Raw genomic sequence first — 40,988 nt, 5'->3', positions numbered from 1 at the left:
ACGCGGGGTGGAGCAGCCTGGTAGCTCGTCGGGCTCATAACCCGAAGGTCGTCAGTTCAAATCTGGCCCCCGCAACCAATCAAATTTGATAAAATATAAGCAGTACGGTGACGCGGGGTGGAGCAGCCTGGTAGCTCGTCGGGCTCATAACCCGAAGGTCGTCGGTTCAAATCCGGCCCCCGCAACCAACACATTAAACACCTTAACGGGTGTTTTTTTGTTTCTGCCGCCCATAAAAAAAGCGCTTTTCAGCGCTTTTTTGTTATCCCCTTCTCGCCAGCGTCGCCCCATCGGCGAAGTAGGCTTTAATCCCTGCCAGAATAGACTCTGCAACTTCCTGCTGGAAGGTCGCCGTTTTGAGTTTGCGCTCTTCCTCAACGTTACTGATAAATGCCGTTTCGACCAGAATAGACGGGATATCCGGCGCTTTTAGTACCGCAAACCCGGCCTGTTCAACCTGGTTCTTGTGCAGATTGTTGATTTTGCCAAGCTTACTCAATACCGCTTTACCAAACTTCAGACTGTCGGCGATGGTCAGCGACTGCACCATGTCGAACATGGTGTGGTCGACATAGCGGTCACCGCTCTTACTGACGCCACCAATGAGATCCGAGGCGTTCTGGGTCTGCGCCAGATATTTCGCGGCGGTACTTGTCGCACCTTTGGTCGAGAGCGCAAACACCGACGAACCGCTGGGTTGTCGACTGGTAAAGGCATCGGCGTGAATAGAGACAAACAGGTCAGCACGCTGCTTCTGCGCTTTCGCCACGCGGACTTTAAGCGGAATGAAGATATCTTCATTTCGTGTCATAAAGACCTTCATGTTGCCCTCTTTCTCTATGAGGGCTCGCAGGCGGCGGGCAATCTGCAGCACCACATCCTTTTCACGCGTCTTGTATTTCCCCACCGCACCGGAGTCTTCTCCGCCGTGGCCTGGATCCAGCATAATGACAATGGGACGATCGCGCCCCGCTTTACCCGGCTGCGGGCCACTTTGTGCAGGTGGCACCTGTTTATCCAGATCGCCCTTGTTGTAATCTTCCAGCAATGCCAGCAGCGGATCCTGAACGTCCTGGGCATTCGCGGGATAGAGATCCATTACCAGACGTTCTTTAAAGCCTGCCACCGGAGCCAGCGCAAAAAGTTGCGGCTTCACATTCTGTTTCAGCTCGAACACCATCCGCACGGTCTTTGGATCAAACTGACCAACGCGCGCCGACTTAATATACGGATCGTCAGGACGAATCTGCGTCCCAATGCCCTTGAGCACCGAGTTCAAATTAACGTCTTCAATATCCACAACCACACGCTCAGGATTACTCAGGGCAAACTGTTTGTATTTCAGCAGACGGTTAGATTCTACCGTGACGCGAGTGTAGCTGGACGCAGGCCAGATACGTACGGCAACGACCTGACTCACGGCCGCCAGACCCACCTGGCTGACGCTCAAAAGCCACATAGCACCCGCACCTTTCAATAAACGGCGGCGACTGATTGCTGAATTGGATCCCGACATGCTTCTCCCGAGCAAAGAAATCTTTTTTAGAGGTAATACGTAAAACGTCCGAATTGACCGGAAACTTTAGCGAATGACGCATAATCTGTCATCTATAAAAGGGTAAACATTCTTTTTATATTCACGGCATTACTGAGAAAAATCTTCGGCATGGGTAAAAATTACGCTTGCGCACAGCGCAAAAACAGAATAAAAATACACAAATTACGAATAATCATGCAATGAGGGTGTGCCGTGGTGAAGGAGCGTAGAACCGAACTGGTACAGGGATTCCGCCATTCTGTTCCCTATATCAATACCCATCGGGGAAAAACGTTTGTCATTATGCTGGGCGGCGAAGCCATCGAGCATGAAAACTTTTCCAGTATCGTCAATGACATTGGTCTTCTTCATAGCCTCGGCATCCGCCTGGTCGTGGTCTATGGCGCACGACCGCAGATTGATGCCAATCTTGCGGCGCATCATCATGAGCCGGTGTACCACAAAAATACGCGCGTTACCGACGCTAAAACGCTGGAGCTGGTCAAGCAGGCTGCGGGATTACTTCAGCTTGATATTACCGCCCGCCTGTCGATGAGCCTGAATAATACGCCATTGCAGGGTGCTCACATCAATGTGGTCAGCGGTAATTTTATTATCTCCCAGCCGCTGGGCGTTGATGACGGCGTAGATTACTGCCATAGCGGGCGTATTCGTCGTATTGATGAAGATGCCATTCACCGCCAGTTAGACAGCGGCGCAATTGTGCTGATGGGCCCGGTTGCCGTTTCCGTCACCGGTGAGAGCTTTAACCTGACGTCAGAAGAGGTCGCCACGCAGTTGGCTATCAAACTGAAGGCCGAGAAAATGATCGGCTTTTGCTCCTCTCAGGGTGTCACCAACGATGACGGCGATATTATTTCCGAGCTGTTTCCTAACGAAGCTCAGGCTCGCGTTGAGTTGCAGGAAGAGAAAGGCGATTACAGCTCCGGCACGGTGCGCTTCCTGCGTGGGGCAGTGAAGGCCTGTCGCAGTGGCGTACGTCGCTGCCACCTGATCAGTTATCAGGAAGATGGTGCATTGCTGCAGGAACTGTTCTCCCGCGACGGGATCGGTACGCAGATCGTAATGGAAAGCGCCGAGCAGATCCGTCGCGCTACCATTAACGATATCGGCGGGATTCTGGAGCTTATCCGCCCGCTGGAGCAGCAAGGTATTCTGGTGCGCCGCTCGCGCGAGCAGTTGGAAATGGAGATCGACAAATTCACGATTATTCAGCGTGATAACCTGACCATCGCCTGTGCCGCTCTGTACCCTTTTCCGGAAGAGAAGATTGGCGAAATGGCGTGTGTAGCAGTGCATCCGGACTACCGTAGCTCGTCACGCGGGGAAGTGTTGCTGGAACGAATCGCCGCGCAGGCCCGGCAAATGGGGTTGAGCAAGCTGTTTGTGTTAACCACACGCAGCATCCACTGGTTCCAGGAGCGCGGCTTCACGCCGGTGGATATCGACCTGCTGCCGGAAAGCAAGAAAGAGATGTACAACTATCAGCGGCGGTCAAAAGTGCTGATGGCGGATTTGGCATAGGAGTGGTTGCCGGATGCGGCATAACTGCCTTATCCGGCCTACATCTACATCATGCCGTCATTAAATAATGCTGACAGTCCGCTGCGGCGTTCAGTGCGGGTGGCAATGGCGCGGCTCAATATCCGCTCATCGGCATACAGCGACAGGCGGCGACGCGCGCGGGTAACGGCGGTATAGACCAGCTCGCGGGTAACCACGGGTGAATGCTGGCTGGGTAAAATCAACGCCGCGTGGTCAAACTCAGATCCCTGCGATTTGTGCACCGTCATCGCCCAGGTGGTTTCATGTTCAGGCAAGCGGCTGGGCTGCACCGATTTGATAGAACCATCCGGCAACGCAAACCACACCCTCAGGCCCTGTCCACGGTCAAGGGCAATGCCGATATCACCGTTAAATAATCCCAGCGAACTGTCATTGCGCGCGATCATCACCGGCCTTCCCTCATACCAGCGGCTATGCGTCGAACGATGAATTTTACGTTTTTGCGCCATCACCTGCTCAATGCGTTCATTCAAACCACTAACGCCAAACGGACCTTCCCGCAGGGCGCATAGCAGTTGATACTCATTGAAGGCCTGAATGACAGCCCCCGGTTCGGCACCCCCGTGCAGCAAATCCAGGTAGTGCCCATATCCCGACAGCGCCTCATCCAGCATCGCGGCATAATCCTCGCTGCTGTGTAGCGTGCGTTTTTCGATGTCGCTAAATCCCTGCTGGAACACCGTTTTTATCGCAGTTTTGTCGCCGCGATTAATCGCCGCGGCCAACTGACCGATTCCGGAATCGCTGCCGAAACGGTAGCTCTTTTGCAGCAGGCACAGACTGTCGCGCAACGCTGCTGCCTGAATTCCCGAACCGGCAGGAATAGCGCTCCCGGTCAGGCGACTGAGCTGGCGGGCGCGTTCCGGGGTAAACCCGTCACCGACGAAAGCACAGATATCCCCCAGCACGGCCCCCGCTTCGACGGAAGCGAGCTGGTCGCGATCGCCCAGAAAAATCACCCGTCCGTGCGGCGGCAGCGCATCGATAAGGCGCGACATCATCGGTAAATCAATCATCGAGGCTTCATCCACCACCAGCACATCCAAATGCAGCGGGTTTCCCGCATGATGACGCAGGTGCTGACTGCCAGGCTGAGCGCCTAATAATCGATGCAGCGTACTGGCGTCATCGGGGATGCGTTTCTTTTGCTCATCGGTTAGCGGTAGCTCTCGTAACGCCGCTCCCAGTGAGGCGGTCAGGCGCGCAGCCGCTTTTCCCGTTGGCGCCGCCAGTCGAATACGACAGCGCTCACCGTCGGCCATTTGAATCAACGCCGCCAGCAGCCTTGCGACCGTTGTCGTTTTTCCCGTCCCCGGTCCGCCTGAGATCACCGATATCCGGCGGGTGAGCGCAACAGCAGCGGCTACTTTTTGCCAGTTAACCCCCTCCGATGGCGGAAACAGCGCCTCCAGCGTGTGGGTCAGCCGTTGTTCATCCACTTCAATAGCGTGGTTCACTTCACTGAAAAAGCGAGCTACCGTACGTTCGTTGTGCCACATCCGGTTCAGATACAAGCGATCGCCGTACAGCACCAGCGGCGTGGGTTGCTCGCCACGGCTTACCGCACTGGAAGCCAGCAGACATTCCGCCCAGTCTTCTGGTTCGCCCGTTTCAGCGAGCCAGGCGCTTAACAGAGGATGCGCGTCCTCGCTCAGAGATAACCGTGAAAGCGGTAAGCAGACGTGCCCTTCTCCCGCTTCACGACTGAGCAACGCCGCAGCCAGCGCAACGGCAGGGTTGTCACTTCCGGCAACCGCCAGCGCGAACTGAGCATCCAGAGGCCGGAGCTGTTTTTGCTCAACAGCCTCCAGAAATCGTTTCTGGATTGTCATAACATCGTCTCCTGCACCGCACCGGCAAACATCTCGTCCATCAATGCAATCAACTCTCCGTCAGGTCGGGTCGCGTAAATTCCCTGCTGCGGATTTTCACTGTCAACGCCGCGCAGGAAGAGATAGATAACGCCGCCAAAATGGCGTTCATAATCGTAATCAGCAATGCGATGGCGTAAGTAGCGATGCAGCGCGAGGGTATAAAGTTGGTATTGAAGGTCGTAGCGATGCGCCTGCATGGCAGAGGCCATTGCCTGCTGCGTATAGGCGGAGCTGTCTTCACCCAGCCAGTTCGATTTGTAATCGAGCAGGTAATAACGCCCCTGGTGGCGAAATACCAGGTCAATAAAGCCTTTCAGCATGCCGCGAACCTGCATAAAGTCCAACGCAGGGCACCCCGCCGAGAGCGGATCGTATTGGCGAATTAACGCATCAAGCTGGTTGGCCATCAACGGCTGCGAAATCGGCAGATAAAACTCCATCTCCACCTGTTTTTCTCGCGCGGAAAGCTGGCTCAAACTCACGCCCGTCTCGTTGAGAGGCGCCTGCAAAATGGCGTCCAGCCATTCGGTCAAAACCGGCGTCCAGTGTGCGTCATAACCGCCCAACGCCAGTTGCTCCTCGACCCAATGCGGATCCACCGGTTGCGTAAAATCGAGGTCTTCAAACAGGCTATGCAAGAACGTACCCGGCGAAGCGCCGCGCGGGAACTGGTGCGGTGTGAGTCCTGGTTCTTCAATAACCTCACCGACGCCTGCGGCATCGATATCCAGTCGTGGGATCAGATCCTGCGCGATACCCTGTCCACGCTGTTGCAGACCGGAATAACTGGTCACGCGCCAGCTATCGCCGGGCTTACGCTGCAGTATTTTAGCACTCAGTTCGCTGCTAACGGCCTGCGCAACCTGCCAGGGTTCACCGTCAGGCTGCGCGGGAGTCTGGCAAGCAATATCGTTGCTACAAAGCGCTTCAATCGCGCTACGCAGACCCACGGCATCCATCGGCTCACCTTTTTGCAACAGGCGACCAAGTGCACTCTGATGCACATCGGTATCCCCTTTTTTATCGCCCCGACGTCGTACCAACGGCGCAACGCCAAGGCTGCAATGCCATACCGAACGGGTTAGCGCGACATACAGCAAACGCAGATCTTCCGCCAGACGCTCTGCTTCGGCTAGCTCAACGCTCTCCTCAGCATCGCTGAGATCCAGCACGGCTTCAAAAGAGCTACGATCGTGGTAGAAAGCCTGATCCTGAACGCGGAAATTGGTGATAAACGGCAGCCAGACCAGCGGATACTCCAGCCCTTTCGATTTATGGATGGTGACGATTTTGACCAGATGCTTGTCGCTTTCCAGCCTGAGCTGCTGGCTGGACGCGTTGCTGTCGGGTTCAAGAATATGCTGGGACAACCAGCGCACCAGCGCATGCTCGCTTTCCAGCTGCGAGCCCGCTTCCTGCAACAGTTCGCTGATATGTAAAATGTCGGTCAGTCGACGTTCGCCTCCCGCCGTCGCCAGCAGGTTCTCTGCAATCTGTCGAGCCGTCATCAGCGCACGTAGCATCGGCATCACGCCGCGTTTATGCCAGATCTGACGATAGCCGTCGAATTCTTCGACCACCGCATCCCAGGCATTCTCGTCGGTATTTAACGCTTCAATATCCTGCGCATTCAGCCCCATCATTGAGGTCGCCAGCGCGCTACGCAACGTGTTCTCACGTTCCGGCGTCATCACCGCCTGCAGCACCCATAGCAACTCCTGCGCTTCCAGTGTTTCAAATACGCTGTCACGGTTGGAGAGGTAGACAGAGGGAATGGCCAGTTGCGTCAGCGCATCACGGACCAGCGCCGCCTCCTGGCGGCTACGCACCAGTACGCTGATGTCCGACGCGCGTACCGGGCTGGATGCTTTGCCACTGACCAGTTGCGCAGCGCCAGAATGCCCAGCCTTAAGCCAGTCGCGAATTTGTGTGGCGCACACCTGGGCCATGTAGCTCTGATAATCGCCTACGCCGCAACTTTCTCCTTCCATCAGCCACATACTCATAGCTGGCTGCGTTTCGCCGTGTAAAACAAACCGTAACGCCTGGTTTTTTTCTGCGGATTTTACCGGGCTGAAAGGGATTTCGCGGAACATAAAGGCGTCGTCCATCTGGCTGAAAAGCGTATTCACGCTATTGACCATGCCGGGGGCCGAACGCCAGTTGGTATCAAGCGTATAGTGTGCGCTGACTTCGCTGCGCGCCTTCATATAGGTGAAGATATCCGCGCCGCGAAACGCGTAAATTGCCTGTTTCGGATCACCAATTAGCAGCAGTGCGGTATCCGGCTGATGCTGCCAGATCCGACGAAAAATACGGTACTGCTGTGGATCGGTATCCTGGAATTCATCGATCATGGCGACCGGAAAACGAGTACGAATAGCCGTCGCCAGCGCATCGCCGCTTTCACTGCGCAACGCCGCATCCAGCCGGCTGAGCATATCGTCAAAACCCAGCTCGCCGCGGCGACGTTTTTCCTCGGCAACTGCCGAGCGGATCTCCGCCAGCGCCCGGGTGATCACCAGATCGCGGAGAGTTAACGGTTCGCTAAGCAGTTCATCAATAGCGACAAACAGCGGGTGCTGAGGGGTTATCCCGCCCGCTTTGGTTCGCTCTTCCAGAAAACGCTGTGAGAATTTCTCCAGCGCGTCAGGAAGCTGGTAACTTTGTGTTTCTTCCTGCGCCCACGCGCTGATCTTTTCGATCCACTTGCCCTGATTACCGCGATTAAATTTACGCCGGTCAATTCCGGAGGCTTCCATCAGGCCATCCAGCTCATCAACAGAATCACACCATTGCTGCTTGATCTGGTTAATGCGCGCGAGAATTTGTTCATGCCGGGAGGCCAGCGTTTCGTCATCAGACGGTGGCGCCTTGATAACCGGCGCTTCCCCCTGCAGATAGCGATCGATATCTCTCAGCAGCGCTTGCGGTCCTTTCCACGTTTCAAAAACCACCTGCGCAATGTCGCGGGGCAGCGGGTAGCAGTGCCGACGCCAGAAGTCCGCGCAGGCCTGATAGCGCAGCAGCGATTCATCTTCTATCAGTTGCTGTTCGAACAGCATGCCTGACTCAAAGGCATTGAGACTGAGCATACGCTGACAAAAGCCGTGGATGGTAAACACCGCCGCTTCATCCATCTGTCTTTCAGCCAATAGCAGCCACTGCGCGGCCTGTTTTTTATCGGCAATTTCATCTAACAAACGGACATATAGCGGGTTGTCGGTGGTTTCACGCAGGCAGGCAATTCGCAGTTCATGAATATTGCTACGAATTCGACCGCGCAACTCTTCGGTAGCCGCCTCGGTGAAGGTGACCACCAGCAGTTCTTCGACGGTCAGAGGACGAGGAAAGGCAGCAGAGCCGCCCAGTCCAAGCAGTAAACGTAAATACAGGGCGGCGATGGTAAAGGTTTTACCGGTGCCCGCAGAGGCTTCAATCAGACGCTCGCCCGTCAGGGGCAAGCGCAGTGGATCAAGGGACTCAGCGGCATCATTCATTCTTATCACTCATCAGGGGTAAGGTTTGCTGCAACGCGCTGACGGTCTGCCACACTTTCCAGCCTTCCGGGTGCACATATTCTGCTTTCCCATTCTGACTGCCGGAAACCTGTGACAATATCGCCATGCCTTGCGGCTCAACCACCGCCTGATGGAAGAAGTCGGCAAGTTTTTGCGGCGTCAGCAGTTTAATCTGAGCCACTATTTTATCACGTGAATCGAAGCGCATATTGCCGCGATCAAAATCTTTGCTTAACTGTGAGGCTTCTGCCCCCAGCGTTTGCGGCGCCTGCAGCATTTGCGCAATAATCGCCTGCTGAATTTGCGCGAACTCTTCAGGTTTCATCGCCCGCAGCTTCGCTTCCGCCGTCGGGAAGAACGCTTTATAACGCTCCCAGAGGTAAGACGGCTGCTTATCACTGCTTTGCAGCAGGAACCCCATTCCCCACTGACGGCCAACACTCATCGGGAAAGCAAATACGGCGTAGCCTAACTGTTCTTCAGTACGCAGCTGATTGTAGAACCACGGCTGAACAATCTGACCTAACATAGCGCTGTAGGCTGAACTGGCGTATTCATCGTATCCGGTTGGCACAAATACCGCCGCCAGCGCTGAATCCGTGCTGCTGCCTGCTTTTTCAAAGATGACGGACTGCTTCTTGTCCACAACCACATCTTTGTTGCGACACCACTGTGACCCGTTCGCACCAAGCTGTTTTTGGATATCCCGCGCCATGCTCGTTGTCTGAGCTTCGCTCATATTGCCAATGACCAGGAATTCAGGTCGCGCACCGGTTTTTAAAGCGTCGCGGTAGGTCATCACCTCTTTCAGGGTGATGGAAGGCAGCAGCTTACGGCGCTCGTCGCGGGAGAAGTACGGCACCTGAGAAAGCATCTGCACCGGCATAATAGCCTGATCGTAAGCTTTACCCTTTTCTGCGGAATCCATCATCTGGGCATACCAGGATTTCGCCTGTTCCAGCTGTTCGTCCGTTGAGGTATAGCTGAAATAGCCGCTCAGCAGCGCCTGAAAAAGCTGCGGCAAACGTTGGGTGTAGCCGTTGGCGTTAAGCATCAACCCATTGTTAGCGTTGGTAGAGAAACCAATTCCACCTACCGATGCCTGGTTACTTAACTGATCAAGCGCAATCCCTGCCAGGTAATCGTTAAGTGCGAATAAGACCTGGTTGCGGGCGCTGTCCATGGCTTTCGGGTTACGCAGGATCACGCTGACGTCAGCCTTCGGCTCGCTGGCAAAATACTGGCTCGGGGCATACACCACGCGTAAATCCGGCTCATCAACGATCAGCTCTGGGTGAGCGTATTTTTTATCCGTCTTAATCAGCGTGAAATCATCCGGAATGTAGGGGTTCAACTCCGGTAACGACAGCGCAATGCCCTGCGCTTTTTGCTGCCAGTCGGCAAAGGTTTTGTCGCTGATTTTATCCACCTGGTAAGGCGCATCGACAAAATAAGCGGTTTTATTATGTGGCTCTTTCGCGCTGATATACCAGATACGCGCATTCTGCGGCGTCATCATTGCCAGACGTTGCTCAACGGCTTTCGCATCGTACTGGTCAGCAATATTCACCGCATCCAGCGTATGCTCGACGGGAACGCGGATCATGGTATCAGCCAGCCATTCCACGTAGTCCATATCACGGGTGATGGAGGGATAACGGAAATCGAGGTCCAGCACGTGCGCCAGCTCGTCAAAATAGCGTTTATCGACACCTTTCTCGCGTAACAAATTGAGGTAGCTAAAAATTGCCGCGACAACTTCATCGCGGTTCGCCAACCCCTTGTCGGTTAACGTCGCGGAAATGGCTAATACGCCGCTGTTCCCGTTGACCACCGGATCGGAGTCTGCGCGAATACCTTCAACCAGGCCCTGCTTTTGCAGCCAGTCAGACAACGTGCCCGGGCTACGATTGCCAATCAGGTAGGTCACCAGTTCATCGGTTTTACTGCGGAACTGCGCGCTGTTGTTATCGATACGAAACTCGACGCGCAATACTTTACGCGGCATTGCCGGAACATAGTGGATGATGATGCCCTTTTGCGCATCAGTGACGACCGGGACGCTAATCTCAGGCTTTGCGATATTCCTGTTCGGTACGCGCCCAAAGGTGTCAGCCGCTATCCGCGCCAGCTCTGGCAGCGGTTTATTGCTATAAATCACCGCCTTCATCAGGTTCGCAGAGTAGTACTTTTCATGAAATTTTTGTAATGCTTGCAGCACCGGGTTGCCCGGTTTATCGCTTAATGTCTCAAGATTCCCGCCAGAGAAACGCGAACCTGGGTGCGCCGGGTTGATCGTCTCAGCGCTCACCTGCGCCATACGCATCCCGTCTCGGGTACGCGCCAGTGTCAGCTCGGAGTTAACCGCGTTACGCTCGCGGTCGGCATATTTTTTATCCAGCAATGGATCGGCAATAGCATCCGCCAGGCGATCCACCGCCCCCACCAGCGCGTCGTTTTCGACTTCAAGATAGAAGGCCGTACGATAAGGCGCTGTGCTGGCATTGTGGCTACCGCCGTGCATTTTCAGGAATTCAGCCAGGCTGTCCGGCTGTGGGTATTTTTTCGAGCCCATCAGACACATGTGTTCGAGATAGTGCGCCAGCCCCTGATGATCGTCCGGATCTTCCAGCGAGCCCACGGGGACTACCAGTGCAGAAAGGGATTTCACGGCCTGAGGATCGGATACCAGCAGCACAACCATGCCGTTATCAAGGCGCACGGCCTGATACTGACGGGTGTCTTTATCGCTTTTACGGATGGTTTCAGCTAAAGGCTGCCAACCGGTATCTGCCTGACTTACGGGAACCCAAAGGGCGACGAACAACAGTAATGCGCTGAACCAGGTGCTGCGGGGCATTCACAAACCTCATCATTAACGAATTCACCTGTTCACTACAAACCACGCATAAATACGTGATCTGAACAGGGCAAGACTATGTGCTGAACGAGCCAGCATCTTCTCTTTGTAAGAATCAGTCCGTGACAGAATGCGCATCATAGTGGAAGCCATCGAATTGCGCAATTTTTATACAATCATCATGACTGATTAAAGCGAAAAATCGGTAACAGGTAGCGCTGAGACTGTAAAACAATAGCCTCCTGCGTATCAGCATCCAGTTGACGCCAAAGACGCTGATACCAGATATCATCACCTTCGCCACGTACCATCATGTTGCCTTCATAGGCTTGCAGAAACTTACTGCGCGCTTTTTGCAACGTTGCATCGTCATCTAACATGGCATCATTTGCGGCGTCATAACAGGTTTTTATCCATGCACCACCGCTTTCGGGTAATACCAGCAACGGTGACGACATGCCTTCCCGATACCCCTCAATGAGTTGCGACAGGTACAGCAGCGCCTGTTCTGCATCCAGCGGCGGAAAACGCCATTCTCCGTCTTTACGCAGGAACAATCGGCTCTCTCCCCTACCGCCACTGGCACAATAGACAAGATGTTCCAGCCAAAGTTGCACACCCTGCGCAATGCTTATCAAAGATGGGCGCCAGCGCAACAAACCGTCCTCTTGCACCTGCGGCAGCCAACCGGTGATTTGCACGCCGTGACAGTTAAGATCGATTTCCATGCTCTGACAGGGCTGACGACAGGCGATAATGCGTTCAGCCAGCGACTGCATTTCCTGACGCTGCGTATCCCACAGAATTTCGCCAAACGGCCCATAGGGTAGCGCGCCCGCCGCACGAAAACGGCGGAACAGTCGTTCAGCATCGTTCTCTTCAACCAGCGTATTAAGCAATTGCTGATTAAGCTGGTAGCGGGTTAACCCTTCAAGAGTGAAAGGTTCCGTATCGGGGATCTCACTCTCTTCAGAGCGGAAGTTGACCCTTAAACGCATCTGGAAAAAGGCGCGTACCGGATGTGCCCAAAATCGCTGCAGCGTTTCCAGCGTTAGCGTTTCTGGCATTTCAAAGGGCAGAGGCTGCACAAAATCCGTGTGCGCTTTTCCTGACAGACTCGCCGCAGGCAGCCATTCCCGGGCATAGCTTTGCTGTTCGCCCGGCAAATAGTTTTGTGCATCAAAGGGCATACGGGTATGCAAACGGGTTATATGCGCTTTTACCCTTGCCTCGCTTTGATCACAGGTCAGCGATTCATCGCCCGGCAGATAATGGCTTTGTCCAATGTAGTCCATCAGTTCTTGCACCAGCACCGACGGGAAGCGCTCGCTGTTATCCTGAATAGAGCGGCCAATGTAGCTGATGTAGAGCGTCTGCTGTGCCGAGATTAATGCTTCGAGGAACAAATAGCGGTCATCATCGCGACGACTGCGATCGCCCCGCATCGGTTTTTGGCTCATTAAATCAAAGCCCAGCGGCGCAAGTTGACGCGGATAAACCCCATCGTTCATACCCAGCAGGCACACCACTTTGAACGGAATGGAGCGCATCGGCATCAGCGTACAAATGTTAACGGGCCCCGCCAGGAAGCGCTGGCTGATGCGTTCCTGGTCAAGGCGCTGGGCTAGCTCATCACGCAACAGAGAGAGCGGTATAGCATCGCCGTACTCGGCCCCTAAACCTTCGGTAATAATGGCCTGCCACTGCTGTTCAATCAGCGTCATTGCCGCTTCGGTGTCCGCGTCCGGTAGGAAGAAATCATTAAGCATTTCCCGACAAACGGGTAGCCACTCTTCCAGCGGTCGTTCCTGCGCTAACCCTCTACGCCAGAGATTAAGCTGCATCAGCAACGAGGCCAGATGCCCTACCAGCTCGGCAATCAGGCCGCTGGACTCATCGTAAGGCAATACCGATTGCCACTCGCCCTGCGAGCTTTCCATCGCGTAGCCGAGCAGCATACGCGTTAAACCAAATTGCCAGGTATGCTGACCTGTAGGTGGAAGTTCCAGTTCACGCACGTTATCGTCGTCAATTCCCCAACGAATCCCGGATTCATTGACCCATAAACGAAGATAGCGCAACCCTTCTTCATCAATGTTGAAACGCGCCGCCAGCACGGGAACATCCAGTAACGCCAGGACATCCTCTGAGACAAAACGGCTATCCGGCAGCGACAGCAGGCTGATAAAGGCCTGTAAGACGGGATGAGACTGGCGTGCCCGACGGTCAGATATCGCATAAGGTAAGTAACGCTCGGCTGGCGCGCTACCAAAGACCGACTGAATGAATGGGCTGTAGCTGTCGATGTCCGCCACCATCACGATAATATCGCGCGGTGTCAGCGTTGGGTCCGCTTCCAGCATGGCCAAAAGCCGGTCATGAAGAATTTCCACCTCGCGCTGTGGGCTATGGCAGACATGGAAAGTCACGCTGGTGTCGTTCAGCTCAAGCCGGCGTTTATTGTCGCTACGGGAATATTCTTCCAGCGTAACGCCCGCCACGGCATGACTTTCAAGTTCCAGAATATCCGATTGAATATTATGCAAAAGGTTGTCAGGCGTAATGTCGACAAACGCATCCAGTTCCTGACTATTTTCCAGCTCCGAAAGCAAATAAATGTAATCACGCCCCAGCTTGCCCCACGAGGCCAGCATCGGATTGCCCACATCCTGTTCGCCATCGCTGTTAAATAATCCTTCGGCTTTCTGATTATCACGAAACAGCGGCAGATGCCGTTCTTCAAAGCTGTGCCGACGCTGACGTGCCATCAGCTTCGCCAGCCAGGCCGGATCTTTAATATCCCCCCAGTAGTAGCGACAAGGGTTGGTAAACAGCAGATGAATATCAATGTGCTTACCCAGCGCCTGCAATGCCTGCAAATAAACCGGCGGCAGCGCCGAAATACCGCAAATAAAGACGCGAGAAGGCAGTCCCTGCGGGCACTCGGACGCGTTTTCCAACGTCTGAATAAATCGTTGGTATAAATTGGCACGATGCCAGCGCGGTTGGCCCAATTCCGAGGTGTATTCCACCAGCGCTTTCCACAACGGTGCCTGCCAGGCCTGAGACTCGTCAAGTCCCTCAACCTGTCGCCCCGCTTCCCACTGGGTCAACCAGTCAGGGCGGTAGACTAAATACTGATCGAAAAGGTCAGCCGCGCGCGAGGAAAGCTGAAAAAGCTTACGTTTATCAGTGTCGTCCGTCAGATAGTGGCGTAGCAATGCGAAGTCATCGCTATCCAGCAATTGTGGCAACAGCGTCATCAACTTCCAGCTCATGCTCTGTTTGCTGAACGCACTCTCTTTCGGGATATCCGGCAGCACGCGCACAAACATATCCCAGATAAAACTCGCGGGCAGCGGAAAATCGATATTGGCGGCAATACTAAACTTCTGTGCAAGAGTCATTTGTAGCCACTGCGCCATACCGGTACTTTGAACCAGGATCATCTCAGGTTCAAAGGGGTCGTCCAGCCGCTCGCGCTCAACGATAAATTCCATTAACGCTTCCAGCACATCCAGACGGTTGGAGTGGTAGACCCTTAACATAGCGACTCCTGACTACTGACGATTCGGGCAATGCAGACGCGTCATCTGACCCTGCCTGCCGAGGGGTGAAGAAATTATAACGTTGATGCTGACACATCCCGCTCTCGTTGTCTGCATTCGGTTAACCTGCCAGTTCACAGGCGATGAAAACGGGTACAGCTGGGTTTGCTGCCAGGCGTGGCGCCAGAGTTGCTGATACTGGTTTCTGATGATAAAGCTGTTCATTAGTACCCGCAGGTATCCTGACAACGCGGTCACAATCATGATCATCAGTACCATTGCCAGCATCACTTCCGGCAGACTAAAGCCACGCTGTCTGTTCAGGGGATCTGGCATAACGTCTGCTCCTTTAGCGGACAAAAATCGCTCCAGCCACGCGCCGAGAATTCTATGTTGCCATCAATAATCCCCCCCTGACGCCATAACGATATCCCTTCATAGTGGGCAATAAGCAGAACAAAATTATTGGTAAGCCGGCGCAGGCAAACCGCGGCATCCTGCGTGGGATCGCGCCGACACTGTACGGGGGGTTGTAACCGCCAGGGCTGCGTACGCCCCCATTCCATCGCGGATTGCACTACCGCCTGACGCTGCAGCGCCTGACTTTGTGTGGCCACACGCGCAGCAAAACTGGCCTCCTGTCTGCTAACGCTTTGCAGCAGCAGACTACCGAGCACCAGCAGCAACAGGACCATTGCCAGAGAGGATACGCCTCTCTCACTGTTCACAGGTTGAATCCCGTAACGCTGTAGACCGCTTCAACAACTTTTTGTGGTTCGTCATTGCTCACTCCACGCAAACGCAGCGTAAGAAGCGGGGAATATCCGCTGAAATTCAGCCTTTCAACCTGGAATGCCTCAATCTGCATCGTGGCCGGATCGGTCATTTTGTCCCATCCTTTGCTAGTGCAGCCGGTGGCTCCACGCACGGTTTCCAACACCTTGTCCTGTAAACGAAACCCAATAGAATCAGCCTCTTTCACGGGACTGCTTTCCCAAACGCCATTGCTGTTGGCATCCCATCGGGCAATAACACAGTCTCCCTTAGCCGATATCACCAGTCCCTCTCCGACACAGTTTCCCCGGCAATATCCCGCCCGCTGAAGATGCTTCGCCACGGTGTAGACCCGCTGCCATATTTCATCTTCCAGTACTAACTGGCGCGTGTTACGCAGAATCTCTCGCTGTAGCGCCGGTAAAAATCGTGCTGAGCTAAGCAATAAAATACTGCTAATCGCCATGGCAATGAGCGTCTCCAGCAGTGAAAACCCCCGTTCGTTTACTGACATAGTCTGGCCTCATCACTCTCGCAAAGCCTAACTCGCCCCCAGCCAGACACCACCACGCGCCATTCCCCAGTCGCATTTTTCAGGCGTATATGTCCGGCCCATGCCGTATTGCGCAGTCCAAAAAAGGCCAGTGAAGGTGTTATCTCCGCCATTTCGACGTCGTCCCAGGGCGGTGTAAAAACCAAAGACGAAACGGGTCGACACGTGGTTTGCGAAGCCGCAGAGCTGACAAAACACCATGATGTGCCATCCCGAATCACGCTTATCACGTGATCGCGGTTACGCCAGTTAGCATCTTCACGCAGTTGCAGCAGGTAGTCCCGCACCTGGCAGGCGGTCTGCCACAGCCGCTGTTGCTGCTGCCAGCGCTGCCAACCATACAGCCCAGATGCACCAAGCGCCGCGACAATCAGCATCGCAATCAGGGTTTCGAGAAGCGTGTAACCTTGTTGTTTTTTCATGTCGCCAGTATGGCGTGAGGAAAATGAATAACGAGCGGGAAATTCGGTTTCTACGGCGAGCTATGGGGAATATTTAGCGCGTTACAGGCCGTTGCAATATTTCAGGAATCCGCGCCGAAGAACGCGATTTGAGACAAAAAAAACCGACGCACATGGGCGTCGGTTGTGACAGCATGAAACAGGTTAGATAGCTACCGGTGCTTTAATACCCGGGTGCGGATCGTAGCCTTCAATTTCGAAGTCTTCGAAGCGATAGTCAAAGATTGATTCAGGCTTACGTTTGATAACCAGTTTCGGCAGCGCGCGAGGTTCACGGCTAAGCTGCAGATGCGTTTGATCCATATGGTTGCTGTACAGGTGCGTGTCGCCGCCGGTCCAGACAAAATCACCCACTTCCAGATCGCACTGCTGCGCCATCATGTGTACCAGCAAAGCGTAGCTGGCAATGTTAAACGGCAGGCCGAGGAACACATCGCACGAACGCTGATACAGCTGGCAGGAGAGCTTGCCATCCGCCACGTAGAACTGGAAGAACGCATGGCACGGTGCCAGCGCCATTTTATCCAGCTCACCGACGTTCCATGCGGAAACGATAATGCGGCGAGAGTCCGGATCATTTTTCAGCTGGTTTAGCACGGTGGTGATCTGGTCGATATGGCGACCATCTGGCGTAGGCCACGCGCGCCATTGTTTGCCGTAAACCGGGCCTAAATTACCGTTTTCATCCGCCCATTCGTCCCAGATTGAGACGTTGTTTTCATGCAGGTAGGCAACGTTAGTATCGCCCTGCAAGAACCACAGCAGCTCATGAATGATCGAGCGTAAATGGCAGCGTTTAGTCGTAACCAGCGGGAACCCTTCCTGCAGATTAAAACGCATCTGATGACCAAAAATGGAAAGCGTTCCGGTTCCGGTACGGTCGTTTTTCTGTGTGCCTTCATCCAGCACTTTTTGCATCAGTTCTAAATACTGTTTCATGGTTCCTCAGGAAACGTGTTGCTGTGGGCTGCGGCGGTACGCCCAAACCATCATAATAATGCCTGCGACAATCATCGGGATAGAGAGGATCTGCCCCATGCTGATGTACTGTACCCAGGTGCCGGTAAACTGCGCATCCGGCTGGCGGAAGAATTCAACAATAATACGAAACGCGCCATAACCAATCAGGAACAGACCGGACACCGAACCCATCGGGCGCGGTTTGCGAATGTACAAGTTCAGAATGATAAACAGCACAACGCCTTCCAACGCCATCTCATAAAGCTGTGAGGCGTGGCGTGGCAGCGAGCCGTAGGTATCAAAAATAGACTGCCATTGCGGGTTAGTTTGCAGCAGTAAAATATCTTCGGTACGGGAGCCCGGGAACAGCATGGCGTACTTGAAGTTCGGGTCAACGCGTCCCCACAGCTCACCGTTGATAAAGTTGCCCAGACGCCCTGCACCCAAGCCAAACGGAATCAGCGGAGCAATGAAATCAGAAACCTGGAAGAACGAACGCTTAGTGCGTTTGGCGAAGATAATCATCACCAGGATCACACCGATAAGTCCACCGTGGAAGGACATACCGCCGTCCCAGACGCGGAACAGATACAGGGGATTATCGAGGAATAACGGGAAGTTATAGAACAGTACGTAACCAATACGCCCACCGAGGAAAACCCCGAGGAAGCCCGCATACAGTAAGTTTTCTACTTCATTTTTGGTCCAGCCACTGCCCGGACGATTCGCGCGGCGCGTCGCCAGCCACATCGCGAAAATAAACCCCACCAAATACATTAAGCCGTACCAGTGAAGCGCGACGGGTCCGATTGAGAAAATGACCGGATCGAAATCCGGAAAATGCAGATAGCTACTGGTCATCTGTCACCACAAGTTCTTGTTATTTCGCTGAAGTCAGACAGCAATTGATAAGCGCGCCTGCATAATGCAGGCGCTCCAAAGGTGCGAATGATAGCACAAGGGGTTAGAAGCGGATGCCGGGAAGATGTAAAAGATCTGTATAGGTAATCTCTATCCCCCGTAATACCTGATAGCGCTACGCTTGTCAGACCTACAATCCCCCGCGAATCAAGCCCCCCATGCCACGACGCTCCATGAAGGCCGCTACCTGATGGCGTACTTCTGTTGCCATCTGTGCCTCCAGGCTGCGCTGCGCCAGCGTTTGCGCCTCATCAAAATCGATATGGCGCAGCAGATATTTTACGCGAGCGACAGAACGACCGTTCATCGACAAATGACGGAAACCGAGACCGATCAGAATAGCCACACACATCGGGTCGCCCGCCATTTCACCACACAGGCGCAAATCGATACCGCTTCTTTCGGCTTCCTGCGCAATCATCGCCAGCGCACGCAACATCCCCGGATGCAGGCTGTCATAAATGCTGGCTACCCGTGTGTTGTTACGATCGACGGCCAGTATGTACTGGGTAAGGTCGTTGGTTCCAACCGAGATAAAGTCTATCCGGTTTGTCAGATGCGGCAGCATGAACACCATCGACGGAACTTCCAGCATGATGCCAATGCGCGGTTTCGGGATCTCGTAACCGATCATCTCCTCCACTTCGCGTCCGGCGCGTTCAATCAAACGTCGCGCTTCGTCCACTTCATCGATGCTGGTTACCATCGGCAGCAAAATGCTCAAGTTTCCGGTTGCCGCATTCGCACGCAGCATAGCGCGAACCTGGATCAAAAAGATCTCCGGCTGATCGAGCGTTATGCGGATCCCTCGCCAACCAAGGCACGGGTTCTCTTCACTGATCGGCATGTAGGGCAGTTGTTTATCGGCGCCGACATCCAGCGTACGCAGGGTCACCGGCTTGTCGTTAAACATTTGCAGCATACCCTGGTACTGCGCAACCTGTTCTTCTTCCGAAGGAAAACCGCTTTGCAGCATGAACGGAATTTCGGTGCGATACAGGCCAATGCCGTCGATTCGGCTACCCAGCTTTTCTTCATGTTCTGGGCTGAGGCCCGCATTGAGCATCACCTTCACGCGCTCGCCGCTTTTCAACTGTGCTGGCTGGTTGACGTCGTCTTCCGCCAGGCGGCTCAGCTCAATTTCTTCACTGATAAGACGCTGGTATTCCTGGATCAATACCGGTTCCGGATCGACCAGCAGTTCACCGCGATAACCGTCCACCACCAGCGTACGGCGATGCAGCACCGACGGCTGGATATCGGCCCCCATAACGGTAGGGATACCCAGCGCACGCACCATAATTGCCGCATGAGAGTTGGCTGCGCCGTCCCGGACAACCACGCCAACTAACCGGTCCTGAGGAAGCTCCGCCAGCGTGGTTGCTGAAAGTTCATCCGCCACCAGCACAAAGCGTTCCGGCCAGGCATTCGGCCCCTGGATAGAGTCATCAAGGTGGAACAGCAGACGCTGGCCCAGCGCGCGTAAATCTCCGGCCCGCTCTTTGAGGTAGTTATCGCTCAGCGCGGCGAACTGTTCGGCAAACTTTTCAATGATCGTTTTAACCGCCCACTCGGCCACCGAACCGTTATCCACTTCCGCAAACAGCTCGCGGCGCAGACGGGTATCGGAAAGCAAGTGCGAGTAAAGATCAAAGATCGCCGCCGTTTCTTTCTGCGCCCCAGCGGTAAAACGCTTGCTGTAGCGGCGGAATTCGTTCGCCGCCTCTTCCAGCGCACCGGTCAGTCGCTCGCGTTCAAGCACAGGATCCAGCGTTGAAGCCTGGTAGACCTGTTCCATCAACGGCAGCGTCGCATCCTGCCAACCTTCGGCTATTGCCACACCGGGAGCGGCAGGCAGCGCACGGATGCGCGTTTGACGGTACTGGCCGAACAGCGCGTTTAGCTGCGACTGCGAAAGTATGGCCGCCATTTGCGTGGCGAGCGTGACGAGGAAAGACTCTTCACTTTCATCGTACTGACGCAGTTCACGCTGCTGCACCACCAGCACACCTAAAAGCTGGCGACGCTGAATGATCGGTACGCCTAAGAATGCACGAAAACGCTCTTCTTTTACCGAAGGAATGTATTTAAAGCTGGGATGTTTTTGCGCATCGGCGAGGTTGATAGGTTCCGCCAGCCTGCCAACCAGGCCAACGATACCTTCATCAAACGCGAGTGCGACAGTGCGACCACGTGGTTTTTTTAGTCCCCGGGTCGCCATGAGGTAATAACAACGTCGATCGTGATCGGCCAGATAAACCGAACAGACCTCTGTATCCATCGCAAGACAGATGTCGGTAACCAGTATATTCAGCGCTTCGTTCAGACGCGGAGCACTGGCCACCTTTTCGACTATTTCGCGCAGGCGGGTGAGCATAATTTGCGTAGCTTAACCTCTTTTACGTCTGTACGCAGGTGCGCTTTGCGGTTTAGGAGTGCTCTCCTGAAGCGCCATGACAACACTTGCGAATTCTTTCATCACCCTGCGATAGACATCGCGTTTAAATGACACCACCTGTCGAACCGGATACCAGTAACTCACCCAGCGCCAGCCGTCGAACTCAGGTGTACTGCTGGTTTGCATATTGATTTCAGCATCGCTGCTGACCAATTGCAGAAGAAACCATTTTTGTTTCTGGCCGATACAAACCGGCTTTGTGTCCCAACGCACCAAACGTTTCGGTAACTTGTAACGCAACCAGTTACGAGTAGAAGCAAGGATCCGTACATCTTTACGACTGAGACCCACTTCTTCAAAGAGTTCCCGGTACATCGCCTGCTCTGCTGTCTCTCCTGCATTGATCCCACCTTGTGGGAATTGCCAGGAGTGCTGACCAAATCGCCGGGCCCACATGACCTGCCCCTGGCGGTTACAAATTACTATCCCTACATTCGGGCGGTAGCCATCGTCATCAATCACCGGACTACCTCAACATAAACCTTATATACAAACGATTGTTTCACACTCCTGAGGGGCGGTAAACCACTCTGTTAAGGGTGCGATATTCTAATAACAATTGAATAACTCACAGTTAAAGGCCGAGTTATAAACAGAAGAAGGGCAAGCAAGGCGATTTTATTCACCTTTTCTGTGGATATAGTTGTGAAGAAGTACGGAATTACTATGGGAAAACCCAGAACAGTCCGAATAAGACATTCGTCACATATCAAAAATACTCTTATACATTCATAAAGTTAAAACCGATCCACGCAGATAAACACACAGAAATGTGATGTGCATCACGCATACGATCTTCACGCTGATGAAAGATCGACCAGCGTTGGTTTTATCCACAGATTATGCCAATAAGTTAGGCACAATTTGTGTGAAAATTCGATTTTCGTCGCACGTCAAGGCTGTAAATTGAAACAGTAGTGGGGGTTTTTCACAGTTATCCCATCTTTCTGTGGATAACATGGTGTAAGATCCTGTTCATTGTCAGTGACCAGAATTGGAAAACCCGCTTCGCTGTTGCGCAACTCTGCGAACGTGAATCTAAAAACCAATATAAATCATAGAATTGAATAAAGCATGTGGAAAAAGATAAACTCTGTCCACACGGTATAAAATCATTGCTCATTTTTTCACCTAAGGGTTAACCCGATGCCAGAACTCCGTCCGTTGCTTTCTCCCCCTGAATCTGAAGCCCAGTTGCTGAGCCAGGCACGGCAGCTTTCGGGCTACGCGTTAGGAGAATTAGCGGCAATGGCGGGAATCGTTACGCCGAAGGATCTTAAGCGCGATAAAGGCTGGATTGGCGTCCTGCTGGAAATCTGGCTCGGTGCCAGCGCGGGCAGTAAACCAGAGCAGGATTTTGCGGCGCTGGGCGTGGAGCTGAAAACGATCCCTGTGGACAGTCTTGGCAGACCGCTGGAAACCACCTTTGTGTGTGTGGCGCCGTTAACCGGCAATACCGGTGTCACCTGGGAAACCAGCCATGTACGGCACAAACTCAAACGTGTTCTGTGGATCCCGGTAGAAGGCGAACGCAGCATTCCTCTGGCTGAGCGCCGCGTCGGCTCTCCCCTGCTGTGGAGCCCGAATGAAGAAGAAGACCGGCAATTGCGTCTGGACTGGGAAGAGTTAATGGACATGATTGTGTTAGGACATGTCGAACGCATCACCGCTCGCCATGGGGAAGTACTGCAACTGCGTCCTAAAGCCGCCAACGCCCGCGCGCTTACCGAGGCCATTGGCGCCAACGGCGAACCCATCCTGACCCTGCCACGCGGCTTTTACCTGAAAAAGAACTTCACCCGCGCATTGCTTGAGCGACATTTCTTGTTCCAGGCGCAATAGGCACCGTCCGGCCTTTCACCCGCCGCGTTACGGGCCTATAATTACCGCTTCTTTTTTTTGGCAGGACTTTGTTCGATGTTATTTGCATGGATAACCGATCCTAACGCCTGGCTTGCGCTCGGTACGCTGACGCTGCTGGAGATCGTTCTTGGGATCGACAATATTATTTTCCTTTCTCTGGTTGTAGCCAAACTCCCGACAGCGCAACGCAATCATGCCCGACGTATTGGGCTGGCGGCGGCGATGATCATGCGTCTGGCACTGCTGGCTTCTATCGCCTGGGTAACGCGGCTGACAAACCCGTTATTCGAGCTGTTTGGCGAGGCGATATCAGCACGCGACCTGATCCTTCTGCTGGGGGGATTGTTCCTGATCTGGAAAGCCAGTAAAGAGATCCACGAATCCATTGAAGGTGAGGAAGAGGGGTTAAAAACCCGCGTATCTTCTTTCCTGGGCGCGATTGTACAGATCATGTTGTTAGACATTATCTTCAGTCTGGATTCCGTGATTACTGCGGTTGGTTTGTCCGATCATCTGTTTATCATGATGGCGGCGGTGGTGATTGCCGTAGGCGTGATGATGTTTGCTGCTCGCCCGATTGGTGAGTTTGTCGATCGCCACCCTTCGGTAAAAATGCTGGCGCTCTCGTTTCTGATTCTGGTCGGTTTTACGCTGATTCTGGAAAGTTTCGACGTCCACGTTCCGAAAGGATATATCTATTTCGCCATGTTCTTCTCTATCGCGGTAGAGACCCTGAACCTGTGGCGTAATAAAAAAAATCCGCTCTGATGAAATCCATCGCTCCCCGCAAGGGGAGCGAATGCCAGCCACACCTACCCCTTCTCACAGTTTAAGATTTTACTGCTTTCACCCTGCACAACTTCGCGTTATTACTAAACTATTGTCAGACGCAGGCCATGTGAGGATAAGCAGATGAAAAAATGGGCAGTTTTGATTTCCGCCGTAGGACTGGCTTTTGCCGTTTCCGGATGCAGCAGCGATTATGTAATGGCGACAAAAGATGGTCGAATGATCCTGACCGATGGAAAACCAGAAATTGACGATGATACCGGTCTGGTGAGCTATCACGACCAGCAGGGCAATGCGATGCAGATTAACCGCGATGATGTGTCTCAAATCATTGAACGCTGATGGTTGAGGTCAGCAGCGCGCTGGCCTTAACAATTTTACTTCCCTTTTTCTCTTCCCTCAGCCATTTTTATAATCCTTATGTCGTGATTATAAAAAGGAAACGGCTATGCAATATCACCGTATACCCCACAGCTCGCTGGAAGTCAGTACACTGGGGCTGGGCACAATGACGTTTGGTGAACAAAACAGCGAAGCCGACGCACATGCACAGCTCGATTATGCCGTAGCACAGGGCATTAATTTGATCGACGTTGCCGAGATGTATCCGGTACCGCCGCGTCCTGAAACCCAGGGTCTCACCGAAACCTACGTAGGTAACTGGCTCGCCAAACACGGCAGCCGCGAAAAGCTGATCGTTGCGTCTAAGGTCAGCGGACCATCACGTAACAACGACAGCGGCATTCGACCGAATCAGGCGCTGGACCGTAAAAATATCCGTGAAGCGCTGCACGACAGCCTGAAAAGACTGAAAACCGATTATCTGGATCTGTATCAGGTTCACTGGCCACAGCGCCCGACCAACTGTTTTGGTAAGTTAGGTTACAGCTGGACAGACTCCGCGCCGGTCGTTTCCCTTCTCGATACGCTGGACGCACTGGCCGAGTTTCAGCGCGCTGGGAAAATTCGCTACATCGGCGTTTCTAATGAAACCGCGTTTGGCGTGATGCGCTATCTACACCTGGCGGACAAACACGATCTGCCACGCATCGCCACCATCCAGAACCCCTACAGCCTGCTGAACCGCAGCTTTGAGGTTGGACTGGCTGAAGTGAGCCAGTATGAAAGCGTTGAGCTGCTGGCCTACTCTTGCCTGGGCTTCGGTACGTTAACCGGGAAATACCTGAACGGCGCGAAACCTGCCGGTGCACGCAATACGTTGTTTAGTCGTTTCACGCGCTACAGCGGCGGGCAGACGCAGAAAGCCGTCGCGGCCTATGTGGATATCGCGAAACGCCATAATCTGGATCCTGCGCAAATGGCGCTGGCATTCGTGCGTCGTCAGCCGTTTGTCGCCAGCACTTTGCTGGGCGCCACGACGATGGAGCAGCTAAAAACCAACGTTGAAAGTCTGCATCTGGAGTTGAGCGAAGAAGTACTGGCAGAGATTGAAGCGGTGCATCAGGTGTATACCTATCCTGCACCGTAACAGTTAGCGCCTGATGGCGCTACGCTTATCAGGCCTACAAAGTGAGCATCCTGTAGGCCGTTTACGGTAACGCCGCCATTCGGCACATTCATAGCATACTCATCTCGCACCGTGACGATTAGCGCCTGATGGCGCTACGCTTATCAGGCCTACAAAGTGAGCATCCTGTAGGCCGGATAAGGCAACGCCGCCATCCGGCACATTCATAGCATACCCATCTCGCACCGTGACGATTTGCGCCTGATGGCGCTACGCTTATCAGGCCTACAAAGTGAACGCCCTGTAGGCCGTATACGGTAACGCCGCCATCCGGCAACAGCATACAACAGACTAATGGCGGCGCTGCCAAATCCACAGCGCCGCAATCGCCAGCGCAAACAGTGCACCAAATCCAATACCAATCGCAACAGCCGGGATCCCCACCAGCACCGCCAGTGAGTAAATACCGAGCATCAACAGCATCGCGCTGTTTTCGCCCAGGTTTTGCACCGCTATCGCATTACCCGCGCCGACGCTTTTCTTACCCCGTTCCTGCAGCAACGCATTCAGCGGTACCACAAAGAAGCCACCCGACACGCCGATAAGCATCAGCAATGCGTAAGCCGGAAGCAGCGAATGTTGAAGAGAGAAAATCAGCACCACGACGCCAATCAGGATCCCCGCAGGCATACAGCGCGACACGGTTTCCAGCGTTACGAGCTTCGCGGCCGCACCCGCACCGACCACAATCCCGATCGCTACCATGGCATTGAGGTAGGTCGGCGTGGCGTTATCGGTGATGCCGAGCGCCACCGGGACCCACAGCACCAGCAGAAAACGCAGCGTAACGCCCGCGCCCCAAAAAAGGCTGGTTCCCACCAACGAGAAGCGTGTTTCACCGTTGCGCCACAACGATGAAGCCGCACAGAAGAAACTGCGCGTCATTTTCCCCAGATTCCAGGACTGGCCAGGACGAGCCGCGGCCAGTTTCGGGATATACAGGTTAGCCACCACCGCGCCAGCATAGGCCAGTGCACAGGCAGAAAGCGCGGCAATCACGTGCCAGTCGGCCAGAACGCCGCCGGCGACAGAACCGAGCAAAATCGCGGCAATGGTGGAGGCTTCCATCAGGCCGTTAGCCTTCACCAGTTTGTCGCCGGTAGTCAGTTCACCGAGAATGCCGTACTTGGCCGGTGAATATGCCGCCGCGCCGATCCCCACCAGCGTATACCCAAGAAACGGATTAATACCGAAGCAAATACTCGCCGCGCCCAGCAGTTTCAGAGCGTTCGCGAACATCATCACTCTGCCTTTGGCAAAGCTATCCGCCACCTGTCCCACAAAGGGAGCAAACAGAATGTAAGCGCCCACAAACACCATTTGCAGGATTGGCTGACTCCAGTCCGGATAGAATTGTTCTTTCAGCAACGCCAGCGTAGCAAACAGCAACGCATTATCGCCAAACGCCGACAGAAACTGCGCGGCGATAACGGACATCATCCCTTTGGACCAGATTGAAGTGTTAGTGTGCACTGACTCACTCATGTTGTTTTTCCGGCTCATCGACCCAGCTTTTCAGCGTAACAAAATCCGGCTTACCGCTGCCGAGTAAGGGGAGTTGCTTCAGATGGCGAATATCACGCGGTACGGCGAGTTCAGGTACACCGTGCGCCCGCGCATACTGCTGTAGTTTTTCACGTGTCAGCTCGCTGTCGGTAGTGAACAGCACCAGCGCCTCACCTTTGCTGGCATCACTCTTGATCGCCGTGGCGTGCATTTTGTCTGCGGATACCGCCAATGCCAGTTGCTCAACCATTTCCAGCGAAACCATCTCTCCGGCAATTTTAGCGAAACGCTTAGCGCGCCCCTGAATCTGTACAAAGCCGTTTTCATCAAAGCGCACGATGTCTCCGGTGTCATACCAGCCGCGCTCAATCTCACCTTGCGCATTCTCTGCTGTCGGCACTTCCAGCACGCCAGGTTTTTCGACGCGCAAATAGCCACTCATAATATTAGGACCTTTCAGCTGTAAACGCCCACCGTCCTCAATTCCCGGAACGGCCAACAGTCGAGCATCCATACCAGGCAAGATGCGCCCTACCGTTCCCGATTTTGCCGCCATTGGTACGTTAATCGACACAACCGGCGCACATTCCGTCACGCCATAGCCTTCAAGAACGCGCAGGCCAAATTTCTCCTGCCACAGCTGCTTTGTGCTGTCCTGAAGTTTTTCCGCTCCCGCCACCACATAGCGCAGGCGGTGGAAATCGTACGGATGCGCAAAACGCGCATAGTTGCCGAGGAACGTTGAAGTACCAAACAACACGGTGCAGTTCCGGTCGTATACCAGCTCTGGCACAATGCGGTAATGCAGCGGGCTGGGATAAAGAAACACTTCTGCGCCAGTCAGTAGCGGCGTGAATAATCCCACCGTCAGGCCAAAGGAGTGGAACAGCGGCAGCGCCGACATAAAACGGTCATCGGCGGTGAAATCGGCAATCGTTTTGATCTGCTCAACGTTCGCCAGAATGCTTTTATGACTGTGAACCACACCTTTCGGATGGCCTTCTGAGCCAGAAGTAAAGAGGATCACCGCAGCGTCTTCCGGCTGCTGCTTCACCTGCGCCAGATGCGGTGCCAGCAGATGTGAGAAAATCCACAGCTTATCGCTAAAGGTCACATCAGCTTTTAAGTCTTCCAGATAAACCCAACGCACTTGGGTGAGTTGTTCCGGTAAATGCCAGAGTTTGCCTTTATCGAGAAACTGTCGGGATGTGAAGATCGTTTTGATTTCAGACGCAGTAATGGCGCTGGTTAATCCTTTCACGCCCGCGGTGTAGTTCATCATGGCCGGAATGCGTCGACGCGCAATGGCGCCAAAAATAACCGCCGCGCTGATCCCCGCGTTTGGCAGCATCAGGCCGATTTTTTCACCTTCGACGCTGTATTTTTCCAGAATACGGGCCACAAAGAGCGTCTTTGTCAGCAGCTTGCGGTAGCTGTCCGGGGTAAAGTTAACATCTTCAATGCAGTTTTTGCCTGCGCCAAAACGGTATTTCGCCGCCAGCAGCGACTCGTATAGCGTTTCACGCGGACGAACCGCCATGCGTGCTTCCATCATAATTTGATGCAGCATCTCTCCGGCAATTTTGCGGCGATCGCGAGCACGCGGAGCTTCCGGCATCGGCAGTTGTGTGGGCGGTAGGATGTGTAAGCGGATGCGCGGGAAGAATCGCTGTTTAACCAAACCTTTCAGGCGGCTAAAGCGGGAAAGCTCCGCGCCTTCAATGCGCACAGGGACCACCGTCGCCCCCGACTTAGCGGCAACAAACCCCGCGCCGTCATAAATTTTCATTAACGAGCCGGAGGTCGAAATACGTCCTTCCGGGAAAATAACCACCGGACGGCCCTGTTCGACCAGACGAACCAGATGTTTAATCGACATCGGTTTGGTTGGATCTAACGGTACGAAATCAATCAGCGGGGTTAGCCAGCGCATATACCATTGCTGGCTGATCGAGGTGTAAACAGCGAAGACGGGACGAATCGGTAAAAAGAGCGCCAACAGGATGCCGTCTATAAATGAGACATGGTTGGGAGTGATTAGAACGCGTTCTCCCTGTAGCGCGCTGACATCGCCCGTGACGCGAACGCGGAAAAGCACGCGAAACAGATTACGAAAAAAGCCAAATAGCATCTCAACTCCCTGTGCCATTAATTATATAAACATCAATGGTGGGAGAGTATACGAGTTGGGGAATTGGCGCGACAGGTAACTGGTAAATACAATCCGAAAAAAAACCTGCGCATCCGCGCAGGTTGGTGCAAGAGACAGGTACGAAGTGCGTACCGAATAATCTCACCAATCAATACCTCTGGGATCTTGATTGTGGTCGTCAGCAGCCAGATACGCCAGTGCGAAAACGCAAAGGAATGAACCCAAATGCAACGAGTTGTGTAAATTATCGGTTACTGTTACAGATAGGCTGAAGATAAAAAAAAACCTGCGCATCTGCGCAGGCTGGTGTAATTCTAGTGATCAACCCGAAAGTTGATTTCACCTATCAATACCTCTGGGATCTCAACTCTAGCAATCTGCTCAGTTCTCTCACCAGCGAACAATCGCAACAGCACATCGCAAAGTGTAAGCAAAAATTAGCATTTTCTATTTTCTGTCTTACTTCGCTCGTGTGCGCTCACATTTGCGACGTTCTGACGGGCAATCTGCTTGAACAGCCAGCCATTTTCCGTAACACTGACGGAATGTAAGCGTTTACCCACAACAGGTACTATCATGGCGACCATAAAGGATGTAGCCCGACTAGCTGGTGTATCAGTCGCCACCGTTTCTCGAGTGATTAATGATTCCCCTAAAGCCAGCGAAGCATCGCGCCTGGCCGTAACGAGTGCAATGGAATCACTCAGCTACCACCCCAACGCCAATGCGCGTGCGCTGGCACAACAATCCACTGAAACCATCGGTCTGGTGGTTGGAGATGTGTCCGATCCATTTTTTGGGGCAATGGTTAAAGCTGTCGAGCAGGTGGCGTATAACACCGGTAATTTTTTACTGATTGGTAACGGCTACCATAACGAACAGAAGGAACGACAGGCGATTGAACAGCTCATTCGCCACCGCTGCGCAGCCCTTGTTGTCCACGCAAAAATTATCCCGGATGCTGAGCTGGCATCACTCATGAAGCAAATCCCCGGCATGGTATTGATTAACCGAATTCTGCCGGGATTCGAACAACGTTGCGTTGCCCTTGATGACCGTTTCGGCGCCTGGCTCGCGACCCGACACCTCATTCAGCAGGGCCATACGCGCATTGGTTATCTGTGCTCCAATCACACGATTTCAGATGCGGAAGATCGTCTGCAAGGCTATTACGACGCGCTGGCAGAGAGCAATATTCCTGTCAGCGATCGACTAGTAACGTTTGGTGAACCGGATGAAAGCGGCGGTGAACAGGCTATGACCGAGTTACTTGGCCGTGGCAAAAACTTCACTGCGGTAGCCTGCTACAACGACTCAATGGCGGCTGGTGCCATGGGCGTATTGAATGATAACGGCATTGATGTGCCGGGAGAAATCTCGCTGATTGGTTTTGATGATGTGCTGGTTTCCCGCTACGTGCGCCCGCGTCTGACCACGGTGCGCTACCCGATCGTGACGATGGCAACCCAGGCTGCCGAACTGGCGCTCGCGCTGGCGGAGAAGCGTCCCGTGCCTGAAATTACCCACGTTTTTAACCCAACTCTGGTGCGTCGCCATTCCGTTTCGACGCTGACAGAGCCGGGGAATTCATCGTCAAACGAATAACCAGGATAGCGTTATGACTACGATGTTGGACGTTTCACGACACGCAGGCGTCTCAAAAGCGACCGTTTCGCGCGTACTGAATGGCACGGGTCAGGTAAAAGAGAGCACGCGCCAGAAAGTGTTTAAGGCCATGCAGGCACTTGATTATCGGCCTAATTTTTTAGCGCGCTCTTTGGCAAACCGCACCAGCAACAGCATTGGTCTGGTAGTTTCCACATTTGATGGATTCTACTTTGGCCGCCTGCTGCAACAGGCTTCACGCCAGACGGAATCTCACGGCAAGCAGTTGATCGTCACCGACGGCCACGACACACCAGAGCGTGAGCAGGAAGCCGTGCAAATGCTGGCGGACAGGCAGTGCGACGCCATTATTCTCTATACCCGCTATATGAGTGAAAAGGCGATTATGTCGTTGATGAACAGCATTGCTATGCCCTTGCTGGTCATCAACCGTGATGTCAGCCAGGCCCGCGATCGCGCAATTTTCTTTGAACAGGAAGACGCGGCCTATCAGGCGGTCAATTATCTGATCTCGCAGGGCCATAGCGATATTGCTTGTATCACTGTGCCAGGTCATACGCCTACCGGTAAATCCCGCCTGATGGGGTATCGTAAGGCGCTGGAAAAAAACGGTATTCCCTGGGATCCCGATAAGGTCAAATACGGCGACTCCACGATGACGCGAGGCTATGAGGCCTGCCGTGAACTGCTGGAGGAAGGGGTAAAATTTAGCGCCCTGTTCGCCTGTAACGATGACATGGCATTAGGCGCATCAAAAGCGTTACATCAGGCCGGGCTGAGGATCCCAACGGACGTCTCACTGTTTGGTTTTGATGATGCGCCCAGCGCCAAATGGCTGGAGCCGGGGCTGTCTACCGTTTATCTACCGATTGATACCATGATAACCACGGCAATCGACCAGGCTATTCGGCTGGCCAACGGCGAGAGCGTCGAGCCAATCCCACCGTTTACCGGCAAACTGGTACTACGTGACTCAGTAACGCTCGGGCCATACTTTAAGTAATCAAATGCCGGATGGCGGCGCAAGCGCCTTATCCGGCCTACAGGCCCCGCAGTTAATCTCGTAGGCCGGATAAGCGTAGCGTCATCCGGCATTTCACAACGCTGTAATCAGATTAATTCCAGCGCTAACAGCTCATCAATGGTCTGGCGACGGCGAATTAGCCGCGCCACGCCGTTATCGAACAAAACCTCCGGCAGCAGCGGACGGCTATTGTAGTTTGACGACATTGACGCGCCGTACGCCCCAGTATCATGCAGCACCAGATAATCGCCCGGCACCACCGCAGGCAACAGACGGGTTTCCACATTTCCGCCTTCCTGCTGGGTAAACACGTCGCCGGATTCGCACAGCGGCCCGGCTACCACGGTTTCCCGTTGTGGGGTGTGTTCCAGAGAGCGACCATCCCCTGCCAGCGCGGAGATATGGTGATAACTACCGTACATGGCCGGGCGCATTAGATCGTTGAAGCCCGCATCGATCAGCACAAAGTGGCGGCTACCCATCTCTTTTACGCTACGCACCTGCGCCACTAACACACCGGCTTCCGCGACCAGAAAACGACCTGGCTCTATCTCAAGCGCGACCGGGTGACCCAGGTGTTTAGCAATCTGTTCACGCGCAGCGTTCCACAATCCAAAGTAGTGATCGGTATCGATCGCCTCTTCGCCTTCGCGATACGGGATTGATAAACCGCCACCCGCGGAGATCGCCTCCAGATCCTGGCCAAATTCAACCACCTGGCGCACCATCGCACCACACACCTGCTCCAGATGCGCATAGTCCACGCCGGAGCCGATATGCATATGAATCCCCACCAGCTTCAGCTTATAGCGCTGAATCACCTCCAGCGCCGCGGGAAGATCGCTATACCAGATCCCGTGCTTGCTGTTTTCGCCGCCGGTATTGGTTTTCTGACTGTGCCCATGCCCAAAGCCAGGGTTTACGCGTAGCCACACGCGATGGCCCGGCGAGACCTGGCCCAGTTGTTCCAGCATATCCACCGACCCGGCATTTACCGGAATGCGCAATTCATGCACCCGCGCGAGCGTCGCTTCATCAATCATATCGGCGGTAAAGACGATTTCATCTTTCCCCGGTACGAAGCCTGCCGCCAACGCACGTTCAATTTCGCCAAGCGAGACGGAATCAACCTTCACGCCCTGCTCGCGCATCAGGCGCAAAATATGAATATTCGAACATGCCTTTTGGGCGAAACGCACCACGTCAAACTGACTCAATTTGGCAATCTGCCCGCGGATAATCTGCGCATCATAGACCCACACCGGGCAGCCGAATTCGGCAGGCAGGCGCAGCAGGTTGTCGGCGGTCAGGTCAGTGTCAGTACTATTGAGTGGGCGTGGCATGGTGTGCTCCGGTATTGGCTTTTTTATGATTACGCCACAGCCCGAAAAGAATAAAAAATATCGTTTTATCGTGAGTCTATGCAAAAATGATATGGATTGAATCATTCGAGGATTGCCCATGCCCGCCGTTAACCTGCGACACATCGAAATTTTTCACGCCATCATGACGGCAGGCAATCTGACAGAAGCCGCGCGCATGCTACATACCTCGCAGCCCACCGTCAGCCGGGAACTGGCCCGATTCGAGAAAGTGCTGGGATTAACGCTGTTTGAACGTACGCGTGGCCGACTGCACCCAACCGTGCAAGGGTTACGTCTGTTTGAAGAGGTGCAACGTTCGTGGTATGGCCTGGACAGAATTGTGAGCGCCGCCGAAAGCCTGCGCGAGTTTCGCCAGGGCGAATTGTCGATTGTTTGCCTGCCGGTATTCTCACAGTCTTTTTTACCGCCGCTGCTGCAGCCATTCCTCGCACGCTATCCACAGGTCAATATTCAGATAGTGCCGCAGGAGTCACCGCTGCTGGAAGAGTGGCTGTCGGCGCAGCGCCACGATCTGGGGTTAACGGAAACGCTGCATACGCCTGCCGGAACGAAACGCACCGAATTGCTGGCGCTGGATGAAGTGTGCGTGCTGCCGCAGGGCCATCCGCTGACTAAGAAAGCGGTGTTAACGCCGCAGGATTTTCAGGGAGAAAACTACATCAGCCTGTCGCGCACCGACAGCTACCGTCAGCTACTGGATACCCTGTTTAATGAGCACCAGGTGAAGCGCCGCATGGTGATTGAAACCCATAGCGCCGCTTCAATTTGTGCAATGGTACGGGCAGGCGTGGGGATCTCGGTGGTGAACCCACTGACCGCGCTGGATTACGCCAGCAGCGGAGTCGTTATCCGCCGCTTCAGTATTTCGGTACCCTTTACAGTCAGCCTGATTCACCCGCTTCATCGCCCCGCCTCGGCGCTGGTTGATGCTTTTACGGCGCATCTGCAGGCCCATCTACCGAGGCTTATTGACCCGCTGGAGGCTATTTTGCATCCACAGCCGAAAGCATAAACGCCACCGCATCTTGCGCATGGATTGCCGCGGTGTCGAAAACCGGTAGTGGGCTTAGCTCGGTGGGAACCAGCAGACCAATCTCGGTACAGCCAAAGATCACCCCTTGCGCCCCCTGTTTCGCCAGTTGGTCGATGACGCCCAGGTAATAATCGCGGGAAGCCTCGCTGAATTCACCGAGACACAGCTCATCGAAAATAATCTGGTTTATTTTCTGACGATCATCAGCTTCAGGGATCAACGTGCTAATGCCGAATTCAGTCTGTAAACGCCCGCGGTAAAAATCCTGCTCCATGGTGTAACGCGTACCCAGTAACGCCACGTTGTTCATCTGCTGCTTTTGTATCGCCCGACCCGTCGCGTCAGCAATATGCAGAAACGGCACGTCACAGGCGCTTTCAATCGCCTCAGCAACTTTGTGCATGGTGTTGGTACACAGCACAATTCCTTGCGCCCCGGCTTGCTGTAGCCCTGTGGCGGCCTGCGCGAGGATCTCACCGGCTCGCTGCCAGTCACCGCTTGACTGGCAGACTTCAATCTCGTGAAAATCCACGCTGTGCAACAGAATCTGCGCAGAATGCAGACCGCCCAGACGCTGTTTTATGCCTTCATTGATGAGTCGATAATAAGGAATGGTAGATTCCCAGCTCATACCGCCTAACAGACCGATCGTTTTCATCATTTCCCCTGACTCGTTGTTGTCTCTCCAGTGAACCAAAGATGTGATCAACTTTCCACATCTGTTGGCGTGCATTTCTTTTTTTAATTTTCTGATATAGCTTTAATGAAACACTGTTTTAATTAATTACAGGAAGGCCGGATGTTTATTTTTCATAAAGAGACCACGCTTGACGATCTGGGCAATGGCGTTACCCGGCGCATTCTTGCTCACGGCGGTAACATGATGGCGGTTGAGGTGAACTTCGAGCAAGGCGCAATCGGCCCGATGCACAATCATCCGCATGAGCAGCTGACTTACGTGTTGTCCGGTGAGTTTGAATTTACCATCGGCGAAGAGAAACATATCGTTAGGGCGGGCGATACTCTGTATAAACAGCCCAACATTATGCATGGCTGCGTCTGCTTAAAACCGGGAACGCTGCTGGATACCTTTACCCCAATTCGCGAAGATTTTCTGCACGGGTAAGGTGCTAAATAAAAAAGCCGGGTCGCGTTGACGCTTTCCCGGCCTGTAAGAGACTCCACTCGCAGGCCGGACAAGGCTGAAGCGCCATCCGGCATGCTTGTCTGACTTACACCCCAATATCTCTTAACTTCTCGCCCGCCATCAGCTTACGTTCGATATGCTCCAGCGTGACGTTTTTGGTTTCTGGAATCAGCCAGAACGTAATACCGATAAACACAACGTTCAGCGCGGTATAAAGCCAGAACGTACCGGCGGCGCCAATGCTGTCGAGCAGCGTCAGGAACGTTGCGCCAATGATCATGTTCGACACCCAGTTGGTGGTGGTGGAGCAGGTAATACCAAAATCACGGCATTTCAGTGGCTGAATTTCCGAACACAGGATCCACACCACCGGTGCGGCGCTCATCGCATAGCCTGCAATACACATCATCGTCATACCAACTGACAGCCAGGATAGCCCACTGGAAGCCGTGCCGTTATCAAACTGCATCAGGCAATAACCAAGCACCAGCGTCCCGATAGCCATTACGCTGAAACCAATTTTCAGCGCCGGTTTACGTCCTGCTTTGTCGACCGTGAAGACGGCAATAAAGGTGGCGAACATAAACGTTAAGCCAACTACCAGCGTGGCAATCATCTGCTGCTCTGTGGTGGTAAAACCCGCCATTTTAAAAATGCGCGGCGCGTAGTACATGATGATGTTCATCCCGGTGAACTGCTGCATCGCCTGCAGTAACATTCCGAGGAAAACCGCACGACGCACGTTACGGTTAATTTTAAACAGCGCCCAACCACCCTGCTTCAGCTTCAGGCTTTCACGGATTTCGTTCAGCTCATCGCGGGCTTTTTCTGACGTATCGCGCAACATGCGCAGTACTTCTTCAGCTTCGATGTGGCGACCTTTCTCCGCCAGCCAGCGCGGGCTGTTGGGCAAGAAAACAACCAGAATAATCAGCAATACAGCCGGAAGCGCCAGCACGCCCAGCATAGCGCGCCAGTTACCGCTGTAGCTGAACGCGGTATCGGACAAAAAGGCCAGAACGATGCCCAGCGTCACCATCAACTGATACATACTGATCATCTTGCCACGCACGTTTTCGCTGGCCATTTCAGAGAGATAGAGCGGTGCGGTGTAAGACGCGATCCCCACCGCTACGCCCAGCACCACGCGAGCAAAAATGAGCATTTCTACGCTGGAGGCAAACGCCGAGCCCAGAGATCCGACGACGAAAAGGATCGCGCCCGCCATCAGGCTGTATTTGCGCCCCAGGCGGAATGACAACCAACCGTTAAACAGCGCACCAATTGCCGCACCCAGCATCATGCTGCTTACCACCCACTCCTGCAGGCGGCTGGTCAACACAAAGTGATCGGTGATAAAAGGCAACGCGCCAGCAATCACGCCAATATCCAGGCCGAATAACAACCCTGCGACAGCCGCAGAGATAGAAACAAACATATTCATACGTCGCGTATCGCGTACTGGGCGCGGCGCTAAAGCAGCATCATTATTTATTGAGACCATTTTTTCCTGCCAGATACAGAGTAACCATGCCATTGAAAGTAAGGGATCCCTTGCAGGAAGCGTCAGGCGGGAAACGGCAAAAACATGGATTAAATAGCTACACCACATGGTTATGTGATGGATATTCCAATTTTAAAATTTACCGACAATCACTCAATTAAATTTAATTTGTTGATATTAAAGGATATTAAAAACAATAAATTTATACGTATGAAATTTAATATGGAATAATTTATAACCACAATATGGATTTTATTAATCCGAATATAAAAAACCCTGCCAGAGGGCAGGGTTTAACGGTTCTGGAAAGTGAATTAACGTGCCAGCCAGCCGCCATCTACTGCAACGGTATAGCCGTTGATATAGTCAGATGCGCTGGACGCCAGGAACACGACAGGCCCCATCAGGTCGCTCGGTAAACCCCAACGCCCCGCCGGGATACGATCGAGGATCTCTGCGCTACGCTGCTCATCAGCACGCAGCTGTTGGGTGTTATTCGTCGCCATGTAACCTGGTGCAATCGCGTTGACGTTGATGTTATGTTTTGCCCACTCGTTCGCCATCAGACGGGTAACACCCATTACGCCGCTTTTAGATGCGGTGTAAGACGGCACGCGGATCCCGCCCTGGAAGGAAAGCATAGAGGCGATATTGATAATTTTGCCGCCGTTACCCTGAGCGATAAAGTGCTTCGCCGCGGCCTGAGACATAAAGAACACGCTCTTAATATTCAGGTTCATCACGTCATCCCAGTCTTTTTCGCTGAAGTCGATCGCATCGTCACGACGGATAAGACCCGCGTTGTTGACCAGAATATCAATATGGCCGAATTCTGCCACTGCGCGCTCCAGCAGCGCCGGAATACCATCGATTTGACGCAGATCGGCGGTCAGGCTTAAAAAACGGCGGCCCAGTGCGGTCACGCGTTCGATGGTTTCTGTCGGTTCAACAATATTGATACCGACGATATCGCAGCCCGCTTCAGCCAGGCCCAGCGCCATACCCTGACCCAAACCTGTGTCACAACCGGTCACAACGGCGACTTTACCTTCAAGAGAGAATGCATTCAAAATCATTGTAAATCCTTAATTTTTTATAATGCCCGCCGCAGCAGGCACGGCTGTCGCCCGCAACTAGCGCAGATCTTTTACTGCAACATGGTCCATATCATCAAAGACCTGGTTTTCGCCGACCATGCCCCAAATGAACGTATAAGCTTTTGTGCCGACGCCGGAGTGAATAGACCAGCTTGGAGAAATCACCGCCTGCTCGTTGTGCATCACAATATGACGCGTTTCCTGAGGCTGACCCATCATGTGGAAGACACAGGTGTCTTCTTCCATATTGAAGTAGAAATAGACTTCCATACGACGTTCATGGGTATGACACGGCATGGTGTTCCACAGGTTACCCGGTGCCAGTTCAGTCAGACCCATGCTCAACTGGCAGGTTTCCAGAACATCCGGCACAAAGTATTTGTTGATGGTACGACGGTTACTGGTGAGGTTATCGCCCAGCGTCACTGGCGCAACGTCTGCAGGCGTGACTTTCTTAGTTGGGTAAGTCGTGTGTGCCGGCGCGCAGTTGTAGTAAAACTTCGCCGGTTTCGCCGTATCAATACTGGCGAATACCACTTCTTTTGCCCCTTTTCCGACGTACAGCGCGTCGCGATGACCAATTTCATAGCACTGGCCGTCAACGGTAATCGTGCCCGGGCCGCCGATATTGATCACACCCAGCTCACGACGTTCGAGGAAATAGGTTACGCCCAGCTGTTTGCCGACTTCGCCACCCACAGAGACGGTTTTGGCCACTGGCATAATGCCGCCAACAATGATGCGGTCGATGTGGCTGTAGACCATGGTGTATTCATCTGCGACAAACACTTCTTCGACCAAAAACTCATTACGCAGCCCCAGAGTGTCCAGGGTTTTCGCATGCGCACTATGGATGCTTTGTCTTACGTCCACATTTACCTCCAGTGATAAATTGACCGTGAATGCTTAAACGAATAGCAAAACGCTGTTCCGTTTTATCTTATGCGCTCATGATATCCCTCCCTGAATGTGTTTTCAATTACAACTAAAACGATGTTTCACTTTTTCCGCATCTTATTATCAAAAGTGTAAGTGCGATCACGCTAGCGCATATAAATCGCAAAAATTGTTCAAATAAAATTATTTAAAACAATTAGATAGATGAAAATACAAAAAAGTAGATCATTAGTGGCAGGGATAAGATATTAAAAATACAGTCAGACTCATACGTCGTTCACACACCTTTTCTAACAAAGTGCGCTATCAATCACATGAAATGAAACAACGTTTTGATATGTTGGCAGGGTTTAGAGTGTATGTTTCTGTAACTGGCCTTGCCCTCCTGTTGGAGGGCTTTTTTATAGATGCAGGAGAAAGTCATCAGAAAAGGCGTTAAAGCAGAGAAATCGAAGGGAAATTAGTCTCGTTCGATAGCGAGCGCCACCCCCTGACCGCCACCAATACACAGCGTTGCCAGACCCTTGTGCGCCCGACGTTTCACCATTTCATGCACCAGCGAAACCAGAATACGACAGCCAGATGCGCCAATCGGATGGCCGAGCGCAATGGCCCCGCCGTTCACATTCACCCGCCGTTCATCCCACTCCAGCATTTTCCCAACGGATAATGCCTGCGCGGCGAAGGCTTCATTAGCTTCGATAAGATCAACATCAGCCAGTTGCCAGCCCACACGCTCAAGGCAGCGGCGTGTTGCATACACTGGCGCAATCCCCATGAGCGCAGGGTCGACTCCGACGCTGGCAAAGGCGCGAATACGGGCCAACACAGGTAAGTTAAGTTCCTGCGCCTTGGCCTCGCTCATCATCATCACCGCAGCGGCACCGTCGTTGATGGATGACGCGTTACCCGCCGTTACCGAACCGAGTCTGTCAAAGGTAGGATCCAGACGCGCCAGCCCCTCGGCGCTGGCATCGGTACGCGGTTGTTCGTCGGTGTCCACCACGAACGATTGCCCATTACGCTGTGTTACCACCGGCACGATTTCATCTTTAAAGCGTCCGGCATCAATTGCCATCCGCGCTTTGTGCTGCGAGTGCAGCGCGTAGGCATCCTGCAATTCGCGGCTGATTCCGTATTCTCGCGCCAGGTTTTCCGCAGTAACGCCCATGTGATAATCGTTGAAGGCATCCCACAGACCGTCATGTACCAGGCTGTCGACCAGTTGGCTGTTCCCCAGCTGTGCGCCAGTGCGGCTATCGGTAAGGACATGCGGTGCACGGCTCATATTCTCTTGCCCGCCCGCAATCACAATGTCGGCTTCGCCACACTGGATAGCCTGGGTCGCCAGATGCAGCGCTTTCAGACCCGAGCCACAGACATCGTTAATGGTGATGGCTGAAACGGTATTGGGTAGCCCACCATTGATGGCAGACTGACGCGCAGGGTTCTGCCCGGCACCTGCGGTAAGCACCTGTCCGAGGATCACTTCATCCACAGCGTGAACGTCCACGCCCGTGCGTTCCAGTAACGCCTTGACCACCATGCTGCCTAACTCAACGGCAGAGTGGCGCGCCAGCGTCCCCTGGAAGCAGCCAATCGGTGTCCTTAAAGCCCCGACGATCACAACCTCTTTCATCACTACCTCAGCGCAAAATAACACCGCAATAGTAGATGATTGTTAAAAATAGTTATCAAGGTTGTTTAAAAACGGTGATTTTTATCACAAAGGAAATTCGTATCACTTATTGGTCATCTGAACGCCACTCTGCTGTAAATGGTCACGCAGCCAACTTCCTGCCACACCAGGCGGTGATTTCTTATTCCACAACAGATCGATAGAGATAGCCTTTGGCCAGCCAGGCATCTTTAATTGCACCAGTGGTTTTTCTGCCGCAAACTCCTCCACCAGCGCACAAGGGAGCGCGCACCAGCCGAATCCCTGAACAGCCATACTTAGCAATAACAGATAGTTAGGAGCAGACCAGACGGGGCCGCGCGCCACGTTGGTGCCGCTTTCCAGATAGGTATTCAAACGCAGCTCGCGCCAGGTGTGTAGCTGCTCCCACTGCAGTTTTTCTTGAGCCGCGAGCGGATGCGACGCTGCAACGTATAATCCCATCCAGGTTTGCATCGGCAGACGCGTAACGCCCATGTCGGTCGGGTAATCTTCCCGCGCCTCGATCAACCCCACTTGAGCACGTCCTTTTTGCAGCAGATCGATCACGTCTTCATCTTCGCCAATCAGGCATTCAAACTCGGTATGGGGAAACTTGCGATCAAACTGCACCATCAACTCTTCCAGCACATCCGGATGCAGCGTGTCAGACAGCACAAAGGTCAGACGCGCCTCAGTTTCACCCGACAGCGAGATCGCCGCCTC

31 protein-coding genes and 2 tRNA genes (1 of these 33 only partly in view) are annotated in these 40,988 nt (G+C 53.5%); 11 read left to right on the top strand and 22 right to left on the bottom strand.

Features of this window, described 5'->3' with window-relative positions:
• Position 1: 1 nt before the first annotated feature.
• Together OGX96_RS15160 and OGX96_RS15155 are read left to right on the top strand one after the other, a co-directional pair.
• A tRNA-Met gene (locus tag OGX96_RS15160) sits at positions 2 to 78 on the top strand.
• Between the two features lie 33 nt (positions 79 to 111).
• Positions 112 to 188, top strand: a tRNA-Met gene (locus OGX96_RS15155).
• Positions 189 to 262: 74 nt separating this feature from the next.
• On the opposite strand, the gene amiC is transcribed toward OGX96_RS15155, so the two are convergent.
• Positions 263 to 1,516: an N-acetylmuramoyl-L-alanine amidase AmiC gene (gene amiC / locus OGX96_RS15150; RefSeq protein WP_048215635.1), complete on the bottom strand. Its 1,254-nt coding sequence runs from the start codon at positions 1,514 to 1,516 to the stop codon at positions 263 to 265.
• A 234-nt stretch (positions 1,517 to 1,750) separates the two neighbouring features.
• On the opposite strand from amiC, the gene argA reads away from it, so the two are divergent.
• Entirely contained in the window at positions 1,751 to 3,082 is a 1,332-nt protein-coding gene (gene argA, locus OGX96_RS15145; RefSeq protein WP_142878800.1) for an amino-acid N-acetyltransferase, read from the top strand.
• Positions 3,083 to 3,126: 44 nt separating this feature from the next.
• Here the strand turns inward: argA and recD are convergent, their stop codons facing one another.
• The 12 genes from recD to rppH form a co-directional block, all read right to left on the bottom strand.
• Positions 3,127 to 4,956: an exodeoxyribonuclease V subunit alpha gene (recD, locus tag OGX96_RS15140; protein ID WP_198801790.1), complete on the bottom strand. Its 1,830-nt coding sequence runs from the start codon at positions 4,954 to 4,956 to the stop codon at positions 3,127 to 3,129.
• A complete protein-coding gene (gene recB / locus OGX96_RS15135) occupies positions 4,953 to 8,498 on the bottom strand; it encodes an exodeoxyribonuclease V subunit beta (RefSeq protein ID WP_198801789.1) in 3,546 nt (1,181 codons plus the stop codon). The genes recD and recB overlap by 4 nt, the downstream gene beginning before the upstream one ends.
• Positions 8,491 to 11,379 (bottom strand): pitrilysin, encoded by a 2,889-nt coding sequence (gene ptrA, locus OGX96_RS15130; RefSeq protein WP_198801788.1) that lies wholly within the window; start codon positions 11,377 to 11,379, stop codon positions 8,491 to 8,493. Before ptrA ends, recB begins: the two co-directional genes overlap by 8 nt.
• Positions 11,380 to 11,558: 179 nt before the next feature.
• Positions 11,559 to 14,927 (bottom strand): exodeoxyribonuclease V subunit gamma, encoded by a 3,369-nt coding sequence (recC, locus tag OGX96_RS15125; RefSeq protein WP_198801787.1) that lies wholly within the window; start codon positions 14,925 to 14,927, stop codon positions 11,559 to 11,561.
• A 12-nt stretch (positions 14,928 to 14,939) separates the two neighbouring features.
• On the bottom strand, positions 14,940 to 15,263 hold the full coding sequence (locus OGX96_RS15120; RefSeq protein ID WP_198801786.1) for a prepilin-type N-terminal cleavage/methylation domain-containing protein: 324 nt from the start codon (positions 15,261 to 15,263) through the stop codon (positions 14,940 to 14,942).
• Positions 15,248 to 15,655 (bottom strand): DUF2509 family protein, encoded by a 408-nt coding sequence (locus tag OGX96_RS15115; RefSeq protein WP_198801785.1) that lies wholly within the window; start codon positions 15,653 to 15,655, stop codon positions 15,248 to 15,250. The genes OGX96_RS15120 and OGX96_RS15115 overlap by 16 nt, the downstream gene beginning before the upstream one ends.
• Positions 15,652 to 16,215 carry a prepilin peptidase-dependent protein gene (locus tag OGX96_RS15110; protein WP_198801784.1) on the bottom strand — a complete coding sequence of 188 codons (564 nt, stop codon included), beginning with the start codon at positions 16,213 to 16,215 and terminating at the stop codon, positions 15,652 to 15,654. The genes OGX96_RS15115 and OGX96_RS15110 overlap by 4 nt, the downstream gene beginning before the upstream one ends.
• Complete coding sequence (locus tag OGX96_RS15105; protein ID WP_167820636.1) at positions 16,206 to 16,676, bottom strand: prepilin peptidase-dependent protein; 471 nt, start codon at positions 16,674 to 16,676, stop codon at positions 16,206 to 16,208. The genes OGX96_RS15110 and OGX96_RS15105 overlap by 10 nt, the downstream gene beginning before the upstream one ends.
• Before the next feature lie 183 nt (positions 16,677 to 16,859).
• Positions 16,860 to 17,654: a thymidylate synthase gene (gene thyA / locus OGX96_RS15100; protein WP_003033990.1), complete on the bottom strand. Its 795-nt coding sequence runs from the start codon at positions 17,652 to 17,654 to the stop codon at positions 16,860 to 16,862.
• 6 nt (positions 17,655 to 17,660) lie between these two features.
• Entirely contained in the window at positions 17,661 to 18,536 is an 876-nt protein-coding gene (lgt, locus tag OGX96_RS15095) for a prolipoprotein diacylglyceryl transferase (RefSeq protein ID WP_003825606.1), read from the bottom strand.
• Between the two features lie 190 nt (positions 18,537 to 18,726).
• The gene (gene ptsP / locus OGX96_RS15090; protein WP_003825604.1) at positions 18,727 to 20,973 is read right to left on the bottom strand and encodes a phosphoenolpyruvate--protein phosphotransferase; all 2,247 of its coding nucleotides are present in this window, start codon (positions 20,971 to 20,973) and stop codon (positions 18,727 to 18,729) included.
• A 12-nt stretch (positions 20,974 to 20,985) separates the two neighbouring features.
• The gene (gene rppH, locus OGX96_RS15085) at positions 20,986 to 21,516 is read right to left on the bottom strand and encodes an RNA pyrophosphohydrolase (protein ID WP_003825602.1); all 531 of its coding nucleotides are present in this window, start codon (positions 21,514 to 21,516) and stop codon (positions 20,986 to 20,988) included.
• 684 nt (positions 21,517 to 22,200) lie between these two features.
• Here rppH and mutH point away from each other — a divergent pair.
• From mutH to OGX96_RS15065, 4 genes are all read left to right on the top strand, one after another.
• Positions 22,201 to 22,896: a DNA mismatch repair endonuclease MutH gene (gene mutH / locus OGX96_RS15080; protein ID WP_003033965.1), complete on the top strand. Its 696-nt coding sequence runs from the start codon at positions 22,201 to 22,203 to the stop codon at positions 22,894 to 22,896.
• A 75-nt stretch (positions 22,897 to 22,971) separates the two neighbouring features.
• Positions 22,972 to 23,685 (top strand): TerC family protein, encoded by a 714-nt coding sequence (locus OGX96_RS15075; RefSeq protein ID WP_003033961.1) that lies wholly within the window; start codon positions 22,972 to 22,974, stop codon positions 23,683 to 23,685.
• A 144-nt stretch (positions 23,686 to 23,829) separates the two neighbouring features.
• A complete protein-coding gene (gene ygdR / locus OGX96_RS15070; protein WP_000758660.1) occupies positions 23,830 to 24,048 on the top strand; it encodes a lipoprotein YgdR in 219 nt (72 codons plus the stop codon).
• A gap of 106 nt (positions 24,049 to 24,154) precedes the next feature.
• A complete protein-coding gene (locus tag OGX96_RS15065; RefSeq protein ID WP_286583510.1) occupies positions 24,155 to 25,195 on the top strand; it encodes an NADP(H)-dependent aldo-keto reductase in 1,041 nt (346 codons plus the stop codon).
• Positions 25,196 to 25,525: 330 nt separating this feature from the next.
• Here the strand turns inward: OGX96_RS15065 and lplT are convergent, their stop codons facing one another.
• Together lplT and aas are read right to left on the bottom strand one after the other, a co-directional pair.
• Entirely contained in the window at positions 25,526 to 26,719 is a 1,194-nt protein-coding gene (gene lplT / locus OGX96_RS15060) for a lysophospholipid transporter LplT (RefSeq protein ID WP_071446044.1), read from the bottom strand.
• Complete coding sequence (gene aas / locus OGX96_RS15055) at positions 26,712 to 28,871, bottom strand: bifunctional acyl-ACP--phospholipid O-acyltransferase/long-chain-fatty-acid--ACP ligase (protein ID WP_003825593.1); 2,160 nt, start codon at positions 28,869 to 28,871, stop codon at positions 26,712 to 26,714. The genes lplT and aas overlap by 8 nt, the downstream gene beginning before the upstream one ends.
• A gap of 597 nt (positions 28,872 to 29,468) precedes the next feature.
• Between aas and galR the strand changes: the two genes are divergently transcribed.
• Positions 29,469 to 30,497, top strand: coding sequence for an HTH-type transcriptional regulator GalR (galR, locus tag OGX96_RS15050; RefSeq protein ID WP_048215625.1), 1,029 nt, complete (start codon positions 29,469 to 29,471; stop codon positions 30,495 to 30,497).
• Between the two features lie 13 nt (positions 30,498 to 30,510).
• A complete protein-coding gene (locus tag OGX96_RS15045; protein ID WP_008785715.1) occupies positions 30,511 to 31,521 on the top strand; it encodes a LacI family DNA-binding transcriptional regulator in 1,011 nt (336 codons plus the stop codon).
• 107 nt (positions 31,522 to 31,628) lie between these two features.
• Here the strand turns inward: OGX96_RS15045 and lysA are convergent, their stop codons facing one another.
• Complete coding sequence (gene lysA, locus OGX96_RS15040; RefSeq protein WP_032944862.1) at positions 31,629 to 32,885, bottom strand: diaminopimelate decarboxylase; 1,257 nt, start codon at positions 32,883 to 32,885, stop codon at positions 31,629 to 31,631.
• 118 nt (positions 32,886 to 33,003) lie between these two features.
• Between lysA and OGX96_RS15035 the strand changes: the two genes are divergently transcribed.
• The gene (locus tag OGX96_RS15035; protein WP_008785717.1) at positions 33,004 to 33,939 is read left to right on the top strand and encodes a LysR family transcriptional regulator; all 936 of its coding nucleotides are present in this window, start codon (positions 33,004 to 33,006) and stop codon (positions 33,937 to 33,939) included.
• Here the strand turns inward: OGX96_RS15035 and OGX96_RS15030 are convergent.
• On the bottom strand, positions 33,911 to 34,618 hold the full coding sequence (locus tag OGX96_RS15030) for an aspartate/glutamate racemase (RefSeq protein WP_048236705.1): 708 nt from the start codon (positions 34,616 to 34,618) through the stop codon (positions 33,911 to 33,913). The two genes, OGX96_RS15035 and OGX96_RS15030, sit on opposite strands and share 29 nt — an antisense overlap.
• Before the next feature lie 141 nt (positions 34,619 to 34,759).
• Between OGX96_RS15030 and OGX96_RS15025 the strand changes: the two genes are divergently transcribed.
• Positions 34,760 to 35,086, top strand: a complete 327-nt coding sequence (locus OGX96_RS15025) for a cupin domain-containing protein (protein ID WP_003825583.1) — start codon at positions 34,760 to 34,762, stop codon at positions 35,084 to 35,086.
• Positions 35,087 to 35,192: 106 nt separating this feature from the next.
• Here the strand turns inward: OGX96_RS15025 and araE are convergent, their stop codons facing one another.
• From araE to OGX96_RS15000, 5 genes are all read right to left on the bottom strand, one after another.
• Entirely contained in the window at positions 35,193 to 36,611 is a 1,419-nt protein-coding gene (gene araE, locus OGX96_RS15020; protein ID WP_003033926.1) for an arabinose-proton symporter AraE, read from the bottom strand.
• A 314-nt stretch (positions 36,612 to 36,925) separates the two neighbouring features.
• Positions 36,926 to 37,687: a 2-dehydro-3-deoxy-D-gluconate 5-dehydrogenase KduD gene (gene kduD, locus OGX96_RS15015; RefSeq protein WP_003033923.1), complete on the bottom strand. Its 762-nt coding sequence runs from the start codon at positions 37,685 to 37,687 to the stop codon at positions 36,926 to 36,928.
• Positions 37,688 to 37,744: 57 nt separating this feature from the next.
• Positions 37,745 to 38,581 (bottom strand): 5-dehydro-4-deoxy-D-glucuronate isomerase, encoded by an 837-nt coding sequence (kduI, locus tag OGX96_RS15010; protein ID WP_286583509.1) that lies wholly within the window; start codon positions 38,579 to 38,581, stop codon positions 37,745 to 37,747.
• A gap of 484 nt (positions 38,582 to 39,065) precedes the next feature.
• Positions 39,066 to 40,244, bottom strand: a complete 1,179-nt coding sequence (locus OGX96_RS15005; protein ID WP_032944867.1) for an acetyl-CoA C-acetyltransferase — start codon at positions 40,242 to 40,244, stop codon at positions 39,066 to 39,068.
• A gap of 102 nt (positions 40,245 to 40,346) precedes the next feature.
• A protein-coding gene (locus OGX96_RS15000; protein WP_008785722.1) for a LysR family transcriptional regulator crosses the window boundary here: on the bottom strand, positions 40,347 to 40,988 show its 3' portion. The gene runs 243 nt beyond the window's last position; only the last 642 of its 885 coding nucleotides appear in the window; its start codon lies beyond the right edge, outside the window; the stop codon is at positions 40,347 to 40,349.

It is taken from the genome of Citrobacter sp. Cpo100 (assembly GCF_030332595.1).
In the GTDB taxonomy this organism is placed as follows: Bacteria; Pseudomonadota; Gammaproteobacteria; order Enterobacterales; family Enterobacteriaceae; genus Citrobacter; species Citrobacter portucalensis.
This window is presented reverse-complemented; position numbering and strand designations above follow the sequence as displayed.

Excerpts from the sequence above, each read along its gene's own strand:
- lgt (WP_003825606.1), bottom strand. The coding sequence starts at position 18,536 with ATGACCAGTAGCTATCTGCATTTTCCGGATTTCGATCCGGTCATTTTC.
- OGX96_RS15120 (WP_198801786.1), bottom strand. The coding sequence starts at position 15,263 with ATGCCAGATCCCCTGAACAGACAGCGTGGCTTTAGTCTGCCGGAAGTG.
- ygdR (WP_000758660.1), top strand. The coding sequence starts at position 23,830 with ATGAAAAAATGGGCAGTTTTGATTTCCGCCGTAGGACTGGCTTTTGCC.
- lysA (WP_032944862.1), bottom strand. The coding sequence starts at position 32,885 with ATGCCACGCCCACTCAATAGTACTGACACTGACCTGACCGCCGACAAC.
- ptrA (WP_198801788.1), bottom strand. The coding sequence starts at position 11,379 with ATGCCCCGCAGCACCTGGTTCAGCGCATTACTGTTGTTCGTCGCCCTT.
- OGX96_RS15065 (WP_286583510.1), top strand. The coding sequence starts at position 24,155 with ATGCAATATCACCGTATACCCCACAGCTCGCTGGAAGTCAGTACACTG.
- OGX96_RS15110 (WP_198801784.1), bottom strand. The coding sequence starts at position 16,215 with ATGTCAGTAAACGAACGGGGGTTTTCACTGCTGGAGACGCTCATTGCC.
- ptsP (WP_003825604.1), bottom strand. The coding sequence starts at position 20,973 with ATGCTCACCCGCCTGCGCGAAATAGTCGAAAAGGTGGCCAGTGCTCCG.
- OGX96_RS15005 (WP_032944867.1), bottom strand. The coding sequence starts at position 40,244 with ATGAAAGAGGTTGTGATCGTCGGGGCTTTAAGGACACCGATTGGCTGC.
- lplT (WP_071446044.1), bottom strand. The coding sequence starts at position 26,719 with ATGAGTGAGTCAGTGCACACTAACACTTCAATCTGGTCCAAAGGGATG.
- OGX96_RS15030 (WP_048236705.1), bottom strand. The coding sequence starts at position 34,618 with ATGAAAACGATCGGTCTGTTAGGCGGTATGAGCTGGGAATCTACCATT.
- OGX96_RS15045 (WP_008785715.1), top strand. The coding sequence starts at position 30,511 with ATGACTACGATGTTGGACGTTTCACGACACGCAGGCGTCTCAAAAGCG.
- OGX96_RS15075 (WP_003033961.1), top strand. The coding sequence starts at position 22,972 with ATGTTATTTGCATGGATAACCGATCCTAACGCCTGGCTTGCGCTCGGT.
- aas (WP_003825593.1), bottom strand. The coding sequence starts at position 28,871 with ATGCTATTTGGCTTTTTTCGTAATCTGTTTCGCGTGCTTTTCCGCGTT.
- kduD (WP_003033923.1), bottom strand. The coding sequence starts at position 37,687 with ATGATTTTGAATGCATTCTCTCTTGAAGGTAAAGTCGCCGTTGTGACC.
- recC (WP_198801787.1), bottom strand. The coding sequence starts at position 14,927 with ATGTTAAGGGTCTACCACTCCAACCGTCTGGATGTGCTGGAAGCGTTA.
- OGX96_RS15105 (WP_167820636.1), bottom strand. The coding sequence starts at position 16,676 with ATGAAAAAACAACAAGGTTACACGCTTCTCGAAACCCTGATTGCGATG.
- thyA (WP_003033990.1), bottom strand. The coding sequence starts at position 17,654 with ATGAAACAGTATTTAGAACTGATGCAAAAAGTGCTGGATGAAGGCACA.
- araE (WP_003033926.1), bottom strand. The coding sequence starts at position 36,611 with ATGGTCTCAATAAATAATGATGCTGCTTTAGCGCCGCGCCCAGTACGC.
- OGX96_RS15025 (WP_003825583.1), top strand. The coding sequence starts at position 34,760 with ATGTTTATTTTTCATAAAGAGACCACGCTTGACGATCTGGGCAATGGC.
- amiC (WP_048215635.1), bottom strand. The coding sequence starts at position 1,516 with ATGTCGGGATCCAATTCAGCAATCAGTCGCCGCCGTTTATTGAAAGGT.
- galR (WP_048215625.1), top strand. The coding sequence starts at position 29,469 with ATGGCGACCATAAAGGATGTAGCCCGACTAGCTGGTGTATCAGTCGCC.
- recD (WP_198801790.1), bottom strand. The coding sequence starts at position 4,956 with ATGACAATCCAGAAACGATTTCTGGAGGCTGTTGAGCAAAAACAGCTC.
- OGX96_RS15035 (WP_008785717.1), top strand. The coding sequence starts at position 33,004 with ATGCCCGCCGTTAACCTGCGACACATCGAAATTTTTCACGCCATCATG.
- mutH (WP_003033965.1), top strand. The coding sequence starts at position 22,201 with ATGCCAGAACTCCGTCCGTTGCTTTCTCCCCCTGAATCTGAAGCCCAG.
- recB (WP_198801789.1), bottom strand. The coding sequence starts at position 8,498 with ATGAATGATGCCGCTGAGTCCCTTGATCCACTGCGCTTGCCCCTGACG.